The following is a 57,671-nucleotide window of genomic DNA, read 5'->3' on the forward strand; positions in this document are numbered from 1 at the left end:
ATTGACAAAAAAATGCTCCTTTCGTTAAAGTGCATCGGATACACATAGGCATCACCTGCCTCTCTAACTCAGAGCCACCGTCATACAACTTTCATTGGTAATAGTTTTAGTATAACCTATTGGGTTCACCAAGAAAACGTTTTTATAAAGAATACCGCCAAAAAATCTATTATGAATTTTTTGGCGGTATTCTTTTTTTATTGAACCACTTCTGGGTATAAAAGTTTTAAAACGTCCATTGTCAAACGGCGTCCTTTTCCAGCGTAAGGATACACATGCATGTGCATGGCTGGATTAAAGTTTGCTTCGATAATCCCGTACGTTAAGCTATCACGTGTGCCTTTTACGTCTTTGTCAGGAATGATTAAATCAATGCCACAAATTTTGGCTCCTAAAGCAGCTACGGCCTCAATGGCGATTTGTTTATAACTATCATCAATGACATCGGTCATATCAATCGAATCCCCGCCCGTGCTAACATTAGAATTTTCTCGCAAGTACACGATTTGCTCTTTTTCTGGCACAGAATAGATAGTTAAACCTTGTTCTTTCAACATTAGTTTTTCTAAATCATTTAACTGGATTAATTCTAGTGGTGCACGGTGATTGGTCCCCCGCAATGGATCACTATTTTTAGCGGCCACCAATTCTTCTACAGTGTGTTTGCCATCTCCGGTAACATTGGCTGGCACGCGCAACATGATGGCTTTTACATCATTATTTAACACAAAGAACCGATATTCTGTTCCAGGTAAAAACTCTTCAATTAAAACCGCTGTGTCCTCTTTAAAAGCAATCCGTAACGCTTCCGTAAAGTCTTCCAACGAAGCGCCTTCTTTAAAAATGGTAATTCCTAAACCGTAATTCGTTGATTTTGGTTTCACGACAAACGCTTTATTGGCGTAGCGTAAATGTGCTTCTTGTGCCTCAATAAAAGATGAAAATTCTTCACCGCCAGGCACATGGAACCCTGCTGCAGACAAAATTTTCTTTGTCACGGTTTTGTTTTCCATAATCAATGGTACCACGTAGTTATCTTTGCTAGTCATGTTGGCATTTTTGACGTATTCAATGTGCTCGCCATGTTGCAGTTTCAAAAATTGCTCTTGTTCATCTAAAATTTCGATTCCCAAACCTTTTTGAATCGCATCAAACAAGAAAATTTGTGTGGATAATTCCATCTCACGGAAACCAGCTAATTGATAAGGGCGTTCAAAGGCCATACTTTGATATTGGTTTCCAAAAATATTTCCCAGTTCACTGTTGGAGTTTTCTTGAATAATCGTCCACATTTTGCCAGAAACGGTGTCTTGTGGATTCCGCAGTTGTTGATAATACTTACCGACAACTTCTTTGCCTTTGCGAATGCCTAGAGCATCTAACATATCAATCATTTCTGAAAAAATCCGATCGCCTTCTGCAATTAACTTAATCGTTTCATGAGGATGACCAAGAGCCACTTGTTCATTAAAAATATCGCCAGTTTTTACCCATTCATCCGCTTCTTCTTTTTCATCTGTCCACAATAAATACAACATGAAATAATGTAAGAAATCCACAGTATCTTCCACAATGCCTAAACGTGAAAAAGGATTTAAGTCTAAATTACGCAACTCGATATAGCGAATACCTGTTTTAGGCAGATCAGACATTTGTTTCCCGCCACGTAAGCGCACAGGCGCATAAAATTCTTTTTCTTCAGAAAGTAAACCATTTTCCACCATGCGATGAATATCTTCTAAATAGCGTTCCAATGAGGCATACGATACTTTCACATTGTCATGATTTCTGTAGCCATACGTACTATTCCGAATACTGCGAATGGGTTCTTGCGGCTGGTCGTCATAGACCCTAAAGTAGCCGTCTTCACTAACTGGCGAAGCCCCAAAAAGATACGTAATTAACCAACGATAACGTAAAAAGTTACGGGCAACTTTCATGTACACTTTCGTTTTAAATTGTTTGCAATCTGTCACTTCGGATTGTTCATCATATAATTGCTGAATCAGGGCTTGGTCATATTCAAAATTAAAATGAATTCCGCTGACCATTTGTTTTCGTTTGCCATACTCTTTTGCCAAATAACGACGATATAACACTGCATCATATTGATCTAATTTAGCAATTTTAATCTCTTCATCTTTTGTTGGTAATTGTGGCGGCATACTTAATGGCCACAACATTTCATCTTCTGGAATCGAACGACGAGCAACATCGTGAATGGCATCTAAAAAACGAAGCATTTCTGTGCCGCTATTTGCTACAGGCGTGATTAGTTCTAATTGTGTTTCACTAAAATCTGTTTGAATATATGGATGATAAGAACGGTTACCAAAAACCGCGGGATGATCAGTTGTCGCTAAAAGCCCTTCTCGTGTACTACGTTGGTTTTCTTTTTCTAAACCAAAACGAGCCATCAATACGTAAGGACGAACATTTTTCTTTTGCATTAATTCTCTATAATTCATCTTGTCGCCTTTCTTTCTACAAACTATCTGTTTCTCTTACTATTATATAGGAAAACGAGTAAATATGCTGTTTTTTTGAACGTTCACTTGGGAATTTTCGAGACACTTTTAGAGAGCGCCTTTTTCCGTTAGACTGAAAACAACTAGTTTATAGAAAGTGGGGATTGCTCATGAAAAATCGTGCATTACTTTTAATTGACTTTCAAAAAGGCATCGAAAGTCCGTCGCAGCAATTGTACCGTCTGCCAGCAGTGTTGGAAAAGGTCAATCAGCGTATTGCTGTCTACCGCCAACACCATGCGCCCATTATTTTTGTTCAACATGAAGAAACCGAATTACCTTTTGACTCAGACTCTTGGCAACTTTTTGAAAAGCTGGATGCACAGCCCACAGATTTTTTCATCCGCAAAACGCATGCGAATGCCTTTTACCAAACAAATTTAAATGATTTACTGACGGAACAAGCCGTTCAAACGTTAGAAATCGCTGGTGTCCAAACCGAGTTTTGTGTGGACACTACAATTCGGATGGCTCATGGTTTAGGCTATACGTGTTTGATGACACCGAAAACCACTTCCACCTTGGATAATGGACATTTAACCGCGGCACAAATTATCCAACATCATGAAGCTATTTGGGCTGGCCGCTTTTTGACTTTTTTGAGCCTGTGACAAAAATCACTTTGGATTTTTGTTCCGGGCTCAAAATCTGATAAACGGCGGGAACAGAACCAACTCCTTCGGAAATAAGCCGAAATTCTCGGAGCTAAACGGTTCTGTCCCGACCTCTTTTCCAAAAAATTGTTTGTTCACTATGTTTTCTTGTCGTATTTCATGTTAGTATAAGGAAAAAGTGTTCAGTTGATTAGTTGAAGATTTAGAGTGTGGGACATAAGTCGATTAGGCTTGTCTCTCATGTTCTGTCTTTTTTTATGTCATCATTCACTAAACTAATAAATAATTGGAGGTATTTCATGAATAAATTTTTTACAGCCCAACGTTTAAAAGACACCGCCTATGTAACAGTCGGTGCATTCATTTTGGCCATTTCAATCAATGCGGTCTTATTGCCAAATAAACTTGTCGCAGGCGGAGCCAATGGCATTAGTATTGTTATTAATTATGTTTTCGGGATTAGTCCCGCCATTGTTCTTTACGCCATCAATATTCCTCTTTTAGTGCTTTGTTTCTTACTTCTTGGGAAAGAGGTCGGTGTCAAAACCATTTATGGCAGCCTTATTTATCCATTTTTTGTAGGAATTACTTCGGGGATGCCTGTTTTAACACATAATATTTTTCTAGCAGCATTATTTGGCGGTATTATTACAGGTGCTGGCCTAGGCTTGGTTTTCCGTGGCAATGCTTCAACTGGTGGGACAGCAATCATTTCACAAATTGTCAATAAATACTTCAAAGTTTCCTTAGGTATTGCTATTTTATTCGTCGATGGTTTAGTCATTTTATCAGCAATGTATGCTTTTAATGCAGATATTGTGCTATTCTCTTTAATTTGTTTATTTACAATTGGTCGTGTCGTTGACATGATTCAAGTTGGTCTGGTTCGCTCGAAGAATGTGATGATTATTTCACCAAAATATGTCGCTATTCAAGAACGCTTATTACGTGAACTAGATAAAGGTGTGACCTTGGTGCCAATCGAAGGCGGTTATCGAAGCGCGAAAGGCATGCTCTTAATGACTGTCATTCGTGAAAAAGATTTTCCCCGCTTAAAAGAAGCCATTCTTGAGATTGATGAAGAAGCTTTTTTGATTTCAATGAGTGCGAGTGAAGTCTACGGAAAAGGATTTAGCTTGAAAAAAGTAGCTGATTCTTATGGTGTTGAAGCTACTAATGCCAATAATTTACAATAGTTTTTTGTAGGAAAAGAGCCGCAAAATCTGTAGAGATTTTGCGGCTCTTTTTACATCTTCATCCAGACAGGTTCTAAGCTATTGCCATCCAAATCTTGCACTTCTAAGCCATACATTTGCTCTTCTGGTATTCCCATATCAACTCGGTAGCAGTTGCCTCCGTTAGCTTTGGCGGTTTCGCCAAACTGTTTTACGGCTTCGGCACTCTCTAAACTAAAGGAAATTAATGCTCCACTGGTTGTTTGCGCATCAATAATTTGCTTTTCTTGGATAAATTTTCCATAAAAGTCATGGTTCAACAACATAATCCAAAATTGATCATCCCACATCATCGAACTAGCTTCCTCTGTTGAAAATTCCTCGTTCTTTTTGAATCCAAGTTTTTCATAAAATGCTGTAGAACGTTGGACATCCGCTACTGGGAAGTTAACAAAAACCATTGTGCCCATGTGATTCATCCCTTTCTTTTAATCATCTACGACAGCTAACTGTGCGTTGCGACAAAATCAACAAGCTTGTTTGATTTATACTAGCATATTCATAAAAGAAATGTTACTAAAACGTTTTCTTAAGGTAATTCTCGATAAGCCAAGTGCTGAATGATTTCACTATGTTGTGGATAATCGTTTAACAATTCCGCTTGAGTAAATAACTCGAAGTCTTCAAACTCAAAGCCTGGTGTAACCACACAACTGACTAACGCAAATCCTGTCACTACTGTAGAGCCAAATATTGTGCCGGCAGGAACTGAGAACGAAAGCTGTTGTCCTTGAACTAATTCTTTCCCTAACTGAACAGCTCGATACGTTCCATCAGGAAAAATACAGTGAACGGTTAACGGCTGACCATCGTGAAAAAACCATAATTCATCCGCTTTTAAACGATGAAAATGTGACGGACTTTCTGTATTTAATAGAAACAAAATCGCTGTATGCAACGCCCGTTCGCCTCGTTTGGTCGGAATCAATTGTTCACTTTTATTGGTTTGTTTAAAATAACCGCCCTCAGGATGCGCTTCTAATCCTAACTTCTCAATCCACATTTGTTCTGTCATCTTCTCCCTCACTCCTTCATTTTTTCAGAAACGATTTAGGAAGAACTTAGAACATCCGTCCCAATCCTAAAATAAACGGCGGGACAGGAGTAGCTTCTTCATTCTTGAAGCTAAATACTCCTGTCCCACGTTCTTCCCAAACCTGTTATTTTCTACAACTAAACATCTTTTAATAAGCCTTTAAATAAGCCCATTGCGAAATCGTTGGCATTAAATGGTTCTAAATCGTTAATGCCTTCACCTAGACCAACTAATTTCACTGGCAAGTGTAATTCATTCCGAATAGCAATGACAATACCACCTTTGGCTGTTCCGTCTAGTTTGGTTAAAACTAAGCCAGTGACATCGGTTGTTTCTTTGAACTGTTTGGCTTGTGTCATCGCATTTTGCCCAGTAGTTGCGTCCACGACTAAGAGAACTTCGTGAGGCGCATCTGGAATTTCTCGTTGAATGACTCGTTTAATTTTTTCTAATTCTTTCATTAAGTTGACTTTATTTTGTAAACGACCTGCTGTATCCACTAGCAAAACATCGGCCTGTTCTGCTTTGGCACGTTCCACTGCATCGAAAACGACCGCTGCTGGATCGCCGCCAGCATTCCCACGCACAACTTCAACGCCAGCCCGTTCACCCCAAACAACTAATTGATCGATGGCGCCCGCTCGGAACGTATCGGCAGCTGCCATTAAAACTTTCTTTCCTTCCAACTTGTATTGATGGGCTAATTTACCAATGCTGGTTGTTTTACCAACTCCATTAACACCAACAAATAAAATCACGGTTAAGCCATTTGGCTGTAAGTTAATCGCATTATTTTCATTAATTCCTGCTTCTTCATACAAATCAACCATTTTTTCAATGATGGTATTTTGAACTTGAGCTGGTTTTTTCACATTTCGCAGTTTCACTTCTTGTCGCAAGGCTTCTGTAATTTTTAAGGATGTATCAAAGCCTACGTCTGCACCAATTAACGTTTCTTCTAATTCTTCAAAGAAATCTTCATCGACGCTTCGGAAATTAGCAAACAATTCGTTCAACCGTTGACCAAATGTTTTACGCGTTTTTTCCAAGCCTTTTTCATATTTTTCTTGGACCTGCTCTTCTTTTGACTCTTCAATTTCTTCTGAAACCTGCGTGTCTGTTGGTTCTGCCAACGGAGTCACGACACTACTTTCTTCCTCAGGCGCTTCCACAACAACTTCTTGTGTTTCCTCTGTCAGGATTTCTTCTGGCTCTTCTTCTAATGCTTCTTCTACGCCAGCTAATTTTTCCATTTCAGCGTTATCTGTTAAATCGGCTGTTTCTGTGACTTCTTCCGCTGTCGTTTCTGGCGTTGTTTGCGCCTCTTCTGCTGCGGTTTCTTTTGATTCAGTAGGCGCTGATTCATCACTAGGTGTTTCGTCTCCTGTTTCTTCAACGATCTCTTGTTTTTCTTCTTCCTTTTTTTCAGCGGAAAAAGCTTTTTTAATTTTATCAAAAAATCCCATTCTTATTGGCCTCCTTCCAACGGCGTTAAAATATATTTTTCGACCGCTTTGGCAACACCATCTTGGTCATTCGTGTCTGTAACGACATCTGCGGCTTCTTTAACTAATGGAATCGCATTTGCCATGGCGACACCTAAGCCAGCGTATTCGATCATCGGTAAATCATTTTCTTCGTCCCCTAGGGTCATGATTTCTTCTGCACGGATTCCTAAATCTTTGGCTAACAAGGAAATACCATAGGCTTTCGTAATCCCTTTTGGCATAAATTCTAATAAGTTATTTCGCGTTTTAATAATTTCAAAACGCTCATAAAAAGAGGCCGGAATTTCCTTGATGCGTTCATTTAAATACGATTCATCAATCGCAACAACAACTTTGTTATAAATTCGATTCGGGGTTAACTCTTCTAATTTGTAGGACTCAAAGGTTAATAATTTGTTTAGAGAACTATAAATTGAAGGATAATTAGGTGCAGAAGGCAATTGCATCACGACCTCATCGGATAAGACATCAAACGGCATGTTGAGTGTGGTTGCTAATTGGTACAGCTCATGAATCGCTTCCAAGGGCATCAATGTTTTCTCAATAATGGCCCCTGTGTCATTTTTTTGAACCAACCCGCCGTTAAAAGTAATGCTATAATCGCCTTCATCTTGTAAACCTAATTCTTCTAAGTAAGGACCAATAGCTGCCAAAGGTCGACCTGTGCAGATAACAACTTTCACGCCTGCTTGTTTCGCAGCCATCAGTGCTTGTTTATTCCGTAAAGAAATCTCTTTTTGGCTATTTAATAATGTTCCATCTAAATCAATAGCAACTAATTTTATCAAACGTTCGCTCCTCCTTGCTTCTGGCTAATTGCTTTTTTCAATTGCGCCACCTTCTTTGACCTCTTCCAAGCGAACTGAAACGATTTTTGAAACCCCAGATTCTTGCATAGTCACGCCATATAAAACATCTGCGGCTTCCATTGTCCCTTTACGATGTGTCACCACGATAAACTGTGTACCATCTTCAAATTCGCTTAAATAATGGCCAAAACGAGCAACGTTGGCTTCATCTAAAGCTGCTTCTACTTCATCTAAAATACAGAACGGAACGGGTCGAACACGAATAATTGAAAAGAGTAATGCAATCGCCGTTAATGCCCGTTCGCCTCCAGACAACAAGCTTAAATGTTGTAATTTTTTCCCTGGTGGTTGCGCCTCAATCTCAATCCCTGTATTCAAGAGATCCTCTGGGTTAGTTAGCACCAGTTCTGCCCGTCCGCCACCAAACATATTAGGGAATACCACTTTGAACTGGCCACGAATTGCTTCAAAGACTTCTTTAAACCGTTCTTTCACTTCTTGGTCCATTTCATCCATGGTTTCAAATAATTGTTCTTTCGCATTTAATAAATCATCACGTTGACTGACTAAAAATTGATGGCGCTCATCGACTTGTTCAAATTGCTCGATGGCACTTAAGTTAACAGGTCCTAACCGCTCAATTTCTTGTTTTAGGCGTTTCACTGTTTGCTGTGCTTGCGCTAAATCATCGATTGGGAAATACGCTTCATAGGCAGCTTCAAAGGTTAAGCTGTATTCTTCCTGTAAGTAACTTAACGAGCTATCTAATTGCATTTCTGCACGATTTTTTAGGACTTCAATTTGTGTTTTATCTGCTAAATACTGTTGTTGGCGTTTGTTTTCTTCCGCTAATTTTGTATCTAACTCGTCTACTTCTTCTTGCAACGCTTGTCGTTGACTACGTGCCGTTTGTAAAGAGGTTTGCAACGCTGTTTGTTTCTCCGCTAATTGCGCGACTTGTGCCGCTAAGCCTTCTTCGGTTAACTGGTGATCGCTAGAATGGCTACTTAGTTGTTGTAGCTGTTGACGGATGGCCGTTTCTCGAATCAACAATTCGTCCAATTGTTCTTGTTTGTCTTGCTTTTGACGAGCAAAATGGGCACATTGTTCCGCCGCTACTGCTTGTTCTGCTTGAACTGTCGTCAAGCGTTCTTGCGCTTGAGCTTTAAAGGTTTCCATTTGGCTAGCTTCTTGTTCCACTTGTTTCATTTCAGCATCTAAACGTTCTTTCGTTGCCGTTAAGTTTGCTTGTTGCTCTGTCAATGTGGCTTTTTTCGTTTGATATTCGGTTAAGAATTGATGCAATTCCCGTGATTCATATTCAAACAGACGTTTTTCTTTTGTTAAACGAGTAATCGTTTCTGTTTGATTGGCTAATTTATTGTCAATTTCTTGTTGTTTTAAGCGATTTTGTTCACCAGCAGAGCGCAACATTTCTGCACGTTCCGTGGCTGTTTTCACTTCTTGCGAGAGCGCTTGGACTTCTTGTTCTACACTTCTTAGTTGTGTTTCTAATTGAGTCATTTGTTCAGTAATTGTTTGAAGTTCTTGCGCTTGTGAAAATAGGCTTCCTTGGTTGCCACGTTTATTGGCTCCCCCAGTCATCGAACCGCCAGGATTCATCACATCGCCTTCCAATGAGACAACGCGATATTGGTAATTGACTAATTTTGCTAACTGGTTGGCACTCGTTAAATCTGCCGCTAAAATCGTGACGCCTAAGAGATTTTGAATAACGGTTTGTACTTGTTCTGGATAACGAACTAATTCACTGGCAATCCCCACGAAGCCCGGTGCACCAGCCAAACGATTCTGAACCATCGCCGATACAGAGCGTGGCTTAATGGTGGTCAATGGTAAAAAGGTCGCTCGGCCACTGTGTTGTTGTTTTAAGAAGGTGATGCCTGCTCGACCATCTTTCTCATTTTCCACAACAATATGTTGCGCCGCACCACCTAAGGCCGTTTCAATCGCCAACGTATATTCTTTAGGCACTTCAATTAACTCAGCCACTGCGCCAACAATCCCAGTTAATTGGTTTTTGTGACGCAATACAGCTTTCACGCCTTGATAGAAGCCAGCGTAATTTTCTTGAATTTCTTGCAAACTTTTTTGGCGTGCCTTCGCTTGTTGCACTTGATTCATCGCTTGGTACATATCGTTTTGACGCTGTGCTAATCGTTCACGTTTGGCTTCAAGCGTTGCTTTCAACGCAGTGTATTCTTCCAGTTGTTCTTGTAAGCCTTGTTTTGCAACTTTTTGCTCTTTTTCTAGCGTCTCTTTCATTGCAAGAGCTTCAACCATCTGTTCTTCTAGCGCTTCGTGTTTTGCTAGCGATTGTTGGTTTTTAGCTGTTTCTTGTTGATATTGTCGTTCTAAATATTTTAAGTCATTGGCTGTATTGGCTTGTTCTTGCATGACTTCCACATACTGACTGCGCAATTCCTCCATCAATTCTTTAGAAGACTTACTATATTTTTCCACATCTTTCGTTGCCAAAACCAATGCTTCTTTTAACGTCTGACGTTGTGCCGTTTTTTCTGCGATTGCTGTTTCCAGCGTCTGCAATTCTTCTCGATAACGAACAATTTTTTCGGCCGTTTCTGCCAATGTCTCTTCGTATTCGCTTGCCGTTTGGGAGGTGTGTTTAGAACGTTCAATTAAAACATTTTTTTGTCCTTCTGCTTGTTTCAACGCTTCTGTCACTTGTAATAATTGTTGTTGTTCCGTTTCAATTTGTTCATCTAAACGATTGCGCTTGCTGCGTAAACGTACCAATTTGCCTTCTAGGTCATGGACTTGTTTACTTGCGCCAGCTAACTTTTCTTCAATGGCTGTTAATTCTTGCGTTTTCGTTTCCCAAATAGCTTTTGCTTCTTGAATTTCGGTCACAGTTAAATTGACATCAATTTCGGTAAGTTCTTCTTTCAAAGCTAAATACTTTTTAGCCGCATCTGCTTGGGCGGCTAGAGGAACTAATTGGTCTTCCAACTCGTAAATGATATCTTGGACACGGCTTAAGTTGTCCTCAGTTTCGAAAAGCTTTTGTTCAGCCTTTTTCTTTCGTTGTTTGTATTTTAAAACGCCCGCTGCTTCTTCAAAAATCCCTCGACGGTCTTCAGGTTTACTATTAAAAATCGCTTCAACTTTCCCTTGCGAAATAATTGAAAAAGATTCTTTGCCTAACCCTGAATCCATAAATAAATCTTGAATGTCTTTTAAACGGCACGCTTGTTTATTAATAAAAAAGTCACTTTCGCCCGTTCGTTTTAAACGACGGGTGACACTAATCTCACTATAATCCAATGCTAAATAATGGTCGCTGTTGTCTAACGTCACGGTAACTTCCGCAATATTTAGCGGTTTACGACCTTCCGAACCGGCAAAGATAATGTCGTTCATTTTGCCACCGCGAAGGTTTTTCGCAGATTGTTCACCTAATACCCAGCGAACGGCTTCCGTGATATTACTTTTCCCACTTCCATTCGGACCAACCACTGCTGTCACATCATCTTCAAATTCAATAATGGTTTTATCTGCAAATGATTTAAATCCTGTAATTTCAATTCGTTTTAAATACACGAATATTGCTCCTTCCAGCCTTACTGAGGAATACTTTTCAGTGCCCGCTCAGCGGCATCCTGTTCAGCTAACTTCTTCGATTTTCCTTGGCCTAACCCAATGAGTTCACCATTCATGTAAACTTCAGTGAAAAAGGTGCGGTCATGAGCAGGGCCTTCTTCTTTAATTAAGCGATATTCAATTGAAACATCGCCTTTGCGTTGTAAAACTTCTTGTAATTGTGTTTTGTGATCCATCTCATGTGAAAAAGCACCGGCATCAATTTTCGGAAAAATAACGTCTTCAATAAATTTCTTGGCTGCGCCAACTTTTTGGTCTAAGTAGAGGGCACCTAAAAAGGCTTCAAATAAGTCACATAATAATGATGCACGTGTTCGTCCGCCCGATGCTTCTTCTCCTTTACCTAATAAAATGTAGTTGTCGAAGTGACATTCTTTCGCAAATTTGGCTAAACTATCTTCCCGAACGATGGCTGCGCGCATCTTCGTTAATTTTCCTTCTGGAAGTTCTGGGAATTTTAAATACAAATATTGTGAAACAATTAATTCTAAAACTGCATCTCCTAAAAATTCAAGACGTTCATTATCGGATAATTTTAAATAGCGATGCTCATTCACATAGGATGAATGAGTAAAAGCTTGCTCTAATAGATTGACATCATGGAAAACAATGCCGTAACGTTCTTTTAACTCTGTTGTTAACTGATTGTCCATTCTCCACATTCCTTTACATTTATTTACACCTTGTTTCATTATACTTTTTTTTTCACTTTTTTTAAATGGTTCTATTCAGAAAAAGCCTGTTATTCACTGTGTTCTCATTATTTTTTAGAAAAAAATAAATAAATAGAGCTATGACTGAGATGAAAGCGTTTGTTTACGTAAGAGATAGAAAGAGCGTGGGACAAAAACCACTTTGGATTTTTGCGCCACGCTCAAAAACTGATAAACGGCGGGAACAGAAGCAACTCCTCCTTATTTCTCGGAGTTAAACACTTTTGTCCCGACCTCGTTCTATCTCTATTAAATCAGCGGAACGTTGTTTAACGTTTTTCCGCAGTGACACCCACTGTTGCCCATGGATTATCTTTCGTATCAACTGCCCAAGTAAAGTCAACTACACGGTCGTTGACAGGCAAGACTTCATTTCTGTAAAGCGTTGGGATTACAAACGCTTCATCAATGGCATACTCTTGCCAATCGTAGAAGGCTTTTTTACGTTTTTCTTCATCAAATGATGCTTTTGAATCAATCGCATCAAGTAATTTAGTATTTTCTTCTGACTCAAAACGTGTATAGTTAAAGGCTGAGTTTGGACCATATAAGCCGGTTGGTGAAGGATCTGAACCTGTGCCCCACGCGCCTTGATAGATATCTACTTCTGGGTCATCATTTTTCAATTTATCATAGAAGGCTTGGAAATCAATTAAGCGTCCTGTTGTATACGTTACGTTTAAGCCAATTTCTTTCCATTGTTGGACATAGTAATCAGCAAGTGGTTGTGCAGTTTCGCCGCCTGACATTGAAGCAAACTTGATTTCTAGTGGTTTGCCTTCTTTGTCTTCGCGAATGCCATCGCCGTCTACGTCTTTATAACCAGCATCGTCTAATAATTTTTTCGCTTTGTCTAAATCAAGCGTATAGCCTTTCGCTTCGCTATCATGCAAGCTCTTGAAGACTGGTGGGATTAACGTTGTTGCCCCTGTTCGTAAGCCGTTGTAGAATTTTTGGCCGACTGCATCATTGTCAATTGCATAGCCCATGGCTTGACGTAAGCTTTTATCTGCCATTTTAGCTTTTGGATTGTATTTCACTGTATTTGTTTCTTTGTCAAACGTGCCCATTTTAAAGCCAATATACGTGTAGGCTTGTTCGGGACGTCCTAAGATTTGATACCCTTCAGTATCTTTGTATGTTGGATACGTATCTGTTGGCATTGATAATGCAATATCGTATTGTTTCGCTTTCATCGCTTCTACAATGCTCGCAGAAGGAACAGATTTGAACACTAATTTATCTAATTTAGGTTTGCCACCGTAGTAATGCTCATTTGGTAGGTATTCAACAGATTCACCTGTCACAATATTACTCATGTAGTATGGTCCAATAGTCACAGGGTTTTTACGAACTGCATCGCTTGATTCCATGTCTTTAACAGCAATTCCTTCAAAGGCATGTTTTGGTAAAACTGAACCCCAAACACCGCCACCTAATTGTTGCATTCCTGGGTGAACTTCTTTATAAGTGATTTTAACTTCTTTATCATTGACTTTTTCTATGCCAGAAATGGTTGGCGATTTACCATCATGGTAGTCTTCCATGCCAACAATATTCGTAAAGTTATCATCATAACGAATCCCTGTATAGTCTTTATGACCAATGACTTCATAAGAGAAAATCACGTCATCTGCCGTCACATCTTTACCGTCAGACCATTTCAAATTGTCACGTAATTTTATGGTTGCTGTATTGGCATCTTCATCTAATTTCAGATCCGCAGGACCCCCATCGACAATCTTAAAGTCTGCATCATTGTTAAATAATGGCTGTACTGTTGGAAGCATGTATTGTGCATCATAGTTGTCTTGATAAAATTCTTGCTGGAAAAGTCCTTGGAATTGTGTATCCATAACTACAGCGACATCTAATGTCCCGCCATCAATTGCTTTTTTATCATTTTTAACAGCGATTGGCATTTTTGAAATGTCTTCTGTTTCCGTTGCTTTATTGCCCCCGCCTTTATTGCCGCCACCACATGCAGCTAACCCGAATACTAACACAGAAGCTAACGTGATTGCACCTAAAATCCGTTTCTTGTTCATCTCTTTTCCTCCCTCATTTTTTGGCTAATTAGCCTAATCGTTGTCGTGCATCTGCTGAGCGCTTAAATGCTTGTCCAACATAGTTTATACTTAACATCAAGACTAAAATTAGAATTGATGCAGGTAACCAAACCCATTGTTTATTGACTAATACATCCCCACTGCTGGCGTAGCCAATTAAGGTTCCTAAACTTGGGACACTTTGTGGTAACCCGAAGCCTAAGAAAGTTAACGTTGTTTCGATCCCGATATTGGCCGCGAAATTAATCGTTAAGTTCGTAATAATTAATGAACTTAAATTCGGCATAATTTCTCGAAACATAATTTTAAAATCGCTTGTTCCCATTGTCTTAGAGGCACTAACGTAATCTCGGCGCCCTTCAGATAACGTTTTACTGCGGAACAACCGCGCTTTTCCAACCCAATAAAACGCACACATAATCCAAATAAAGGACCAGATACTATATTTAGGAATCACGGAAACGAACACAATAATAATTAACATAATTGGCAAAATCATAATAAAATCCACGATACGCATCAAAATATTATCAATCATGCCTCCATAATAACCGGAAATAATCCCTAAACCGACCCCGATAATAGACGTAATAATCGTAATGGCAAAACCGATTAAAATCGAGTTCCTAGCCCCGATAATCAATTGTCCTAAAACATCACGACCCCCTTCATCGGCACCTAAAATGAACTTGGTGCCATTCATTGTAACGGTACCTGGTTCCGCATATTTATCTAAAATACTTACATGCATAACGGCACTTTGGTCTAACACTAACGAACCGATAAAAACGGCTAATAAGATAATAACCAAAAGGATTAAAGAAAACATCGCCATTTTTTCTTTGACGAATTCTCGCGCAATCATCCGAAAGCCCATTGGTGGAATACTTTCTTGTAAGACTTCTTCTCTTTTTTCTTCTGTCAATTCCATTTTTATCACCCTTTCTTCGTGTTTTTTCTACTGAATTCGAATTCTTGGATCAACAATACTCATTACAATATCAGAAATTAAGGTTCCGATAAGGGTTGCCAATCCCAAAATCAACACGAGAGCGGTAATAACGGAATAGTCACGTTGAATGATACTATCAATAAATAATTTTCCAATTCCTGGGAAAGCAAAAATCTTTTCAATAACGACTGATCCGGCAATCAAAGCAGTAATTTCATAACCTAATTGAGAGGCAATTGGTAATGCTGCATTTCTAAAAATGTGTCGATTAAAAATTTTATTCGTTGGCACTCCTTTTGAACGAGCAGTACGAACAAAGTCCATGTTTTTAACATCAATCACTTCACTGCGCAAATATTGAATAGTGACCGCTGTCCCTAGCAACGCTTGAGTGACCCCTGGTAAAATTAAATGCTTCAGTTTATCTAAATAATACGGCCATGTTCCCTCAGCCAAACCAACAGTCACGGTTCCACTCGTTGGGAACCAGTCTAAGCGATACCCAAAAATAAAGAGCATAATCAAGGCAAAGATGAATAATGGCACGGCAAAACTGAAGAAGTTGTAGATAACCACCATTTTGTCAAACCATGAATTTTGGTAACGGCCAGCAATTAAACCGAAAGGAATGGCGATTAAATAAGTGATTATGACTGATACAGCGGCCAATGCAATCGTATTCCCCACCCGACCAGCAATGAGCGTGGACACAGGTAATTTAAAGATAAAACTATGCCCAAAATCTCCATGTAAGGCATTGCCAATCCAACGGAAATATTGTTCGTACCAAGGATCATTTAACCCGGCAGCTTCACGCATGGCTTCAATCACTTTCGGGTCTTGGTTCGGATTAATCAATCCTGTAAACGGATCACCTGGCATCATTTTAGCCAACAGGAAAATCAAGACACTTAAAATAATCACTTGCGGAATCATCAATAACAAACGGCGTAAAATTGTTTTCCACATTATTCAGCACCTCCATTTTTTAACGCTACTTGGTGGGTTGGACTAATCGCATGTAAGTTATAAACCCGCCCATTTTCATCATAATAGTCTTTATGATTTTCCCGATACTCTTGCTCAACTCTTCTTCGTTCTTCTTTGTGAGCTTCTCGGTTCGCTACGTCAATTTTAGGAATTGCTGAAAGTAAGCGTTTGGTATAAATGTGTTGTGGATTAGTGTAAATATCTTGGCGTGTACCGATTTCTACAAAACGGCCTTTGTACATAATGGCAATGTTGTCACACATATGTTTAACTACGCCCAAATCATGGGAAATAAATAAGTAACTTAACCCATATTCCTGTTGAATGTTTTTCATAAAATTCAATACCTGTGCTTGCACAGATAAGTCCAGTGCTGAAACAGGTTCATCTGCAATAATTAATTTGGGGCTGGTAGCCACCGCTCGGGCGACGCCTAAACGTTGGCGTTGTCCACCAGAAAATTCATGAGGATATTTGTACAACGCATCTTCTGGCATCCCCACAATATCCAACAAACTTTTGACTTTTTTCTTTTCTTCTTGGTCACTTAACCGTTCAAAATTTCGAATTGGTTCGGCGATAATATCTAGTACTCGTTTTTTAGGGTTTAAACTTGACATCGAATCTTGGAAAATCATTTGGACATCTTTGTTGTATCCGATCGCTTTTCGACTTCGCGGCTTGGTTACATCTTGTCCTTGATAAATAATTTCACCATTTGTAATTTTTTCTAAACCAATAATTGCTTTTCCTGTCGTTGATTTTCCAGAACCCGATTCACCAACTAACCCATACGTTTTACCTTGTTCAATCATGAAATCCACACCATCAACCGCCAAAACATGATCAGTGATTCGATTGAAGAAGCCGCTGCGAATTGGATAATGAACTTTTAAATCTTTAATTTGAATAATTTCTGTCATTACGCTTCCCCTTCCCCGTCTCTAAAATGAAAATGTTTATAACATGTACAACGAACAAAATGATTCGGTGCAACTTCATGTAATGTTGGATTTTCTTCATGTTCCGATGCATCAATCCAAGGAATTCGTGGAGCAAACCGACAACCTTTTCTAGGTAATTTGGTTAACGAAGGAACAATCCCTTCAATCACATGAAGTTCTTCTTCATCTGAATTCTCTTGGGGAATGGACTGAAGTAAGGAACGTGTATATGGATGTTTCGGATGACTAAACAATTCTTCAGCAGTGGCTACTTCTACAAACTGACCCGCATACATAACCGCTACACGATCAGCCATTTCCGCAACTACACCTAAGTCATGGGTAATTAAAATAATGCCGCTCCCTGTTTCTTCTTGCAAATCTTTTAACAAATCGAGAATTTGTGCCTGAATGGTAACGTCTAAGGCCGTTGTGGGTTCATCTGCAATTAAAATCGGTGGTTTACACGCGATTGCAATGGCAATAATCACCCGTTGGCGCATGCCGCCAGACAATTCATGAGGATACTGTTTCCCGACACGCTCTGGGTTGGGAATCCCCACTTGATCTAACAGTTCAATGGCCCGTGCTTGTTTTTGTTGTGCGGTCATTTTGGTATGATACGTGAGACTTTCTTTAATTTGGTCTTCAATTCGCATGAGCGGATTCAGTGCAGACAACGGATCTTGGAAAATCATCCCAATATCGTTTCCTCTGACTTTGTTGTACAATGTTTCATTAAACGTAGTTAAGTTTAAATTGTTGTATAAAATTTCCCCAGTAATTTTGGTATGATTGGGATCATGTAAGCCCATAATCGTAGTTGCTAAGGTACTTTTTCCACAACCAGATTCTCCGACGATTGCCAGAATCTCATTTTTCTTCAATTCAAATGAAACATCATCGACGGCATTATAATAATCATCTTTGATTCTAAATGCTGTTTCTAATCCTGAAACCTCTAGTAATTGTTCATTTCCTTGCATCCATACGCACCCCTTACGTCCTTTCAAAAACATTATATAAATTAACTAATATTTAATGATAGCACTTTCTAATTTTTATCAATGTTAATTTACAGCTCATTGTTTTTTCATAATTTTATAGAATTATTCCATAAAAAGCAAGATAAAATAACTTTTTTCGCAGTTATTTTTTTACATGTATGATTTTTTTTACAAAAATATGTGTAAAAATAGCCTTATTGCTTAATAAAATAACCATTATGTACGCAAAAAAAGTCGATTAACAGGAATGTTAATCGACTTTGTCTTATTATTTTTTATGAATTACTCACAATATAATCTACAGCAGCACCAACTGTTTCAATTTTTTCTGCATCTTCATCTGAAATCTCTGTTCCAAATTCATCTTCAAGTTCTAAAACAAACTCCATTACGCTAATTGAGTCAGCGTTCAAATCATCTTTAATGTTTAATTGATCTGTTACTTGATCCGCTTCAATATCAAAGTGGTTTGAGATAATCTTCGCTACTTTTTGAAGTACTTCTTCACGAGTCAACTGTATTCACCTCCACTGCTTTTGAAAAAAGGTTCTTTCTTTTACTAAAACGCTAAGATACATTGTACTCACAATTTGGGTATTTGTCCATCTTTTTTTCATTTGAGTAACAAACTGATGTCAAGACAATTGCAAATTACTCTGCTTTGCCTTCATAATATTCCACTAATTGTGGGACAACTTGGGTTTCTAACATTGTATGAATTTGACGAATGGTGTAGCGGACGGCATCAGGACCCGTGGCCCCATGCGTTTTAATGACTGGCGCTTTTAAGCCAAATAAAACCGCTCCCCCATGTTTTGAGTAGTCCATTTCGTCTTTCATGCCACGCAACGCATTCTTTAATAATAAGGCGCCCATTTTTCCTTTGACACCTTCAGAAAGAATCGCTGTTTTCAGCAAGCTCATCATGTTCATAGCTGTGCCTTCGATGGATTTTAAAACGGCATTTCCTGTGAAGCCATCTGTCACCACCACGTCAGCTACGCCATTTAATAATTCTCGTGCTTCAACGTTTCCGACAAAATTAATCGTTTCATCTGCTGCTAACAATTCGAAGGCTTTTTTCGTTAATTCACTGCCCTTTGTTTCCTCAGTTCCATTATTTAATAGACCGACACGAGGATTCTGAACGTTCCGAACTTTTTCAGCATAGAATGAACCTAAAACGGCATACTGAACCAAATGTTCTGGTTTATTGTCTGCATTGGCTCCTAAATCTAACATGTCAAACCCTTTGTCTGGTTCTCCCATGACAGGTAAAGTTGACATCAAACCGGGACGTTCCACATTTTTGATGCGGCCGACAATGAACAGACCCGCTGCTAATAGCGCTCCGGTGTTGCCTGCAGAAAAAATCGCATCGGCTTCCCCATTTTTAACTGCTTGCGCTGCTAAAACCATGGAAGCAGTTTTCTTACGACGGATTGCTTTAACTGGCTCATCGTCACTAGCAATTTTTTCATCGGTATGAATAATCGTAATGTTTTTTTCATCGGTGATGTATTTTTTTATTTCGGCTTCTTTTCCATATAATTGAAATTCAATGTCTGGGAAGTCTTGTTTGGCTAGCATAACCCCTTCAACAATTGCTTGTGGGGCGTTATCTCCACCCATTGCATCTACAGCAATTTTCATGAGTGATTCCCTCCTACTTTTTTGTTTCCTAACAAGTATAACATATTTTTTTCAAAGAAATACGCATTGGCTTTTACTTTCTGGCTTCAAAAATTACCTCTTCTAATCGAAAAATTGGGCTGCCTCATCTTGGGGTTTCACTCGATTGGCTAAGCCTTGATAAGCAGGATATTGCCACCACTCTTTCACTTTCCATAGGGCACTTGCTTCTTGGCGCGCAACTTCTAAAATGTTAAAGTCCGTCACGATATCTCCTACCGCAAATTGAGGCACCCCTGATTGCCGTGCACCGAACACTTCCCCAGGTCCGCGAAGTTCCAAATCACGCTCACTCAAGACAAAACCATTGGTGGTTTCTGTCATGATTTTCATACGCTCAACGCCCATTTCATTTTTCGGATTGGCCACTAAAATACAATAAGATGCACTGGAGCCACGCCCAACACGTCCCCGTAACTGATGTAATTGTGCTAACCCAAACCGGTCCGCATCCATAATTAACATCACCGTGGCATTTGGTACATTCACGCCAACTTCAATAACGGTGGTAGAAACCAATAATTGTAGCTGATTGTCTTTGAACTCCTGCATAATGTCATCTTTTTCTTGGTTTTTCATTTTACCATGTAGTAATCCCACTTGATATCTCGGGGAATAAAAGCTTTGCATATGTTCAAAAATTTCTGTTGCGTTTTTCACATCTAAAGCTTCTGATTCTTCAATCAATGGACAAATAATATAGGCCTGATGTCCTCGAGCTAGCTCTTTTTCCATCCATTCTAAAACAGTATCTAACTGCGGCGGCCGAATCCAACGTGTTTCGATTGGAATCCGTCCAGCTGGCATTTCATCGATGATTGATACATCCATTTCGCCATAGGCTGTAATGGCCAGCGTTCGAGGAATCGGAGTGGCCGTCATAAATAAAACATCTGGTTTTAAGCCTTTTTCTCTTAATATTTTTCTCTGGTTCACACCAAAACGATGTTGCTCATCGGTGATTACCAAACCTAATTGATGGAAACTGACATCTTGTTGTATCAAAGCATGGGTCCCTACCACAATGTCAATCTCGCCATTGGCCAGTTCTTCGAGAATTAGACGACGTTCTTTCGTTTTGGTGGAACCTGTTAATAAGGCCGTCCGAACTTCTAATGGATCAAACAACTGCTGTAAGCTTTCCATGTGCTGTTGCGCTAAAATTTCAGTCGGAACCATCAACGCTCCTTGAAAGCCAGCGGTCATGGTGGCGTATAGCGCAATCGCAGCCACTACCGTTTTCCCACTCCCCACGTCACCTTGAAGCAATCGTTGCATATGCTTCGGACTTCGCAAGTCTCGACAAATTTCATTGGTCACTTTTTTTTGGGCGCCTGTCAATTCAAAAGGCAGTCCTTGGGTGAACGTTTTTAAGCGATCCACGTCATATTGAATAGCTAAACCATTTTTTTCCGCTTTTTCTTGTTTCTTCAATCCTTGCATTTTAAGTTGGAAAAGGAAAAACTCTTCAAAGACTACTCGCCGTTTAGCTTGATGGCTTTCTTCTGGATTACTGGGAAAATGCATCGCCCACATTGCTTCTTTTCTAGGCATCAAGCGGTACTTTTCTAATAAATCATTCGGTAAAATCTCTTCAACCAGTGAACCATACTCTTCAAAAGCAGTGCGGATTAACTGAACCAACGTGCTTTGGCGGACTTTTTTATTCACATGATAAATGGGGGCGAAATCTTCATTGTCTCCTTTAGAAGCTAAGATTTTCATGCCATTTAATGATTTTCTCTTGGCATCCCATTTGCCATAAACAGCAATTTCTTCGGAAAGAACTACTTTGTCTTTTAAAAAAGGTTGATTGAAGAAGGAAACATTAATGACCGCATGTTCTTGCATCATTCGAAACGTTAACCGGCTCTTCTTATAACCGTACCGACTAACGACTGCTTCCGAAACCACTAGCCCTTTTAGCGTAACTTTTTCCTGATCCTGAATCTCACTTAAATCCTTTTCTTGGATATCATCGTAGCGGAAGGGATAATACGTCAATAATTCTTCAATTGTAGCAATCCCCAGTTCTTGTAAATTTTCAGCACGTTTTGGGCCAACACCGGGCAATACGCTGACTAAATCTGTGATGTCCATAAAATCCCCTCCTCATTAATATACGCAAAAAAATGGATCATTCATTAAATCGAGGTCGGGACAGAAGTGTTTAACTCCGAGAAATAAGAAGGAATTTCCGAAAATTGTTCTATAATTTTTGGAGAATTTCGGCTTATTTCCGAAGGAGTTGCTTCTGTTCCCGCCGTTTATCAATTTTTAAGCCTGGAACAAAAATCCAAAGTGATTTTTGTTCCAGGCTTTATTCGTTTTTATTTTTTCATCACGAAAACCTATTCTGCTGAGAATAAGTATGGATACACAGGTTGTCCACCTTCATGAAGTTCTGTTTCTAGTTCATCGTTTTCAGAAACTAAAATAGCGATTAGCTTTTCAGCTTCTTCAACCGAACCATCTTCGCCGACAATAATTGTCACGATTTCAGTGTCTTCATCAATCATGCGGTTCAACGTGTCTAATGATGCATTAAAACGATCTGCTTCAGAAACGACGATTTTACCATCAATCATTCCTAAGAAGTCATCTTTTTTAATTTCAACGTCATCAATGGTTGTGTCACGAACAGCTGTGGTTACTTGACCACTCACAACGCTGTCTAACATTTCCGTCATACTTGCTTTGTTTTCTTCTAATGATTGTTGATCATTGAAAGCTAACATTGCTGTCATTCCTTGAGAAATGGTTTTAGATGGAACAACCGCTACTGGTACATCGGCAACTTCTGCTGCTTGATCAGCCGCCATAAAGATGTTTTTGTTGTTTGGTAAAATAATGACTTGCTCTGCATTCACTTCTTTGACTGCTTTTAAAATATCTTCCGTACTTGGGTTCATTGTTTGGCCACCACTAATAATGTAGCTTGCACCTAAACTTCGGAATAATTCTTGAACGCCTTCACCGGCTGCAATAGCAATCACAGCAAACGGTACGCGAACTTTTTCAGTCAACGCTTCTTGCTGAGCATCGCGTTCAACTAACGTTTCATGTTGTAAACGCATATTATCTACTTTTATTTTTACTAACGAACCAAATTTTTGGCCGTAGTTCATTACTTCACCTGGATGCTCAGTGTGCACGTGAACTTTGATAATTTCGTCATCGTTAACGACTAATAGAGAATCGCCTAGTTCATTTAAGTAGTTTCTGAATGTTTCATAATCAAAAGCGCTGTCCACGGTTGGGCCTTCGCCGATACGAACCATAATTTCTGTACAATAGCCAAATTTAATGTCTTCTGTCGCAACGTGACCACTAACACCACGGTGATGTTCAGCATTAACCATTTCGTCCATTTCGGCAGGACTTGGTTCATACGTTTCAGTTGGTAAAAATTCACCACTAAGCGCTTCTAAAAATCCTTCATAGATAAATAGTAGTCCTTGACCCCCACTATCTACAACGCCGACTTCTTTTAGGACAGGTAATAAATCAGGTGTTTTCGCTAAGGCACGTTTAGCACCTGCTACAACAGCTGTCATAACTTCGATACAGTCATCTGTTTCTTTCGCTTTACGTTCACCAGAACGCGCCGCTTCACGAGAAACAGTTAAGATTGTTCCTTCAACGGGTTTCATCACTGCTTTATACGCTGTTTCTACACCATGTGTAAAGGCAGCGGCCAAGTCTTTGGCATTTAATGTTGTAACCTCAGGAATTTGTTTTGAGAAGCCACGGAATAATTGAGATAAAATAACCCCAGAGTTTCCACGAGCACCCATTAATAACCCTTTGGATAACGCACCTGCTAATTCTCCTACTTTTTCAGAGCGAGAATCGGCCACAGCCTTTGCACCACTGGTCATTGATAAGTTCATATTTGTTCCTGTATCACCATCGGGTACAGGGAAAACGTTTAATGAGTTGACATATTCTGCATTTGTGTGCAGACGAGTCGCACCTGCCTGGACCATTTCCTGGAACTGACCTGCGCTGATTTCTGTTACATTCACCTAAAAAATCCTCCTTCAGATTTACCGCTAACGGCAACACACGACTTCCTTGTGCAATTGCATCGTTGACAGTACACTACCTCTAATCCGGTAATACACGAACTCCTTGAACAAAAACGTTAACTGAATTCGCAGTGACACCTAATAATGTTTCAAGATTATATTTTACTTTTTCTTGGACGTTACGAGAAACTTCAGAAATTTTTGTACCATAACTAACAATCGTGTAGACATCCACTGCGATTCCGTTGTCTTCTTGACGAACAACGACACCACGTGAGTAATTCTCACGACGTAAAATATCGTTTAAGTTATCTTTAATTTGATTTTTGCTTGCCATTCCGACAATTCCGTAAATATCTGTCGCAGCTCCGCCAACTACTGTAGCGATCACATCATTGGTAATCTCAATGGTACCTGCGGGTGTTTGAATTTTTACAGCCATTGATGAAAGCCTCCTTATAAGAGCACATTCGCCCTATTTTCTTCCATAACATTTTATCATATCCAGCCTTTAATTAAAAGGAAGTTCGTCAGATATTATAGACCCTTCCTCATAATTACCAACATTTGTACAATTTACAACGTTTGTCGTGCATTGTCAATGCAGAAAAAGACAAGATTCGACTTGGTTCATTGAATCTTGTCTGCTGATTTTAGAGGTTTTTCATGGCTCTCACTGAGACTAAACATCTTTCTCCATTACTCATTTCGACAATCCGTTCGCTTTTTATAACTTTACTTATATGCTTGCGGTTGATTAAATATGATTTGTGACAACGATAAAAGTCATTAGACTGTTCTTCAATCTCCTTTAAGGAACCATAAAATTCAATTTCTCCGTTTTCAAGATGTAAAACAATTTTATGCGATACGGAAGAAGATTCAAAAAAAATGATTGTTGTCATATCTACAGACCGAATGGTATCGCCGTCCTTAAATTTAAATAATTTTTTTGTATCTCCACGTTCACTAGTTATACGTTCATGAGCCAATTGAATATTTTCACAGATTTTCTGCTGTAGATGTTCTTTGTTGTCTTTAATGATATAGTCCAGCGCTTCCACTTTATACGTAAACGTCAGATAGGACAGTTCCCCATGTGTTGTGACAAAAACGATTTTACCTAAATTATCGTAGTCTCTGATTTTAGCTGCTAAGGTTAATCCTGACATTTCATGTTGTAAATCAACATCTAGAAAATATAACCCAATTATTCTAGACTGACTTTTGACAAATTCAAGTACTTCTAACGGATTTCCTGTTGAAAAAACCAGTTCCATATCAAGACTTTCCATCATTATGTAATTTTTAACATAGGTTTCCAACATTTGTCGTTGTCGCCAATCATCTTCGCAAATAATAATAGAAATCACCTTATTCGCACCTCCTATTGTTTTCAATCGTCAATTTTTGAGTAAACCATCCATCACTGATGGAGGTAGCTAGTTGAACATTATTTAGGGATTGAAGCAATTCTTGAACATTACTCAATCCCATTCCTCTATCAGTGCCTTTTAATGAAAAACCGCGTTGCTTAAGTAGATGGAATTTTGGTAAATTTTTCCTACATGAATTTTGGATAATAATATGTACAGCAGAGGCATCTTTATATACAGCGATTACAAGCTTACCCTCACCTAAAAATTCGATTTCTTCTATAGAGTTATCTAAAAAAATACCTAGTATTCTAACCAAAGAAATTGAATCAATGGCTAATTCTTCAATTGGTTCAGTCACTTCTAACTGTACATCCATTCCTTTTTCTTGCGTTGAAATCAACTTAGACACAAGGAGACTTTTAACTTCTCTTACTCGAATGTTTCCAATCGCTTCTAACTTGAACCCATTTTGGTCAATGCATTTTGATGCTTTCTTTATTTTACTGAAATAATAGTCATTAAGACTCTCGTAATCTCCACTTACAATAAAATCTTCTAATGAATTTAGGATATTTTTATAATCATGCCGAAACTTCCGAATCTCCTTGAATTGTTTCTCCATTGCCTCCATATATCTCTGATTTTCTAAATATTCTGTTTCCTTCTGTTGAATATCATATTTATTTTTGAGCGAACTAAGATACACAATAAAAGAAATTAATGAAACAACTAAATAGAGCGTGAGAAAGATGGAATTTACTACAATTATTTCCTTGTTATTCCCCAAATATTTTCCTAAAACCAGGCTGGTATAGTAGATAATCATTGTGCCGATTCCTATCAAATTAAAAAGCAGAAGACATTCATTGATAATAGAAAACTTTTTTTCTAGTTTTTTTATCCCCTTTATCATTAATATCGTCAGAATTACTGATAGTGCTAGCCGAAATGTACTATGTAAAAACATAGTTAAATTACTTGAAAAAATTAGTTCTGTGCCAAATATTTTTTCCTTTATAAAGGATACAAACTGACCACTTATAGCTGAAATAATGACGATATAAGAATTTATACCTAAAACTTTAATAAGGCTTTTAGAGATAAAAAAATAACCTAAAATTATTATACTCAAATAAATCCAAGCAAATCCATACATTCCTATAGCAGAAATTATTTTGCCATTCAAAATTGCAATAACCATCAATCCGAAAATACTATGTAAAGTAATTTTTTTATTAAGCCTTACTACTTTTGACTTTAGATAATTAAAGAACACTTGAACCACTGCCGTGATATTACTTAGAATAAAAACAAACCTCGCCAAATTAAAACCTCCTTATATTTCGGTTAATAAAAAAAGTATATACTCTAATAAAAGACAATTCAAGCTTTCTTTACAAGTGAAACTGAGAAAAAGTAGATTTCGGTGCCCGACTATTACGCTATAAACAAAAATTGTACACTCGCTATACTGAGTGTACAATTTCAATTACTTTTTTATTTATCAAAATAAATGTTTTATACATGAGAGTTGCGACAAGACTTTTTATACTCATCTAACATAATATTTCCCAGATTTAAACGCTTTTTTGAAAACATTTATAAGTTTATCTCCACTATAAATAAATACGCCCCCTTGATAAACACTTTTGCCTAGAAACGCTAAAATCATAGTAAAGACCAGATTAATTCCCATCGCTACTGCAAAAGCATTTAACGATGCATCCCCCAGCATATAACGTGCGTACATGACTATCGGTGATAGATACGGTATATAAGATGAAATGATAGTCGCTTGGTTACTTCCTAATCCAGTTGCAAGAATCATTACCATAAACATCGCAATAAATAAAGGAATAATCAAAATATACATCAACTGTTGAACTTCCTGAACAGAGGAAACAACAGAACCTAAAATAGCAGCCGTAACAGAATATAGCAAATAACCTAAAACGAAACATATGACAGCTAAGATGATTGCTTGACTATTTTTGCCTTCACTCAAAAAGTCAAATACTCCTGTACTATCTCCAAAAATTCCATAAGATGCATACGCAGCCCCAAAAATTGCTGCTGCTTGCGTTACCCCAACTAGCCCAATGCCAACAATTTTACCAATTAAATGCTGAACTGGTGTAATTGTTGTGAGTAAAATTTCCATAACTCTTGAACTCTTTTCCACCGCAATGTCTTGAGCAACCATTGTAGAAAAGAGCATAACTGCAATGTAGAGAATAAAGCCAACAATATAAACTAGTATTAATGTTTGAACCGAATTATCTTGATTTCCAGCTAAAGATTCTAAGGATAAACGTGTGCTTTCATTCAAAAACTGTTGTTGCGCCGCATCAATATTTAATTGATTTAATTTAATCGATTGATTTACAGTGGTTACAAGACTTTGTAATTGTTCAGACACATTATATTGGAGAGCTCCTTCGTAATAAATTTTTCCTTCGTATAGACCAGCGCTACTCTTTTCAATTTTCAAAATGGTTTTACTCGCTCTATCTTTCAGCTCTTTCTCAGCATCTGATAACTTTTGACCGCCGTCAACAAAGTTCAGATTGGTACCTTTACCAACTTCTTTCAGCATAGTAACAGTTTCTTGATTATTTGAAACAACAAGGATGGTTTCTTTACTTGGTTCCTCTTTTTTTAGAATCCCTTCATAATTCATTCCCAAAAATGTCCCTACCATCAAAACCAACAGTATAATAACAAACACTTTTGACACGACTTTTTGTTTGTATGTTTCTAAAGCAATCGTCACTATATTTTTCACTTTACTCACCCACTCTTTCTAGAAAAATATCATTTAACGAAATTGGCTCAATTCTGAATTGCTGAATATTTTCTGATTGAAAAATAAATTTTTGAATTTTCTTCGCAGTACATTCATCTTTTACATAAAAAGAAATAACATCATTTTCTTCTTTATACGATTCTATTTCAAAATCTTGTTTTAATATTTCTCTGTCAAAATCAGCCTGAACAATCACTTTTCTTTTATCCGTTTCATCTTTGATTTCTTTTAAATTTCCTTCTAAAAGAACCTCACCCTTTTTCATCATACAAATGTTTTCACAGATTTCTTCTACGTTTGCCATTTGATGAGAGCTGAAAATTATCGTAGCACTATTTCCCTTCAAAAAAAGAATTGCTTCTTTTAGTTGATTCGCATTAATCGGGTCTAGCCCAGAGAATGGTTCATCCAAAATGACAAGCTTGGGTCCATGAATGATCGATGCAATAAATTGAATCTTTTGTTGATTCCCTTTTGACAATTCACTAATTTTTCGATCTACGTTCTTTTGTATCTTAAAAAAATCCATCCAAAAGAGGATACTTTTTTCAATTTCTTTCTTTTTCATTTTACGGAGCTTCCCAAAGAAAGTTAATTGTTGTCTCACCGTTCTTTTCGGATATAGGCCACGCTCTTCTGGAAGATAACCGACCTCTTTAGCATCAAAGCGATCAACTTTACGTCCCTGCCATGTTATTTCCCCTTCATCAGGAGAGTAGATGCCTAAAATATGGCGGAAAATAGTAGTTTTACCTGCACCGTTCGCGCCTAAGAAGCCATAAATTTCGCCTTCTGGAATAGTCAAATTGATTCCTTTAATAATTTCCTGCTCATTCATTTTCTTTTTCAACTTTTTAATTTCTAAGCTCATATTTTCCTCCTTTTTCATTTATCTAAGTACTTTAATTATATTAATCAAACACGGAACACTACATTTTTTTCTTGAACTCTTAAATTTTCATCTTTATCGTCTTACGTTTGTGCATGGATTTCTTAAGTATTTAAAATCAGACAATGAAAAACTATCACCTGACAAGCTACTTTTGTTGTTAGTCACTAAAAATCTTCTTGCAAATCAGTGCCTAATATGATAAATTAAGTTAGTATGAGCTGAATATTATCGCTCCAAGATCAAGGCAAAGGAGGAAACTTAAAATGGCAAAAGTATGTTACTTCACTGGTCGTAAGACTTCAAGTGGTAATAACCGTTCACATGCGATGAACTCAACAAAACGCACTGTGAAACCTAACTTACAAAAAGTTCGCGTATTAATCGATGGTAAACCTAAAAAAGTTTGGGTGTCAACTCGTGCTTTGAAATCTGGTAAAATCGAACGTGTTTAATAAACTTAAATAAGCAAAGCTGGACGTTCGTTGTTCGGCTTTTTTTATTGCATAAAAAAAGAGGTTGGACCTTCATCGCATTGATGAAGGTCCAACCTCTTTTTACTTGTCTTTACTTTGAATAACCGCAATCATCCCTGCATCGAAGGAAAAAGCAGCGGCTTCTTCGATAAATTCATTACTTGCATACGATGTTGGGTAAGGAACATCTTGATTGGTTAATAAATATTTACTGCGTCGTAGCGTCAAGTTTTCTACAGGCGTCAAACAGCAGTAGGCCAGATATTCTTTATCTGGCTCTTTCGGTACGATATACGAACCAGGGGCGTAATACTGGATGCTATTTTGACGATCGCATAGACGGATTTGACGAAGTACGCCTTGAAATCGTGGTTCAAAGGGTAACCAAAGATTGGCTAACAGGTGGTCAATTCTGCCCCCTGTTGCACCGATAATCGTCATCTCTGCTTGTGGAAATCGTTGTAAAGCTTCTTGAAGTGCTAATTGTGTATCTGTATCATCTTTTTCAGCAGGTGCTTGGATGAGTGTTTCGGCAGTTTCTTGGACAAAATGGTATTCTTCTCGTGATAATGAATCAAAATCGCCAACCGCTAATTGTAACGGTAAATCGGCCTCTAATAAATGGAGACAGCCGCGATCAATACCTACGAAATAATCATACGTAGCTGGTTCAATGGTTGGCCAATCACTTGGATTGCCGCCAGCTACCAGTAAGACACGACTCATTTGTCTAGCACTGCTCTCAGTGCATCGATTCGTTCTTGAGGATTTTCAGCATTATAAATGTAGGAGCCTGCAACGAACACTTCCGCACCGGCTTCTTTACAACGTGCGGCAGTTTCAGGAACAATCCCGCCATCGACTTCAATTTCATAGGTGTATCCTTTTGTTTCTTTCCATTCTTTTAATTGAGCAATTTTTTCTAGTGAGTTTTCAATAAATGATTGTCCGCCAAAGCCTGGATTGACAGTCATTACCAAGACTTGATCTGCCAAGTCTAATACATTTTCGATCATCGAAAGTGGTGTCCCAGGATTGATGGTTACGCCAGCTTTCACACCCGCATTTTTAATCATTTGTAAGGCACGATGAATATGGGGTGTTGCTTCTTGATGGACGGTAATAATATCCGCACCGGCTTCCGCAAAGGCATTGATATAGTTTTCAGGTTGTACAATCATCAAATGAACATCCAATGGTAGTTTTGTCACTGGACGAATCGCTGAAACGATATTCGGTCCTAAGGTAATGTTGGGTACAAATTGACCGTCCATGACATCAACATGAATATAATCTGCTCCTAATTCTTCTACTAAACGGATATCTCTTTCTAAATTGGCAAAATCGGCACTTAAAATGGATGGTGCTAGTTTCATTTGGCTCTCTCCCTTTATATTTGCTATGATTTTTTCTTATAAACAGGTCGTCGATTCTCGATTTCCATTAAAAACTGTAAATAATTTTCGTAACGACTCGTTGCAATGGTTCCCGCTTCCACTTGGCGTTTCACTTCACAACCAGGTTCTTTGTGGTGCATGCATTCACGAAACTTACAGTGAGAGGCCGCGGCAACAAATTCAGGAAATTGCTTTGGTAATTCCACTGCTTCCATCTCCAAGAAATCGATGGCACTAAATCCTGGTGTATCAGCAACCAAACCGTCGTATAATGGAATCAATTCCACGTGACGGGTCGTATGTTTGCCCCGTCCTAAAGATTGGGAAATTTCCGCAGTTGCTAGTTGTAATTCTGGTGAAATTTGATTCAACAATGTTGATTTTCCAGCGCCTGATTGTCCCATAAAAACAGTCAACCGTTCTGGGAAAAAGCATTCTAATTCTTTGGTGGCTTCTACGTCTTCCGAAGCGATTACCGCATAACCTAACGCTTCATAAATCTGTTTAATTTCAGTGACTTCTTGACGTTGCGGCTCATCTAATAGATCAACTTTCGTTAAATAAATAACTGGTTCTATATCCTTATACTCTAAGCTGACTAAGAAACGATCCAACAAATTAAACGAAAAATTTGGCGAAACCATACTCATGACAACCACACCTAGATCCACATTTGCAACAGGCGGGCGCACTAATTCATTTCGTCTTGGTAAAATTTCCAACACATAACCATCTGTTAAATTATCGCTTTCAAAAAGTACTTCATCTCCCACGAGTGGCGTAATTTTTCGATTACGAAAATTCCCTCGCGCTCTTGTTTGATATGTTTCTCCATCTGCGTATACATAATAAAAACCGCTTAACGCTTTTCTGATTTGACCTTTCAGATAAACCACTCCTAACTACTTTCGAATATACAGGATAGTGGCAGAGAAATCAAGGGAGCCTCTCGATTCTATTAATTAAAAAGAGCCTAGGACATAAGTCGAAATGACTTACCTTCCTAGACTTAAATCTTAAGATAAACGGCGAGACAGGAGCAGCTTCTTCTTATTGCTGAGAAACACTATTTGAAAAGCAAATAGATGTTAAACAGTACCTACTTGGTTCTTGAAGCTAAACACTCCTGTCCCAACCTCTTGTCTTAATTACTCGTACTACTTTCACTAGTGGTGCTTTTTGAATCATTTGCTTTTGAATAATAAACTGTAACAGAGTCGCCTTTTTTGACTTTGCTGCCAGCGGATGGGCTAGTTCGTTCAACGACTTGGCCATCGCCAGAGCCAGATAAGCCTTGTTCATTGATTTTAAGGCCAGCGTTATTGATGCTGTCTTCTGCAGCTTTTGGCGAATAACCTGAAATATCGGGAACAGTTACTGAGTCGCTGCCTTTGCTGACATGTAAAGTAATCGTGTCATTTTTCGGATCAACAGCGGTACCAGAAGCTGGTTCTTGACTAATCACGGTATCTTTTTCAACCTTGTCGCTTTCTTCGTCCACTCGTTTAATTTGAGATTCTGGGATACCTAAAGCAATTAAGCGACTTACCGCATTATCGTAAGAAATTCCGCTATAATCAGAAAGTGTCACTTTGTCGCTACCTTTACTTACATATAACGTCACTTGGCCATTTTTAGGTGTCACGGTGCCACCTGGTGCGGGGTCTTGCGTAATGACTAAACCTGGTTCTACCGTATCGCTTGCTTGGTCGACACGCGTAATTTGAGATTCAGAAATGCCTAACTGTGCCAGTGCATTTACTGCATTTGTGTAAGAATAACCGGCGTAACTAGGCAAAGTAACCGCTTCTGGTCCTTCACTGACCGTTAAAGTGACTTTGTCTTTTTTCGGATCAACTTTTTTACCTGCAGCTGGTTTTTGTTTAATAATGTTATCTGTAGACACAGAATCACTGTATTCTTTTTTCGTTGTAATTTGGTCTTCTGAAAACCCTAGTTTTTTCAAGGCTTCGACAGCAGATTCATACGATTCGTTTGTATAATCGGCCATCTCAATTTTTTCTGTTCCAGAGCTGATGTACAAAGTAACAGATCGGCCTTTTTTCACAGATGATTTTGCTTCGGGGTCTGTTTTGACCACCTTGCCTTCTTCAATCTTATCGTCGGGAATTTTTTTGGTTTCACTATCGACTTTCAGCCCGGCACTTTGTAGCGCTTGTGAAGCGTCCGCTTTCGTTTCATTTGTAACATCAGGAACTTCAACGTCTTTACCACCCGACATTGCAAAGGCTAAGCCACCTATTGCTAAAGCAATTAATGCCGCAATTGCTAAGCCAATCCACAATTTTTTACGGTTTTTCTTCGGTGGTTGTTCAGCTAAAATGTCATCTGCGATATCTTCTGGGACTTCGACAGGCGTTGTCTCTTCCGGTTCAGCGATGTCTTCGGGAATCGGAGTTAATACTTTCGTTTCTCCTAATAAAGCCGTTGGTTCCCACGCAGGTTCGTTTAAACGACTGGCTGACAAGGACGTGTATAAGTCTTCTGCCATCTCATTCGCTGTTTTGTAGCGATCGCTTGGGTCTTTTGCGGTTGCATGACGAACCACATTTTCCAATGATTGAGGAATCCCTGGATCAAACATTTTGACAGAAGGAATTTCTTCTTGAAAATGTTTTAAGGCAATCGTTACGGCTGATTCACCATCAAACGGTACATTCCCTGTCAGCATTTCATAGAGAATAATTCCCACAGCGTAAATATCTGATTGGTTAGTCGCCATGCTTCCGCGCGCTTGTTCTGGCGATAAGTAATGCACCGAACCTAACATTGTGTTCGTTTGCGTAATTGACGTTTCTGACAAAGCAATCGCAATCCCAAAGTCAGTAATTTTGACTGTGCCGTGTTCGTCAATCAGAATGTTTTGCGGTTTTAAATCCCGGTGAATAATTCTATGTTCATGTGCCATTGCGACAGCAGATAAAATTTGTTGCGTAATGTCCACAACTGTGGAATAAGGAATTGGGAAATGCGTTTGGATGTAACGTTTTAAGTCCATTCCTTTCACATATTCCATGACTAAATATTGTAGTCCATCTTCTTCGCCTACATCGTACACACTGACGATATTCGGGTGAACCAGCTCAGTTGCGGCTAGTGCTTCACGCTGAAAACGTCGGATGGCGGCTTGATCGTTTTGGAAGTCAAAGCGCAAGACTTTTACTGCAACGTCTCGGTCTAAAATTAAATCGTGTGCTAAATAGACGTTGGCCATGCCGCCGCTTCCGATGCTGCCAATAATGTGATATCGACCATTCAGCTTCTTGCCGATTTCTATCATTGGTTTTCCTCCTTCTGTTCGTCAAAGTGTATCACTAACACGGTAATGTTATCTAAACCACCCGCTTCATTTGCTTGGGCAACGAGTTGGCTTAATTTGGATTCTAAGGGATCTGACGTCTCTAAAATTTCTAAAATTTTTGTCTCAGGAACCATATTGGTTAAACCGTCCGAACATAACAGTAAATAGTCATTAGGCAGCCATTCATGATTGGTTACATCGACTTCGACAGTGCCAGGCATTCCCAAAGAACGTGTTAGGACATTTTTTCGTGGATGATTTGCAGCCATCTCACGAGTAATCTCCCCTGATTTTACTAGTTCATTCACTAAAGAATGATCTTCTGTTAATTGTAACATGTGTTGGTCACGAACTAAATAAGCACGACTGTCCCCCACATTTGCTAAGACAAATGAATCCGGTAAAAGGATGGCACCAACCACGGTTGTCCCCATTCCTAAATACTCTGGTTTCGATTGTCCGCGTTCATAAATTTTTTCATTTTCCTTTTGAATTGCTTGAATTAACCACTGTGCAGATTTTTCAGCTGAGTCGACAGACGCATTGGACCAACTCTCACCTAAATTATTGACTGCCATTTGGCTAGCGACATCACCTGCTTGGTGACCACCCATGCCATCTGCTAAAACAGCAAAGGTTATGTGTTGTTGGTTCTCAAAAACGTTGGCATAATCTTGGTTCGTATTTCTTTTGCGACCGACATCTGATTGAACGTTGATTTCCAAATTATTTCACCTCATTTGAACTAACTTTCCGCATACAGCAAATAAAGAAGCCATCTGTCATGTATTGATGGGGATACAGAACCAGTTCTTGCTCTTTTACTACTGCTTGAACGTTTTCATTTGCAACAATTTCAATTTTTTCAAATTCAGGGTGTTTGGCTAAAAAGGCTGCCACCACTTCCTGATTTTCTTCTGGCGTAATAGTACAAGTGCTATAGACCATTATACCCCATTGTTTTAGTGTTGGGGCAACACTTTCTAAGATTTCTAACTGAATTTTAGGTAAATTTTGAAAATCATTGGCCGTTTTATGGTATTTAATGTCTGGTTTACGGCGCATCAGCCCTAAGCCTGAACATGGCGCATCAACTAAAATCCGATCAAAGGTTTCTGCGGGAAATTCTTCTGCCACTTGTCGCGCATCAAGCTTTTCTGCTTGGACGACATCCGCCACATGGAGGCGTTGCGCATTTTCATTAATTAGCTTAATTTTGTGCGCATGAATATCTAAAGAGGTCACACGACCACCTGCTTCAGCCTCTAAAAAAGTTGCGATATGAGTCGTTTTGCCACCAGGAGCCGCACAAGCATCCAAGACACGATGATGCGGTTCAATTTGCATCGCTGGAGCCACGAGCATAGAGCTTTCATCTTGAATGGTTAAACAACCGTTAATAAACAGTTCACTACCAGCTAAGTAGCCTTTTTCAGCGACAACACCATAAGGGGAAAGTTGACTTTCCTTCGCGGCAATCCCTGTTTCTTGTAATTCTTCCAGCGCTTCTTCTCGTGAAATAAACCGTGTGTTTACTCGACCACTCGCATGGCTTTTTTCAAATAATGACAAACCTAACTGCCGTGTTTCTTCTTCGCCTAATTGGGCAAGTAATTTTTCTGTTAACCAACGTGGCATGCTAATTTCCGTTGCTAAACGATCAACTGGATCGCTAATTGCGGCCAAACTAGGTGCTCCATTTCGTTGGAACGCCCGCAGCACGCCATTCACGAATTTACCAATCCCAGGATTGCCACGACGTTTGCCAATTTCAACCGCTTCATTAATGACTGCATGATCGGGCACTTTATCTAAATAAAGTAATTGATATAACGATAAAATCAATAAATTTTTCACCCAATTATCGACTTTTTGCGGTTTCTTAACAAATGGTGTTAAGTAGTATTCCAACAATAATTTGCGACTAATTGTGCCGTAGACAAGTTCTGTAAACAAGCGGCCATCTTTCTCGCTTAGTTCTGATTTTGTCATCATTTCATTAAGTAAAAGATTGGAGTACGCCCCACCTTTATCCACACGTTCGATGGTTTCTAAAGCAACGTATCGAACAGAACGTTTTAATTTCTTGGGGATTTTTTCAGCCATTTTTGTTAGTCCACCTTATCTTTTTCTGCGACATTTTGACCAACGCCATTTAAAAATTCTTGAATCGTTAATTGACCTTTACCTGCTGGTTGCAGGCGATCAATTTGAAGAACTGTCCCTTCGCCACAAGCAATCCATAGCGCTTTTTTACTACGTTGGATAATCGTTCCTGGGGCGCTGGTTGTTGTTTCAGTCAGTGGTGTCACTGCCCAAATTTTCCAGTTGGTCCCTTGATAGGTTGTGAACGCTGTTGGCCAAGGACGCATACCACGCACTTGGTTATCAATTGCCTCAGCAGTTTTTTGCCAGTCAATTCGTTCTTGTTCTCGGGTAATATTTGGTGAAAAAGTAGCCTCTTCTTCCAATTGTGGAATAGGCGTAATTTCGCCAGCAATTAGCTTAGGTAACGTCTCTAATAAAAGTTCTTTTCCTAGAATGCTTAATTTTTCAAACATGGTGCCTACATCGTCTTGTTTCGTAATCGGAATTGCACGTTGCGATAAAATCGCGCCAGCATCCATTTTTTTCACCATTTCCATAATCGTGACGCCTGTTTCTTTTTCTCCTTCAATAATCGAGTAATGTACAGGTGCGCCGCCACGATATTTTGGTAAAAGTGAGGCATGGACATTAATCGCACCTAGTTTAGGCGCTTTTAAAATTTTCTCTGGTAAAAATTGACCAAAGGCTGCTGTCACAATTAAATCTGGTGCTAAGTCAATCACTTTTTCCATTTCAGGAGAACCTGAAATTTTCTCTGGTTGTAAGACTAATAAGTTATGTTTTAAAGCTGCTTCTTTGACAGGCGTTGGGGTAATCACTTTTTTTCGGCCAACTGGTCGATCTGGTTGCGTGACAACCGCTTGAACGTCATAGCCTGCCTCGATTAAACTTTCTAAAATCGGAACAGAAAAGGCTGGTGTGCCCATAAATACAATTTTAGTCATCAAAATGTTCCTCCATATACGCTTCTAAATCTTCTGGTGCAATTTTCTCAATCATTTTATCGATAAATAACTCGCCATTCAAATGATCAATTTCGTGTTGAAAAGCTCGAGCTAAATAGCCGTAAGCCGTAACTTCCATTTCTTCACCTTCACGGTCAAAATAACGGACAGTCACTTCATCTGCTCGTTCAACGGTTCCATATGTTTCTGGAATACTTAAACAGCCTTCCACATCAATACTGGTTCCCTTTTTTTCAATAATCACTGGATTAATTAGTTCAAAACGACCAGATTCTTCATCAATTTCAATTACTGCCATTTGCAAATTTTTGCCAATTTGCGGGGCTGCTAAGCCAATCCCATCATGGGCCAGCATTGTTTCATACATATCCTCTAGTAACTGCACAATTTCATCGGTAATAATCGTCACAGGTTGAGCCTTCATTTTTAAGTATTCGTTCGGGTGAATCACAACTGGATAGCGCATAAGTGCTCCTTTCAAAGCTGTATTTTTTAAATAAAATTCATGGGTTCTGCATCAATGGAAAGCTTTAAGCCACGAGCCGTTGCTCGTTGTGTATCGGTTAAAATTTCTTTCAATAATGGTTGAAGCATTGGTTCTTGTTTATACTTGATAATCACTTGATAAAAGTACCGATTATTGACACGCATAATTGCGTTGGGCGTTGGTCCCAACAAAATAGCTTGCGGCGATAAGCCTTGTTTTAATTTCGTCGCAATTTGAAACATTTGTTTCGCTGCTTCATTTTCTTCAGGATGGCTAGCCGTAATTTGGACCGTAAAATAGTACGGTGGATAATCCCCACGATGACGAATATACATTTCTTTTGTATAAAAATCTTCATAATCTTGGGCTTTTGCCAATTGTATCGCATAATGCTCGGGGTTAAAAGATTGAATGATGACTTCCCCCGGTTTTTCAGCGCGACCAGCTCGACCGCTGACCTGTGTCAATAACTGGAAGGTCCGTTCACTGGAACGAAAATCGGGTAAATTCAAGGCGGTATCAGCATTTAAGACACCGACTAACGTCACATTTGGAAAGTCCAGTCCTTTGGCAATCATTTGTGTGCCTAATAAGATATCCGCTTGTCCTTCACCAAATGTTCGCAAAATTTTTTCATGCGCACCTTTGCGACGGGTCGTATCAACATCCATTCGGAGAATACGACTGTCTGGTAATAACGTTTGTAATTCTTCTTCTACTTTTTGTGTGCCTGTTCCGTAGTAGCGAATTTTATCTTGGCCACAGTTAGGACAGCGATAAGGAATCCGTTCTTCATGTCCACAATAATGACATTTCATTGTTTTACTATCCATATGCAAAGTCAAGGAAATATCACAATTCGGACACGGCAACACATAGCCACAATCGCGACACATCACAAATGACGAATAGCCACGGCGATTAAGTAGGAGAACACTTTGTTCGTTTTTCTCTAAGCGTTCTTGGAGTTTTTCTTGCAACGACATGGAAAAAGAAGAGACATTGCCATTTTCTACTTCTTGCCGCATATCCACTACATCAATCGTAGGCAAGGTTGCCGCTTGATTGGCACGCTGTGTTAATCGTAACCGCTGATAAACATTTTTTTGTGCGCGAGCGCGTGATTCCAAGGACGGCGTGGCACTACCTAAAACAACAGGGCAATGATGGTACTCCGAACGCCAAATCGCTAAATCTCTCGCGTGGTAGCGCGGGGTTTCTTCTTGTTTATAACTTGCCTCGTGTTCTTCATCAACAATGATCACGCCGATGTTTTCGATTGGCGCAAAAATGGCTGAACGCGCGCCAACCACCACTTCCGCTTCTCCTCGTTCAATCTTCCGCCACTCATCGTATTTTTCACCTTGCGATAAGCCACTGTGCATTACAGCAACATGTTCGCCAAAGCGACTTTTAAAGCGTTGCACCATTTGCGGAGTTAAAGAAATTTCAGGGACAAGCATAATGGCTGTTTTGCCTTGGTTAAGAACTTCTGCAATGACCTGTAGATAAACTTCTGTTTTCCCGCTTCCTGTAATACCTTCCAATAAGTAGGTTTGGCTTTGCTGTTCTTGGACCGATTGTAAGATTGTTTCCACAGCCACCTGTTGTTCTGCGTTCAAAGATAACGCAGTCGTTTTTTCAAACGTCTGATTAGCAAACGGATCACGATACGCTTCTTTTTCAACGAACGTTAACCAGCCGTTTTTGGCCGCTTCATTTAAAAGCGCGGTACTGAAACCTAATTCTTTCATTTCCTTCACAGCGGTGACTTTTTCAGTACCCAAGCGTTGTAAATAGTAAAGAAGTTGCTCTTTCTTCTTAGCTCCCTTGCGTAAACCCAAACGAATTTCCTCTAGTTGTTCAAATTCCTTAGCGGCTTGAATGAAGCGGACCATTTTGACTTTATTTCTCGTCGTAACTTCGTAGCGAATATCGACTTTTTGCTGTTTACGCAACGCCATTAGTTGAGGCAAAAGCCCACGTTCTTGCGCTTGGTCCCACGAAATTTCCTCTAAACCATAAAATAACTGATCTTGTAATTCTTCAGAAAGCTCATCCGTTAAATAAATATATTTTTGGTAATCGGCACGCATTACGCTAGGCAACATGGTTTGCAAACAAGTGATTTTAAAAGCAAACGTTTTTTCCTTCATATAATCAGCTAAAGCCAACATTTCTGTATTTAAGACAGGTTTTAAATCCAACACCGCCACTAGTTCTTTCAACTGAACATTGGTTTCGTCAAGAACCATTGCAGCCATTGGTTCAATGGCTAAAACAAACCCTTGAACATGCCGATTACCGTTACCAAAAGGCACTTCTACACGCATGCCGACAGCCAATTGCTCATTTAAATTTTCAGGAACTAAATAAGTGAATGGTTGATCGGTTTGCATCGTTGGTACATCCACAATAACTTTGGCTACTTTTTGCATGGTGCATCCTCCTTTTTATGTAAATTCTCTTTGCCTATTGTACTAAAGATTGACTGATTTGTCTTGTGTGTCTCGTTGGCACCTTTCAGAATAAACGAAGAGAAAGCCTCTGAAATAGACAGACGGCTTTCTCCATTCGTTGACAATCATTCAATTAATTTTTTTCGTCACGTAAACGGTTTTCTAATTCTTTTTGTTCTTGTTCACGTTGGCGTTTGCGTTCTTCACGTTCAATGCGTAGACGTTCGCGTTTTTCTTCAGGATTTGGATCACTGATCACTGTTCCTGCTTCTATTTCTTCTAACGCACGGCCTACACTTTTTACAGAATCAAAGGATTCAACGGTTGGTTGAACGCCTTCATCTAATTCATGCGCACGTTTGCTTGCTAAAATAACCAAAGAATATTTTGAAGGGACTTCTTTTAACAATGAGTCAATTGACGGTTTTAACATCATAAGGCTACATCTCCTCTAACATTTTAATATATTTTCCAATTACACGGTCAACACGGAAGTGCTCACTCGCGATAATGTCTTTAATTCGTTGCACGGCTAAAGGAACTTCATCATTCACTACCGCATAATCATACAGCGCCATCATTTCGATTTCTTCTCTGGCCACAGCCATTCGTTCTTCAATCACAGACATTTCGTCTGTTCCGCGGCCAATAATTCTTGATTTTAATTCCGCTAAATCGGGGGGTGTCAAAAAGATAAATACGCCATCAGGCACTTTGTCTTTGACTTGTTTAGCCCCTTGGACTTCGATTTCTAAAAAGACGTCTTTGCCTTCATCTAGCGTCTGGTTAACATACGTTAATGGTGTCCCATAATAGTTACCAACATATTCCGCATATTCCAACATTTCTCCAGCTTCAATCATCGCTTCAAATTCTTCTCTTGAACGGAAATAGTAATCTACTCCATCCACTTCGCCTTCTCGCTGTTTCCGAGTGGTCATTGAGATTGAATATTGAAAATCATTTTCTTCACTGTCGAAAATAGCCTTTCTTACAGTCCCTTTCCCCACTCCTGAAGGACCTGACAATACGATTAATAACCCGCGCTCTGACATAACGACTTCCTTTCAAAACATAATTTCACAGTATTAGTTCTATTTTGCACTTTTTTTCTGCAATTTTCAAGACTTTCTTGGAGATTCACTGAAAAAATAACATTTCTTCTTTAATTTGGCTTTCATAACTTGTTCTTTTTTTAAACAAATTACCTAGAATTCCTATACAGGCAGCCATTTTTTAAGTAAAATGAAGTGATGACTCCTTTAGGATGAAAAAACGTGAATAAGAAAGGACTGAGAAACATCGCACGAATTAAACCATTTACATTGTTTCTGCTAGGCTTAGTTGTCAGTTGTGGGACCTTTTTTGCCCAACCTACTGTGACTCATGCAGAAGAAGATATTACCGCGATTGCTAAAAAAATGGGGACGACTCTGAAAGCGGATGGCATTCCCAAAGCAGCCATCGTTGTTGATGCTGATTCTGGAGAAATTCTCTGGTCGCAGCAACCAGATTTAGCGTGGAATCCTGCCAGTATTGCCAAAGTGATGACCATGTACTTGGCCTTTGAAGCAATGGAGCAAGGAAAATTTACAATGGATACGACTGTGACTGCTACGCAAAAAGATGTCGATATTTCTAAAATATACGCCATTAGTAATAACAAAATTACGTTAGGTGTTGCTTATCCAGTCCGTGAACTGTTAAAAATGATTGCTGTCCCTTCTTCTAATGTGGCGACTCTCATGTTGGCAAACTTAATTTCAGGGAACCAGCCTACTGACTTTGTTCATTTAATGAATCAAAAAGCGGCTGAATTAGGGATGACAAATACTACCTATTACAACTGCAGTGGGGCGCAAGCAAGTGCCTTTAACGGCCTGTATCAAATGCAAGGAATTGACCCAAATGGCGATAACGTCTCTACAGCTAGAGATTTAGCTTCACTAACCTATCATTTTCTGAAAAATTATCCAGAAATTTTAGAAATCACCAATAAACCAGTGGTGAAAACAATGGTCGGCACGCCTTACGAGGAAACGTTTGAAGCGTACAATTATTCTTTACCAGGCGCTAAGTATGGTTATCAAGGCGTGGATGGTTTAAAAACAGGCTCTAGTCCAACAGGCGGCTTTAACTATATTGCGACTGTCAAACAAGGAGATTTCCGTTTAATTGAAGTCATTTTAGGCGTTGGTAATTGGCAAAACCAAGATGGTGAATACGAACGGCATGTTGCTGGGAATGCTTTGCTGGACTATGCCTATACGACATACGAACGCAAAAAACTTTTAGACAAAGGGCCACAAACCATTGATCACAAAAAAGTCACTTTGGCTAACGATTTATACGGTGTCGTTCCCAAAGGCAGTCAGCCTACTTTTAAATTAGTAGCAGGGCAGGTGCAAGTCGACACGCCTTTGACATTGTTAAATAGTACTGTTCAAGCGCCGAAAGTGGCTTACCAAGAAGTTAAGCCAAAACAAACAACAGCTGAAGCTGCGGAAGAATCAAACGAACATTCTGGGGATACCACCGTTGCAGAACCAAATCATTTTATTCCCAAATCGATTGCCACAAGTGTTTTAGTCCTTTTCGGGCTAATCTTCTCAGTAATTACCCGTCTGCTTCAAAAACGTTTAGAACGTCAGAAAAAACACGGCAAAGAAAGCAGTAAAACTGCAGCCATGCGGACAATCTTTTTAAGTGCCGCAGTTCTTTCTTTCTTATGCGCCGTTGGCTTGTTTCTTTTATTCTAATTAAAAAAAATACCACCAAGCGTGAAATGCTTGGTGGTATTTTTTATAAGCCCATATTAGAAAGCGTATTGACCACGTTCATCAATTCATCGCGACGACGAACTTGTTTGTCGACAGGGCCGTCAACTTCTTTCACGTCAATGCGAACAACAAAGTGACGATTCAAAGTAACAAACGTGTCTTCGTTAATTTGGATATTTAATTCTGTTTCAGAATAGCTTGCACAAGCATCTTGCCAGACGTCAAATGGTTCTCTGTCTGAAGCGACTTCTGTTTTTACCACAGAACGACCACTTAATTCTTGAAAGGTTACATCATAAAATTTAGTCATTGCTTTCACCTCTGTCATTTATTCGTTACTTCTATATTATAGCGTTTTCTGGAAAAACACGAAACCATTTTCTCTATTCGACATTTTGAATTTGTTCACGAATCTTTTCTAAGGTTGTTTTCATTTGAACGACACTATTTTTTATTTCAATTGGACTTGATTTCGAACCAATCGTATTGACTTCACGGTTCATTTCTTGAATTAAGAAATCTAGTTCTCGGCCCACTGGTTCTGTTTCGTCAAGCAACTGATGCAACTTATCAATATGGATATCCAAACGATCCAATTCTTCATGAATATCGCCTTTTTCCAATAAAATGGCCATTTCTGTTAATAAGCGTGTTTCATCCACTTGGCTACCTAACCATTCGTTTAATTTCGCTTCAAAACGTTGACGGTATTCTTGTTCAAAAACGCCCACAAACGCTTGCAGCTCTTGAATTGATTGGGTCAACACTGCTACGTAGTCAAGCAGGACTTGTTTAATTTGCGTGCCTTCTTGCACCCGGCTTTGGTCAAGACTAGCGATGGCTGCTTCAAATGCTTGAACAAGAAATGGTTCAAATGTCTGATCAACGATTTCTGCTTCCACTATTTCGACAAAATCATTTTGCTTTAATAAATGGTTGACCGTGTCCCCTGCATCAAACGTTGCTTCCGGATAGTTTTCCTTTAAATGTTGATCTACCGAAGTTAATAATTGATCAATTAAGTCCCACTGCACGCGCACTTCTTTTTGATTGTTGCCGATTTTTTGGAGATTTACATAGACTTCCACACGTCCACGTTTTAACGTGCGTTTGATTACTTGCCGAATCACCAGTTCATAGGCATTCAGTTCCTTTGGCATACGCAATTGAATATCTAAAAACCGCTGGTTGACACTTTTAACTTCAACATCCAATTGATAATTTTCATTTTGAATGGTCTTTTTTCCAAATCCAGTCATACTTTTCATTGACAGGGTGCTCCTTTTACATGGATTTAATTGTTTTGCTTAATTCAGCAAATTCTTCGTTGGTTAAGGTGATGCCTTTACCCATTTTTTCGTGATCAGGGGCCCACTCACGCAAATCAAATTTTGGTGGACGACCATTCCAACTAATTAAATTCAATTCTTTACGCCAGCCACGAGCATTCTCAGATAACACAGCGACTTCTTCTAAAATTTCATATGAAAATTCTTCTTTCATAACATTCACTCCTTGTTAGTATTCTCCTTAGGTTATTGTACCATCTTTTCCTCGACACTTAAAATACACATCTCTTTTCTATCACCCTGTCTATATAAACATACGCAACTTTTTCAAAAAATCAGTAAAAAAAGCGACAACTGCTCGTTTCAATCGTGTCAGTCACCGCTTCTCTGTTTATTCTTTTTCTGTATAAAGATCCACCACTTCAAAACTTTGGCAAACTAACAACATGTCGGGATAAAATTGTAGCTGATAGGGGGCCAGTTCTTCTTTAAAGAACCGCGCATGCTCTTCATACCAATAATCCAACGTCAAATCTCCTTCACCTTCCGCTTGCGCAAAAGATTCTGAGACCTTGTTCATGGGCATAATTTCAACTTTGGTTGTTCGAATAATAGCAAGCGGTTGAGACTGACCATCTAAAATTATGTCGTATTGACCAGCTTTAGGGAGTTGTTCTTCTTCCATCTTATAAATATCTAAAGAAGAACATGTCGCTGTCTTACGACCAGAAACAACCAATTGACCCAAACGATTACCCATCTCAGAAGAGCCATCACCAAACATCCACACATCGGGCATCAACATATCTAATTCATGTTTATCTAAAAAGTTTTGCCAGAACACTTCTACATTTTTTAACATCCTTTGCTCTCCTTTTTATTTTTACTTCACGCAACCTTCTTTCACTAATTATACATAACTGATTGCTTTTCTCCTATACTATTTTTACAAAATGAAAACTAAAATAATGTCAGTAACATTGGGACAGAAAAAAAAGAGGACTAAGTAACAAAACTTAGCCCATCTTTTTATTTTGCTTGTCGTTCTTTGATTTTCGTGAGTAAAGATTGAACATGCTGGCGTGCCGAAGCTTCATCTTCTTGAAGCATCTTTTCCGATAAAATAAAGGAGCCGCCCACTGCTAATACTTCTTCTGCTTCCACATACTCTATAAAGTTTGTTTCATCAATCCCACCAGTTGGTAAAAATTGAACATCATAAAACGGGCCACTTAAACTTTTGATGGCTTTTAACCCGCCGTAAATATCGGCTGGGAAAAATTTAACCACTCGTAAGCCATACGCCAGCGCTCGCTGAATCTCCCCAGGCGTAGCTGTTCCTGGAAAAATAGGCACCTCGTTTGCCAGACAAAAATCAATGACTTCTGGAACAATCGCTGGGGAAACAATGAACTGTGCACCGTTCGCTACTGCCTCTTGGGCTTCTTTCAAGGTTCTAACAGTTCCTGCGCCCACAATTAAATTCCCTGAAGCAGCAAGTTGTTTGATGGCAGGCAAGGCCAGCTGACTCCGAAAAGTGACCTCAATAAACGGTAATTCGTTTTCTACTAAGACTGATTCTACTTGTGGCAAATAGCGTAAATCTGTTGCAGTATATAGTGGTAAAAGTTTACATGTCGCTAATTGTTGATACAGTTGATTTTTTTCAACTTTTGTTTCCATTCTGTCACTTCCTATTTTGTTTGGCTTTGGTTGCTTCGTACAGTCCTTGAATATAGGTCAACCCCATTGCTCGATCGTATAAACCATAACCAGGCATCGCTTTTTCATCCCAAATTGCCCGCCCATGGTCAGGACGAATAACACCTTCATACCCTACATCTACCAGTGCTTGCATTAATTCCGCCATATCTAACGAACCAGCGACACTAGGATGCGCCGTTTCTTCAAAACGATGCTCGCCTAAATACTTCACATTGCGGAAATGAACAAAATTAATTCTGTGACCTATTTCACGAATCATAGTAGGCAAATCATTCGTCGGGTCCGCACCGAGGGAACCTGTACAAAATGTAATCCCATTTGCTGGTGAGTCCACTAAGGAAAGGATCCGTTTTAAATCCGCTAAATTTTTAGTGATTCTTGGCAAACCAAAAATTTCCCAAGGTGGATCATCAGGGTGAATCCCCATTTTGATATTTTCTTCTTCACAGACAGGAATCACACGTTCTAAAAAGTAGCGCAAATTTTCGACCAAATCTTCTTCTGTTACGCCGGCATACATGGCTTTCAATTCTTGAAATTGTTGCAAACGCTCCTCTTCCCAACCTGGTAACCGGAATCCTTTTGACTGACTGTGAATTAATTGATACATGTCTTCTGGCTGCATGTTCTCTACCACAGCTTGATCAAATAACAACGATAAGCTACCATCTTCATTCTCATACGCCAAGTCCGTTTTAGCCCAACCAAAAATAGGTTTGAAACTATAGCACACTAAGGAAATTCCGCATTTCCCCAAGTTACGTAACGTTTGGCGATAATTATCAATATAATGGTCTCGTTGATCCGTTCCCGCTTTAATGGCATCATGAATAGCGACACTTTCAATTCCTAAAAGTGCCAATCCTTCTTGTTCTACCGATTGTTTAAGTGCCTGAATTTCGGCTACTGTCCAAACATCACCTGGTAGTTTATTTAACAAGGTACCGACAACGCCAGTAATTCCTGGAATCTGTCGAATGTGTTTTAACGGAATGGCATCGCCTGCCGCTCCGTACCATCTAAATCCCCATTTCATTGCTTTCACCCTTTACTACATTCTTAAAAATCATCGTCCTCATCCTCTTCATCCTCAAAGGAAGTCATAGAAATATCCCATGCTTGCACACTTTCTTTGCCTTGCGCAACAATCGCTTGCGCCGCTTCAGCAATCGGTGTGCCCAATAATTGATGGTTTATCGCTTCTAAGACCATTGGTAGGTTGGTACCACTCACCACAAAGATTTTCTTTTGTAGAGCTGGTTCGAGTTCGTTAATCACCAAAACTGCCTGATTGTAAGGACTCGCACTTAATAAGTCAACCATGACCAACACGCCATCCCCTTGTTGGACGTTCTCAATCGCTGTTTTAATTTGTCCGCCTAGTGCTTGGACATCGTCGCCACTATTTAGATTAACGGTTTCGATATTTTCGGTTGCGCCCATAATCACGGTAGCTGCGTCTTTCGCACCGTCACTTAGTGCACCATGTGTAGCAATCACAATCCCTAACATAAAAGTTCCTCCTTCAGTTCAGTGGCTTGAGTCATTACTTCAAACAGTCATGCAATGACTCAAGCGACTGTCCTTTTCTATAAATTAAATTTGCCTAAAACCTCTTTTAAACTAGTTTTTGGTGCAGAAGGCGTTGCTTGGAAATAAATATCTTCTACGCCATACACCTCATGTAGTTCTTTTAATTTTTCGGCATCTTCTTTGTTTAAATAAACTGATTTGGTTACTAATAAATCTTTTTCTGGATTCTTCTGTGCAATACCGCCGATATTTAACTCCTTCATAGGGACTCCGTGTTTTACTAAGTCATAAATTACAGAGACGGTTTTAGCGATTAAAATACAGTTGTACTCTTTGAATTGGTATTCATCCCAATAAAATTTAGCTTTTTCCGGCGTAATGACAATGGTTTTTTGTCCTGTCCGACTGCCTGCACTTTTGTATAAATCACGCATAAATTTATCCTTTGCCACCACTTCATCGACAACGAAAATGGAATTAACGCCACTTTTTTGGGACAAGGTCACCATCACTTGTCCATGAATTAATCGTTCATCTACTCTTGCTAAATTTACTACGCCCATCTGATTCACGTCCTTTTCTTTTTATAAAATACCGACTGTTGCTAAGACAATTAAAATACCTGTTAACCACAATAATGCTTGCGTAACTTTCAAGCCTTTTTTCGTATAGAACCAATACACGCCCATTACGACAGCTAGCGGCAAGAGTCCTGGGACAATCTGATCAAGGATATCTTGGACCACAAACTCACGGCCAGAAAGTTTAAATTGAAGAGTTGAAGAAACTTTGACATAATTACCAGCTAAAATCCCCATCATGAACAACCCTAAAACAGATAACATTTCAATGGCTTTTTGAATCCCAGCACTTTGCATTAAGCCTGTAGCATTCCGCCCCATTTTGAAGGATTGTCTCGCAAAGAACACACCTAACAGTACTTGATAAAGGGCAAACGCCACAAATGGGAAAATCGCACCTAATGCGCTACCTTGTTGCGCCCACGGTACCGCAATCGCAATAAAAATATATTGAACCGTACCTGAGTCAATCGCATCACCAATCCCAGCTAACGCGCCCATCAAGCCAGCTTTGGTGTTATACATTAAATCATCTTGCATCATGATTTCGCGGCCTTCATGTTCTTCTTTGGCCCGCTCTTGTTCCATGGAAGCCATCAACCCAGTAATGACCCCTCCGCCCCAGCTTAATTGCGTATTGAAAAACAGCAGTTGACGCATATAAGCGGCTTTTAATTGTTCATCGTCTTTATATAATTTCTTTAAAAGTGGCATCATTGCGTACAATAACGAAGGCGCCAAGTAACGTTCAAAGGAATGGGGAATTTCATTGGCAAAATGCCAACGGAGATAGGCTTTTGTAACATCTTTATTGGTAATTTCTTCTGGTGCTAAATTCGTTGTTTTCGGCACGACTTTTTCTGTTGTTTCCGTCATTTCAGTTCCTCCTTTTTCTTTTAAAACCCGTCATCGTAATCGTCATCATCATCAAAATCAGTGGTGGCACTGGCGGAACCAGCACTTTCTGCTACAGGTTTGCCTTTTTGGACTTGCACAAAAATTAACGCAATAATTACGCCAAAGATGGCATACGTTACCATGGTAATTTCCAATGACTTAAAGACGATACTCATGAAGTATGCAAGGAAAAAGAAAACCAAGAAATCTTTTCGACCAATGACATAGACCGTTGTCGCAATCCCAATTGCGGCTAAACCACCACCGACTACTTCTAACACGTGAATCACAACGGTTCCTTCTAATGCTTTAATAATATCGGCAATGACTGGTGCCCCTAAATAAAGAGCAAAAAAGACTAATGGAACGAATAAAATAAATGAGGCAATCGTTGGATACCAGATAATTGAGCGGGCAATTTTTTTAGAATTTAGTTCAGCCACCGCACGATCGGTATACTTCCCTAAAAACGTGTTAATAAAGAAACGGAATTGATATAAATAACTCCCTAAAAGACCGACAGGAACCGCTACGGCGATAGCCGCTTCCGGCTTCAAATTCCCTAGCAACGCAACTGGCACAGCAATCGCTGCCGCAATTGATGGTTCTGCTGGCATAGAGCCACCTGGTGAAAAAACACCCATGTAAATCATTTGTAATGCTGCGGTGACAATCATCGCTTTCGGGACATCGCCCATCACTAAACCTGCTACTAACCCTGTCATTAAGGGCGAGAAACGCAACGTTAACGTTGCTCCTCCTCCAAGCCATCTGGACATAATTGCTGCCACCCAAAGCGCCATTATCAAACTTTGTAAAACACTTAACGTTTCCATAGTTCCTCCTTCTTATCCTTGGTTTTGGATATACTTTTCTAGCTCTTCAATCCCTTGACGTAAACGTTCTTCCGAAATCTCAATAGGAATTAAATGAACCTTTTCTTTTGAATCAATAAATTGAACCATTGCATCGAGTACTGCTTCTTCTTCTGGGTAAAGGCCCATTTGTCGTAACGACATGGGCAAGTTTAGCTCTTGATAAAAGGGGATTAATGCGTCTATGATGGCCCACCTTTTTTCCAATGCTAATTGATAGAAGATGCCGTAAGCTACTTTTTCGCCATGTAAATAGTCATGACTTTTTGGTAAAAATTTACTCATAGCATCATGCATGGCGTGTGCTGCTGCATTGCGGGCGTATTTGTCGCCGAAGCCGCCGACTAATCCAGAAACAGCGAAAACAATTTCTGAAAGATGGACAAATTCAGGCGTGAGTTTGCCCTCATCCATCGCTGCTAAGGCTGCTTTTGAGTCCCGCATAATCGCTTCTTGCGAAAGCTTGGCGGTCGCTCCCGCTAATTGTAAAAAGGGTTCCCCTTGCAAATGGGCTTGGCGTAAAATGGTCTCTGATTCATACCATTTCGCTAACGTATCAGCTAAACCAGCGACAAAATAATCACGGGGCGCATCAAGAAGCAACTTAGGATCAGTGATTAAAAACGCAGCTTGGCGAAAGAAATGTTCCGTTTTGCCTTCGGCCGCGCCATTTTCTTGATACATCACAGCTAACGGTGTCCACGGCGCACAGTTACTAGCCAAAGTAGGGACTAAGCCAAAATTCAGATTGTTTAAATGGGCGCTGTAGCCCACTAAATCGGCTAACTTACCGCCGCCGACTCCCAGAAGAAAGTCAATCTGGTGTTCCTTTATTTGCTGTGAAATTTGTTCGGCGCCAAAATAACTACATTCTCCTGTGTAAGTGTGATAGAAGAATTGATACTCTGAATCTGCCAAGAATGGTAAAAATGGCTGAGCTTTTTCAAAGGATACGGTGCCATGCACCACCAAAATTCGTTGGGCGTGATATTCCTTGAAAAGTGACGGCACCGAAGCTAAGGCGCCTTCGTGGTAACGATAAAATTGCGGTCCAACTTTCACTTTTAAATCAGTTAACATGCTCCTCCTCCTTCTTAACTAACGTAACGACTGACTTCTTGCACTGCCCGTTGAGGTAAAATACCTTGCACCACGTCTTCCACATCTTGCACGCATTTTTCTCCCATCGCTTGCAGGCATTCCATGGTATAAGCGGAGGTGTGCGGCGTCATTACTACATTTTCAAACGCAAGATAAGGATGATTTTTCCGACCTGGTTCCTCTTCTAAAACATCTGTCCCAAGCCCAGCAATTTTGCCCGATTCTAAGCCGGCAATCATGGCTTCTTCATCAATCAAGGCGCCTCGTGCGCTATTGGAAAGATAGACGCCGTCTTTCATCTTGGCAATTTCCGCCGAGCCAATCATGTGATAACTTTCTTCAGTTAAATTGGCACATAAACAAATGATGTCAGCTGAAGCTAGCAACGTATCTAAGTCTACTTTTTTGGCTCCATAACTTTGCAGATAAGTGGCGGATTTATAGGGATCATACGCTAACACGTCACAGCGAAATCCGTTTCGTAACGTCTCCACGACACAACTTCCTGTGTTCCCAACACCAATGACACCCACAGTTTTGTTAAATAACGTCCGACCGACAAAATTCGCTCGTTTTTCCCATTGATCTGCTTTAACGCTGGCATCTGCAGCCACGGTTTGCCGTAAAACAGCTAGTAAATTTGTGACATTGTTTTCCGCCACGGCATCTCGTTCTACTAAAGCTGGGATGATGGAAACAATTGTCTCGTGCTGTTTTGCAGCGTCTAAATCGATGTTGTTATACCCAATGCCGTGGCGAGAAATCAGCAACAATTCATCTTTATGTTCAAAAAATTCTTTCGTGAAAAATGGCGTCACGCTAGCAATAATAATCGTATATCCTTGTAAACGTTCCGCTAACTCTTTGCCACCAATTTCACTGTCGACTGTAAAATGCTTCACGGTGCCTATTTTTTCTAAGCGCGTCAAGTGTTCAGGAAAAATTTGACCAAAACTACTGGAATTCACTATGGCAATTTTTTGTTTTTTTAACATGACTAAACTCCTTTACTGACTTTTTACGACTTCATGCCCGCCAAATCCTTGTCGCAAAGAAGCGACCACTTTGTTTGAAAAATGATTTGCTAGCATACTTTCATTTCGAGTAAATAAGGACAACGCCGTAGTTGGGACGGGCATCTCCAAACGCAATGCTTCTTCAATCATCCATTTGGCTTCGCCATTTGCTGCCACTTTCCCTTCTAGATTGGCTAACGTAGGATTTTCCGCAAAAACCTCTTTCGCTAAGCCCATCAAGCGAGCTTCAATAATCGAGCCGTGATTCCACACATCGGCTACTTTCTCCAACGCAAAATCATATTCGGCAGCTTCTAATAAATTGAATCCTTCGCCCATGGCTTGCATCATGACGTACTCAATCCCGTTATGCACCATTTTCAAATAGTGACCAGCTCCTGATTTCCCAGCATAAAGATACCCTTGTTCACAAGCTAAATCTTCAAAAAATGGGGTTAACACCTTGACGGCTTCAGGCGCACCGCCAACCATTAAACACGCTCCTTCCCGCGCTCCTTTGATGCCACCAGAAGTACCACAATCAATAAAATAAATTCCTTTTTCCTTAGCAAATTGAGCATTCGCAACACTATCATGAAAATTTGAATTGCCACTATCCACAATGATATCCTCTGGTGCTAATTGCTCTACCAATTCTGCCACTAATTGATTGGTAATCTGACCAGCGGGGGTACTTAAAAAAATCACCCTCCTTTTGTTAAGCGCTTTCAATAGTTCCGGCAACGAATCTACAACGGAAAGCCCCTGCTCTCTAGCAGTCGCTCTTGCTTCCTTTGTCACATCAAAGCCAATAATGGGCCAGCCTTGTTCGTGAACATTTAATGCCATGTTCAAACCCATTTTCCCAAGTCCAATAAAGCCAATGTCCATTTTTCTTTCACCTGCCTCTTTTGATACTTCAATCATAAAGGATAAAAAAAATAATGTAAACGATTACACTAATTAAAAAATATTTTTTATTTTTTAGCAAAAATCTTGCCTGCTCAAAAGGTAAAACGTTTTTATTTTTAAGGAGCTTTCATACAAAAAACACAAGTAAATCTCTTGGTATCACGTTCTTTTTACTGGCTACTTTCTTTAGTTGAGAGAAGTCTTTTCAAGACCCCTTCATTTTTCAGAAAAAAGATTATTTATTTTTTTTGGGCTTTTTTTAAAGAATTTCTTTTTTGTGGAGAAAAAGAGAAATTGTATTTGTCCTCTTTTTCCACTATAATCAGTCTATACCAACAATGAAAAGGCATTCATTTTATTTTTAAAAAAATAAGATTGGAGGAACGTGTTAATGAAAAACCACTATTTGGATCAACGGATTCGGATCAAAAAACCGAATTTGAGCCTCACAGAAAAGAAAATTTCCGATTACTTTGTTCATTCTGAATCATTATTGACACAAATGACGTTAGAAAGTCTGGCCAACGAAATTGGCGTCTCCCAATCTTCCGTGTATCAATTTGTAAAAAAGATTGGCTATTCTGGGTTCCAAGAATTTAAAATTGATATCGCCAGGAATTCTAATTATCAGCCGACTTTTCAAAACGTCAATAGCGTGAATGGCGCCGATGATATTTCACCAGATGATGATAGTATTACGATTGCTAAAAAAGTCTTACAAGCCAATATTTATTCCCTCAGTAACGCCACACAGTTCTTAACAAAGGAGCTGTTAGATAACGTGTTGGCTTTGATGTACTCTGCCAAAACGCTTCACTTTTTTGGGCAAGGTGGCTCCTCGATTGTGGCTTTTGATAGTTTCCATAAATTCATTCGGACCAACTATCGGTGCAACTACATTTTTGATTACCACATGCAGTTAAGTTTTGTCACAAAATTAACCAGTGAAGATTGTGTGTTTATTTTTTCCCATTCAGGCAAAACCAAAGAATCAATCAACCTAGCACGACAAGTTAAAAAAACCAACGCAAAAATGATTACGTTAACCGGTAACAGCGGTTCAGAGTTGGCAGGCTTGTCCGACGAAGCAATTATTGTCGTCACCGAAGAAGGCTTGTTTCGTGCGGAATCCTTGGCTTCACGGATCAGTTACTTAACGGTAATGGATATTTTATATACAAATACGATGTATCACAATTTTGATCAAAATGCCGATTCCTTGAAAAAAATCCGTGATAACATTAGCACGACTAAGACAGATCCGCATTATTTGTCGTAAAGATCTGAATGGTGCTTATTTTTGTAATATCGGTCCTCGCGAATTGGCTTTATACCGTGACTCTACATTTTATGAAGTAAGTGAACTACCATGGAGGTATTTAAAGAGGTCGGGACAGAAGTGTTTAACTCCGAGAAATAAGAAGGAATTTCCGAAAATTGTTCTTTAATTTTTGGAGAATTTCGGCTTATTTCCGAAGGAGTTGCTTCTGTTCCCGCCGTTTATTAGTTTTTGAGCGTAGAGCAAAAATCCAAAGTGATTTTTGTCCCACGCTTTTTATCTTGTGGGTAAAAATAAGTTAGAAAAAAGAACTTGGGGGTTATGTCCAAGTTCTTTCTAAATCTTAAGACAATTAGTTAAATGCATGTGTTGTCTTAGCTTCATTTTAAGTTTGCTTATTTCGTTCATTCCGTTACTTTAAATTGTTCGGATACATATTTAGCGTAAGTTTTATGTTTACTTACTAGCTCATCATGTTTTCCTGAACCAGTTACTTTCCCTTTTTCAACAAAGTAAATGCTATCCGCATCAACAATTGTCGACAATCTATGGGCAATAACCAATGTCGTTCGGCCCTTCATTAAATTAGACAATGCCTCTTGGACCTTCATCTCAGATTCTGAATCTAGGCTAGCAGTAGCTTCATCTAACATTAAAATCTTGGGATTCCGCAAGAATGCACGAGCAATTGCAATACGCTGTCTTTGTCCTCCAGAAATTTTAACGCCACGTTCACCGACTTCCGTATTCAATTTATCTGGCATTTCTTCTACAAATTTTCGCGCATATGCTAGTTCCAAGACATCCCATAGTTGTTCATCTGAGAAGTTTTCTGCTAAGCCATACGTTAGATTATCTCTGATTGTCCCTGCCATAATCGCAGAATCCTGTGATACAAAGCCGATTTGACGACGATAATCTGATAATTTGATATCTTTTATGTCAATATCTCCAAATTTAATTTGTCCTTCTGTAGGTTCATAAAACCTTTCAATTAAACTAAAAATCGTCGATTTCCCGCCACCTGATGGGCCAGCAAAAGCAATTACTTGGTTTGGCTGAGCAGTAAAAGAAATGTCTGTTAAGATAGGTTCCTCTGGTGCATCTTCATAAGAAAATTTTACATTTTTAACTAATAAAGTCTTTTCCGATAAATCAATATCTTGTCCACTTTCAAAGTCTTCAGGTTCTCTAGATAACAATTCTTGCACTCGTCGCGTTGATCCTGCTGCTTTAGCTACTTCAGAAAATAACGTCGCAATGATTGGCATGGCGCCAATAAGATTAAATAGATACATTAAGAAACTCATCAATGTTCCGATTGTCATCACACCAATGGCAATTCGATGCATCCCATATGCTAATAGCCCAAATACCATGCTCATAAAGACCATCATCATAATTGGTTGCATAGATGCATCAAATATTGCTTCTTTTTTCCCTACATTAAATAACCGATCCACTTCATTTGCAGCACGAACCTGCGCCTGAGATTCAGCATTAGAAGTTTTGACTAAACGAATTTCACTCAACGTTTCAGTAGCAAGTCCGTTAAATTGACTCATAGCATCTTGGCGAATGTGACTAACTTTTGAACCAAATGCCATTACTGGAATCATACAAAGGATTACAACAGGAACAGCAATTACCATAGCAAGCGACATATGCCAATCCATTTTAATCATCATATATACCGTACCAATAACTGTAATCACACTGGCAACTGTTTGAGGAAAAGTAACGGCTAACAATTGCTTAACTTGATTAGTATCATTTACGACCCGGCTGGATATTTCACCCGCTTTAACAGAGTCAAAATAAGAAACTTTTAGAATAGTTAATTTATTCCATAAGCGTTTACGCATATTTTGGATGACATTTTCACCAAAAATACCTAAAATTGTCCCTCCTAATGCAGAAACGAGTGCTGAAAATATAAATAATCCAACAACTTTACCTAATAAACTATAATCTACCCCCTTTTGAAAATTATTGACTAAACTTGAAGCAAGTTTTGGAACGTACACTTGGATACTAGAAGAAATCACAAGAAATATCATCCCAATGCCAAGCAGTAAATAGTTAGGCTCTGTCATCTTGATTAAGCCTAAAAATTCTTTAAACGAAAATTTTGTTTTATCTGCTCGGATAGAATCATGACTATTTTTGCCACCTCCACCTACTGCCATTATCTTCTCCGACCTCTCTTCCATCCTTCAAAGCCACCGTATTCACCATTGAATTCACCAAATCTACCAAAGCCATCATGTCCCATCATCTGTTCTCTAGCTCTACCATATCTAGCTGATATTTTTCTGAAATGTTCCCAATTTTTATCGTCGCCAAAAATTGTTTCAATTTTATCTAAAAATTCTTCACTAGAAATATTCTTTTCTATACGTTCTAAATAATTATTTAAAGACTCTAGTTCCTCCTCTGAAAAGCCCTTAAACATTTCTTCATTAAATCCATTGGAAATATTTCCTTGAGTACTTAAACTTTCTCGTCCCTTATCGGTCAATACAACGAATGTGACCCGAGCATCTGATTCATTTCTGACTCGTTTAACTGCTTTAACAGACTCTAATTTTTTTATGATTTGTGTCACACTAGAAGGTTTTATATCTAAATATTCAGCGATTCTTCCAGCTGTTACATTTTCTTCAGAAGCAAGCAATTTTAACGTTTCAAAAGTGTTATCTGGTTTCTCCTCTATGCTAGAAGCAAAGATTAAGTAAGGTTGTTGAGCAATTTTTAATAGTTTATTTAAAATATCTGTTTTTTTCATAATTTCCTCCAAAAAATTTATTTAGTTTATATATAAGTTAACGAACTAAATAGTAATCTATTTAGTTTACTTTGTCAACAACAAACTAATTATTTATATGTAGATATAACCAAAATGAAAAATAGCATACAGAAATTGCCGATTTGTTTTATCGATTCATCTGTTCCTCTACTTAAAAATCTATTTGCCGATTCAATCATGAATACTAAAAAAACGCTTGGCACAAGCCAAGCGTTTTGATTCTCTCTTTACATCGAACCTTTAAAAACATCTTTATTCTTAGCAAAATAATCAACACCAGAGTAAATGGTGAAAATCAAGCAGGCATATAGCATGATTTGATCTAGTGGTAGATGAAGTGCTGAAAATGGAATGTTGTTAATGAATAGTAAAATAATTGCAACCATTTGGGTAGCTGTTTTTACTTTTCCTGGCCAAGCTGCTGCCATTACTTCGCCATGTTCGACTAATAACAACCGTAAACCAGTTACTGCCAATTCACGACAAACAATAATTGCTACAATCCAAGCAGGTACTTTGCCTTGACCAACTAAGACGATAAAAGCGGTCATCACTAGCATTTTGTCCGCTAATGGGTCCGCAAATTTTCCGAAGTTCGTCACCAAGCCTTGTGCACGGGCAATTTTGCCATCCAACCAGTCTGTAAAACTAGCAACTGCAAAAATAATCGCGCCCACTAATTGGGTAACGGCTAACGTTGTGTCGCCAAAACTAATCGTTCCCCAGTCCATTGGCACCGACACAATAATAATAAAAATCGGAATCATAAATATTCTTAAAACTGTTAATTTATTTGGTAAATTCACTTCAATTGC

General features: G+C 39.1%; 54 protein-coding genes (1 of these 54 running past the window's edge). 5 read left to right on the plus strand and 49 right to left on the minus strand.

Annotated features, from left to right (window positions below; translation table 11 throughout):
• Both IGJ37_RS12045 and gshAB read right to left on the minus strand, forming a co-directional pair.
• A protein-coding gene (locus tag IGJ37_RS12045; protein ID WP_075551663.1) for a putative holin-like toxin crosses the window boundary here: on the minus strand, positions 1-8 show its start. The gene continues 94 nt to the left of window position 1, outside the view; the window shows 8 of its 102 coding nt (coding positions 1-8); the start codon lies at positions 6-8; its stop codon lies off the left edge, out of view.
• Between the two features lie 189 nt (positions 9-197).
• Complete coding sequence (gene gshAB / locus IGJ37_RS12050; protein ID WP_325815209.1) at positions 198-2,468, minus strand: bifunctional glutamate--cysteine ligase/glutathione synthetase; 2,271 nt, start codon at positions 2,466-2,468, stop codon at positions 198-200.
• A 170-nt stretch (positions 2,469-2,638) separates the two neighbouring features.
• On the opposite strand from gshAB, the gene IGJ37_RS12055 reads away from it, so the two are divergent.
• Both IGJ37_RS12055 and IGJ37_RS12060 read left to right on the plus strand, forming a co-directional pair.
• A complete protein-coding gene (locus IGJ37_RS12055) occupies positions 2,639-3,139 on the plus strand; it encodes a cysteine hydrolase family protein (RefSeq protein ID WP_002365352.1) in 501 nt (166 codons plus the stop codon).
• Between the two features lie 302 nt (positions 3,140-3,441).
• Complete coding sequence (locus IGJ37_RS12060) at positions 3,442-4,338, plus strand: YitT family protein (protein ID WP_002365354.1); 897 nt, start codon at positions 3,442-3,444, stop codon at positions 4,336-4,338.
• Between the two features lie 50 nt (positions 4,339-4,388).
• Here the strand turns inward: IGJ37_RS12060 and IGJ37_RS12065 are convergent, their stop codons facing one another.
• The 20 genes from IGJ37_RS12065 to IGJ37_RS12160 form a co-directional block, all read right to left on the minus strand.
• Positions 4,389-4,787, minus strand: coding sequence for a VOC family protein (locus tag IGJ37_RS12065; RefSeq protein WP_002354951.1), 399 nt, complete (start codon positions 4,785-4,787; stop codon positions 4,389-4,391).
• Positions 4,788-4,906: 119 nt separating this feature from the next.
• Positions 4,907-5,392, minus strand: coding sequence for a cupin domain-containing protein (locus IGJ37_RS12070; RefSeq protein WP_325815210.1), 486 nt, complete (start codon positions 5,390-5,392; stop codon positions 4,907-4,909).
• 158 nt (positions 5,393-5,550) lie between these two features.
• A complete protein-coding gene (gene ftsY / locus IGJ37_RS12075) occupies positions 5,551-6,879 on the minus strand; it encodes a signal recognition particle-docking protein FtsY (protein ID WP_325815211.1) in 1,329 nt (442 codons plus the stop codon).
• Positions 6,880-6,881: 2 nt separating this feature from the next.
• Positions 6,882-7,709, minus strand: coding sequence for a Cof-type HAD-IIB family hydrolase (locus tag IGJ37_RS12080; protein WP_016618586.1), 828 nt, complete (start codon positions 7,707-7,709; stop codon positions 6,882-6,884).
• A 24-nt stretch (positions 7,710-7,733) separates the two neighbouring features.
• Positions 7,734-11,312 (minus strand): chromosome segregation protein SMC, encoded by a 3,579-nt coding sequence (smc, locus tag IGJ37_RS12085; RefSeq protein WP_104845175.1) that lies wholly within the window; start codon positions 11,310-11,312, stop codon positions 7,734-7,736.
• A 20-nt stretch (positions 11,313-11,332) separates the two neighbouring features.
• Complete coding sequence (gene rnc, locus IGJ37_RS12090; protein ID WP_002354946.1) at positions 11,333-12,025, minus strand: ribonuclease III; 693 nt, start codon at positions 12,023-12,025, stop codon at positions 11,333-11,335.
• A gap of 329 nt (positions 12,026-12,354) precedes the next feature.
• Positions 12,355-14,133 carry an oligopeptide ABC transporter substrate-binding protein Opp2A gene (opp2A, locus tag IGJ37_RS12095; RefSeq protein ID WP_002354945.1) on the minus strand — a complete coding sequence of 593 codons (1,779 nt, stop codon included), beginning with the start codon at positions 14,131-14,133 and terminating at the stop codon, positions 12,355-12,357.
• Between the two features lie 28 nt (positions 14,134-14,161).
• Complete coding sequence (opp2C, locus tag IGJ37_RS12100; RefSeq protein ID WP_002365358.1) at positions 14,162-15,085, minus strand: oligopeptide ABC transporter permease Opp2C; 924 nt, start codon at positions 15,083-15,085, stop codon at positions 14,162-14,164.
• Positions 15,086-15,112: 27 nt separating this feature from the next.
• Positions 15,113-16,075 carry an oligopeptide ABC transporter permease Opp2B gene (gene opp2B / locus IGJ37_RS12105; protein ID WP_002354943.1) on the minus strand — a complete coding sequence of 321 codons (963 nt, stop codon included), beginning with the start codon at positions 16,073-16,075 and terminating at the stop codon, positions 15,113-15,115.
• Positions 16,075-17,019, minus strand: coding sequence for an oligopeptide ABC transporter ATP-binding protein Opp2F (gene opp2F, locus IGJ37_RS12110; protein ID WP_002354942.1), 945 nt, complete (start codon positions 17,017-17,019; stop codon positions 16,075-16,077). Before opp2F ends, opp2B begins: the two co-directional genes overlap by 1 nt.
• On the minus strand, positions 17,019-18,059 hold the full coding sequence (gene opp2D, locus IGJ37_RS12115) for an oligopeptide ABC transporter ATP-binding protein Opp2D (protein WP_002365359.1): 1,041 nt from the start codon (positions 18,057-18,059) through the stop codon (positions 17,019-17,021). Before opp2D ends, opp2F begins: the two co-directional genes overlap by 1 nt.
• A gap of 263 nt (positions 18,060-18,322) precedes the next feature.
• Positions 18,323-18,562: an acyl carrier protein gene (acpP, locus tag IGJ37_RS12120; RefSeq protein ID WP_002354939.1), complete on the minus strand. Its 240-nt coding sequence runs from the start codon at positions 18,560-18,562 to the stop codon at positions 18,323-18,325.
• Between the two features lie 136 nt (positions 18,563-18,698).
• Positions 18,699-19,700, minus strand: a complete 1,002-nt coding sequence (plsX, locus tag IGJ37_RS12125; protein WP_002354938.1) for a phosphate acyltransferase PlsX — start codon at positions 19,698-19,700, stop codon at positions 18,699-18,701.
• 102 nt (positions 19,701-19,802) lie between these two features.
• Positions 19,803-21,839: an ATP-dependent DNA helicase RecG gene (gene recG, locus IGJ37_RS12130; protein WP_002381087.1), complete on the minus strand. Its 2,037-nt coding sequence runs from the start codon at positions 21,837-21,839 to the stop codon at positions 19,803-19,805.
• 251 nt (positions 21,840-22,090) lie between these two features.
• Positions 22,091-23,767, minus strand: a complete 1,677-nt coding sequence (locus IGJ37_RS12135; RefSeq protein WP_002354936.1) for a DAK2 domain-containing protein — start codon at positions 23,765-23,767, stop codon at positions 22,091-22,093.
• Positions 23,768-23,849: 82 nt separating this feature from the next.
• Positions 23,850-24,212: an Asp23/Gls24 family envelope stress response protein gene (locus IGJ37_RS12140; protein ID WP_002354933.1), complete on the minus strand. Its 363-nt coding sequence runs from the start codon at positions 24,210-24,212 to the stop codon at positions 23,850-23,852.
• 211 nt (positions 24,213-24,423) lie between these two features.
• Positions 24,424-25,143: a LytR/AlgR family response regulator transcription factor gene (locus tag IGJ37_RS12145; protein ID WP_002388606.1), complete on the minus strand. Its 720-nt coding sequence runs from the start codon at positions 25,141-25,143 to the stop codon at positions 24,424-24,426.
• A gap of 1 nt (position 25,144) precedes the next feature.
• The gene (locus tag IGJ37_RS12150) at positions 25,145-26,473 is read right to left on the minus strand and encodes a sensor histidine kinase (protein WP_010821156.1); all 1,329 of its coding nucleotides are present in this window, start codon (positions 26,471-26,473) and stop codon (positions 25,145-25,147) included.
• Positions 26,474-26,701: 228 nt separating this feature from the next.
• On the minus strand, positions 26,702-27,943 hold the full coding sequence (locus IGJ37_RS12155) for an ABC transporter permease (RefSeq protein ID WP_002365363.1): 1,242 nt from the start codon (positions 27,941-27,943) through the stop codon (positions 26,702-26,704).
• Positions 27,936-28,826: an ABC transporter ATP-binding protein gene (locus IGJ37_RS12160; protein WP_325815215.1), complete on the minus strand. Its 891-nt coding sequence runs from the start codon at positions 28,824-28,826 to the stop codon at positions 27,936-27,938. Before IGJ37_RS12160 ends, IGJ37_RS12155 begins: the two co-directional genes overlap by 8 nt.
• A gap of 284 nt (positions 28,827-29,110) precedes the next feature.
• On the opposite strand from IGJ37_RS12160, the gene rpmB reads away from it, so the two are divergent.
• A complete protein-coding gene (rpmB, locus tag IGJ37_RS12165) occupies positions 29,111-29,299 on the plus strand; it encodes a 50S ribosomal protein L28 (RefSeq protein WP_002354928.1) in 189 nt (62 codons plus the stop codon).
• Positions 29,300-29,401: 102 nt separating this feature from the next.
• Here rpmB and IGJ37_RS12170 read toward each other — a convergent pair whose 3' ends face one another.
• The 11 genes from IGJ37_RS12170 to gmk all read right to left on the minus strand — a co-directional run bounded on the left by IGJ37_RS12170 (position 29,402) and on the right by gmk (position 41,114).
• A complete protein-coding gene (locus tag IGJ37_RS12170) occupies positions 29,402-30,046 on the minus strand; it encodes a thiamine diphosphokinase (RefSeq protein ID WP_002361010.1) in 645 nt (214 codons plus the stop codon).
• The gene (rpe, locus tag IGJ37_RS12175; RefSeq protein ID WP_002354925.1) at positions 30,043-30,696 is read right to left on the minus strand and encodes a ribulose-phosphate 3-epimerase; all 654 of its coding nucleotides are present in this window, start codon (positions 30,694-30,696) and stop codon (positions 30,043-30,045) included. Before rpe ends, IGJ37_RS12170 begins: the two co-directional genes overlap by 4 nt.
• Positions 30,697-30,719: 23 nt before the next feature.
• On the minus strand, positions 30,720-31,613 hold the full coding sequence (gene rsgA, locus IGJ37_RS12180; RefSeq protein WP_325815216.1) for a ribosome small subunit-dependent GTPase A: 894 nt from the start codon (positions 31,611-31,613) through the stop codon (positions 30,720-30,722).
• A gap of 248 nt (positions 31,614-31,861) precedes the next feature.
• Positions 31,862-34,018, minus strand: a complete 2,157-nt coding sequence (gene ireK, locus IGJ37_RS12185; protein ID WP_002365367.1) for a serine/threonine protein kinase IreK — start codon at positions 34,016-34,018, stop codon at positions 31,862-31,864.
• Positions 34,015-34,764: a Stp1/IreP family PP2C-type Ser/Thr phosphatase gene (locus tag IGJ37_RS12190; protein ID WP_002354922.1), complete on the minus strand. Its 750-nt coding sequence runs from the start codon at positions 34,762-34,764 to the stop codon at positions 34,015-34,017. Before IGJ37_RS12190 ends, ireK begins: the two co-directional genes overlap by 4 nt.
• A gap of 1 nt (position 34,765) precedes the next feature.
• A complete protein-coding gene (gene rsmB / locus IGJ37_RS12195) occupies positions 34,766-36,145 on the minus strand; it encodes a 16S rRNA (cytosine(967)-C(5))-methyltransferase RsmB (RefSeq protein WP_002354921.1) in 1,380 nt (459 codons plus the stop codon).
• Between the two features lie 5 nt (positions 36,146-36,150).
• Positions 36,151-37,092, minus strand: a complete 942-nt coding sequence (gene fmt / locus IGJ37_RS12200) for a methionyl-tRNA formyltransferase (protein ID WP_325815219.1) — start codon at positions 37,090-37,092, stop codon at positions 36,151-36,153.
• Complete coding sequence (def, locus tag IGJ37_RS12205) at positions 37,085-37,579, minus strand: peptide deformylase (protein ID WP_252671600.1); 495 nt, start codon at positions 37,577-37,579, stop codon at positions 37,085-37,087. Before def ends, fmt begins: the two co-directional genes overlap by 8 nt.
• Positions 37,580-37,605: 26 nt before the next feature.
• On the minus strand, positions 37,606-40,038 hold the full coding sequence (gene priA, locus IGJ37_RS12210) for a primosomal protein N' (protein WP_252671601.1): 2,433 nt from the start codon (positions 40,036-40,038) through the stop codon (positions 37,606-37,608).
• Positions 40,039-40,192: 154 nt separating this feature from the next.
• Positions 40,193-40,495, minus strand: coding sequence for a DNA-directed RNA polymerase subunit omega (gene rpoZ, locus IGJ37_RS12215; protein WP_002354916.1), 303 nt, complete (start codon positions 40,493-40,495; stop codon positions 40,193-40,195).
• A gap of 4 nt (positions 40,496-40,499) precedes the next feature.
• Positions 40,500-41,114: a guanylate kinase gene (gene gmk / locus IGJ37_RS12220; protein ID WP_002354915.1), complete on the minus strand. Its 615-nt coding sequence runs from the start codon at positions 41,112-41,114 to the stop codon at positions 40,500-40,502.
• Positions 41,115-41,336: 222 nt separating this feature from the next.
• Here gmk and IGJ37_RS12225 point away from each other — a divergent pair, with 222 nt between their 5' ends.
• The gene (locus IGJ37_RS12225; RefSeq protein WP_252671602.1) at positions 41,337-42,818 is read left to right on the plus strand and encodes a DUF1958 domain-containing protein; all 1,482 of its coding nucleotides are present in this window, start codon (positions 41,337-41,339) and stop codon (positions 42,816-42,818) included.
• 43 nt (positions 42,819-42,861) lie between these two features.
• Here the strand turns inward: IGJ37_RS12225 and IGJ37_RS12230 are convergent, their stop codons facing one another.
• From IGJ37_RS12230 to gnd, 13 genes are all read right to left on the minus strand, one after another.
• Positions 42,862-43,167 carry a hypothetical protein gene (locus IGJ37_RS12230; protein ID WP_002383233.1) on the minus strand — a complete coding sequence of 102 codons (306 nt, stop codon included), beginning with the start codon at positions 43,165-43,167 and terminating at the stop codon, positions 42,862-42,864.
• A gap of 55 nt (positions 43,168-43,222) precedes the next feature.
• Positions 43,223-44,107, minus strand: coding sequence for a YicC/YloC family endoribonuclease (locus tag IGJ37_RS12235; RefSeq protein ID WP_002359037.1), 885 nt, complete (start codon positions 44,105-44,107; stop codon positions 43,223-43,225).
• 16 nt (positions 44,108-44,123) lie between these two features.
• Complete coding sequence (locus IGJ37_RS12240) at positions 44,124-44,342, minus strand: YdbC family protein (RefSeq protein ID WP_002381076.1); 219 nt, start codon at positions 44,340-44,342, stop codon at positions 44,124-44,126.
• Between the two features lie 177 nt (positions 44,343-44,519).
• Positions 44,520-44,990 (minus strand): ASCH domain-containing protein, encoded by a 471-nt coding sequence (locus IGJ37_RS12245; RefSeq protein ID WP_002354908.1) that lies wholly within the window; start codon positions 44,988-44,990, stop codon positions 44,520-44,522.
• A gap of 167 nt (positions 44,991-45,157) precedes the next feature.
• On the minus strand, positions 45,158-45,811 hold the full coding sequence (locus IGJ37_RS12250) for a bifunctional 4-hydroxy-2-oxoglutarate aldolase/2-dehydro-3-deoxy-phosphogluconate aldolase (RefSeq protein WP_002359031.1): 654 nt from the start codon (positions 45,809-45,811) through the stop codon (positions 45,158-45,160).
• A 4-nt stretch (positions 45,812-45,815) separates the two neighbouring features.
• A complete protein-coding gene (gene uxuA, locus IGJ37_RS12255) occupies positions 45,816-46,889 on the minus strand; it encodes a mannonate dehydratase (protein ID WP_002388613.1) in 1,074 nt (357 codons plus the stop codon).
• Between the two features lie 23 nt (positions 46,890-46,912).
• Positions 46,913-47,365, minus strand: coding sequence for a PTS sugar transporter subunit IIA (locus tag IGJ37_RS12260; RefSeq protein WP_002354905.1), 453 nt, complete (start codon positions 47,363-47,365; stop codon positions 46,913-46,915).
• A 77-nt stretch (positions 47,366-47,442) separates the two neighbouring features.
• Complete coding sequence (locus tag IGJ37_RS12265; RefSeq protein WP_002354904.1) at positions 47,443-47,949, minus strand: PTS system mannose/fructose/N-acetylgalactosamine-transporter subunit IIB; 507 nt, start codon at positions 47,947-47,949, stop codon at positions 47,443-47,445.
• Positions 47,950-47,970: 21 nt separating this feature from the next.
• A complete protein-coding gene (locus tag IGJ37_RS12270) occupies positions 47,971-48,843 on the minus strand; it encodes a PTS system mannose/fructose/sorbose family transporter subunit IID (RefSeq protein ID WP_002354903.1) in 873 nt (290 codons plus the stop codon).
• Positions 48,844-48,863: 20 nt separating this feature from the next.
• Positions 48,864-49,700 carry a PTS mannose/fructose/sorbose/N-acetylgalactosamine transporter subunit IIC gene (locus IGJ37_RS12275; protein WP_002354902.1) on the minus strand — a complete coding sequence of 279 codons (837 nt, stop codon included), beginning with the start codon at positions 49,698-49,700 and terminating at the stop codon, positions 48,864-48,866.
• A 12-nt stretch (positions 49,701-49,712) separates the two neighbouring features.
• On the minus strand, positions 49,713-50,819 hold the full coding sequence (locus IGJ37_RS12280) for an iron-containing alcohol dehydrogenase family protein (protein ID WP_002359028.1): 1,107 nt from the start codon (positions 50,817-50,819) through the stop codon (positions 49,713-49,715).
• Between the two features lie 14 nt (positions 50,820-50,833).
• On the minus strand, positions 50,834-51,835 hold the full coding sequence (locus tag IGJ37_RS12285) for a D-isomer specific 2-hydroxyacid dehydrogenase family protein (protein ID WP_002360996.1): 1,002 nt from the start codon (positions 51,833-51,835) through the stop codon (positions 50,834-50,836).
• A gap of 12 nt (positions 51,836-51,847) precedes the next feature.
• Positions 51,848-52,783, minus strand: coding sequence for a phosphogluconate dehydrogenase (NAD(+)-dependent, decarboxylating) (gnd, locus tag IGJ37_RS12290; protein WP_016627517.1), 936 nt, complete (start codon positions 52,781-52,783; stop codon positions 51,848-51,850).
• A 376-nt stretch (positions 52,784-53,159) separates the two neighbouring features.
• Between gnd and IGJ37_RS12295 the strand changes: the two genes are divergently transcribed.
• Positions 53,160-54,047 carry a MurR/RpiR family transcriptional regulator gene (locus tag IGJ37_RS12295; RefSeq protein ID WP_002383224.1) on the plus strand — a complete coding sequence of 296 codons (888 nt, stop codon included), beginning with the start codon at positions 53,160-53,162 and terminating at the stop codon, positions 54,045-54,047.
• A gap of 404 nt (positions 54,048-54,451) precedes the next feature.
• On the opposite strand, the gene IGJ37_RS12300 is transcribed toward IGJ37_RS12295, so the two are convergent.
• From IGJ37_RS12300 to pgsA, 3 genes are all read right to left on the minus strand, one after another.
• Positions 54,452-56,236, minus strand: coding sequence for an ABC transporter ATP-binding protein (locus IGJ37_RS12300; protein WP_010821161.1), 1,785 nt, complete (start codon positions 56,234-56,236; stop codon positions 54,452-54,454).
• Positions 56,236-56,835: a MarR family winged helix-turn-helix transcriptional regulator gene (locus IGJ37_RS12305; protein WP_109537544.1), complete on the minus strand. Its 600-nt coding sequence runs from the start codon at positions 56,833-56,835 to the stop codon at positions 56,236-56,238. The genes IGJ37_RS12300 and IGJ37_RS12305 overlap by 1 nt, the downstream gene beginning before the upstream one ends.
• Positions 56,836-57,083: 248 nt before the next feature.
• On the minus strand, positions 57,084-57,662 hold the full coding sequence (gene pgsA / locus IGJ37_RS12310) for a CDP-diacylglycerol--glycerol-3-phosphate 3-phosphatidyltransferase (RefSeq protein ID WP_002365382.1): 579 nt from the start codon (positions 57,660-57,662) through the stop codon (positions 57,084-57,086).
• Between the last annotated feature and the right edge of the window lie 9 nt (positions 57,663-57,671).

It is taken from the genome of Enterococcus sp. AZ104, assembly GCF_050546705.1.
In the GTDB taxonomy this organism is placed as follows: Bacteria; Bacillota; Bacilli; order Lactobacillales; family Enterococcaceae; genus Enterococcus; species Enterococcus faecalis.

Excerpts from the sequence above, each read along its gene's own strand:
- IGJ37_RS12300 (WP_010821161.1), bottom strand. The coding sequence starts at position 56,236 with ATGGCAGTAGGTGGAGGTGGCAAAAATAGTCATGATTCTATCCGAGCA.
- gmk (WP_002354915.1), bottom strand. The coding sequence starts at position 41,114 with ATGTCAGAGCGCGGGTTATTAATCGTATTGTCAGGTCCTTCAGGAGTG.
- IGJ37_RS12070 (WP_325815210.1), bottom strand. The coding sequence starts at position 5,392 with ATGACAGAACAAATGTGGATTGAGAAGTTAGGATTAGAAGCGCATCCT.
- opp2D (WP_002365359.1), bottom strand. The coding sequence starts at position 18,059 with ATGTTTTTGAAAGGACGTAAGGGGTGCGTATGGATGCAAGGAAATGAA.
- rnc (WP_002354946.1), bottom strand. The coding sequence starts at position 12,025 with ATGGACAATCAGTTAACAACAGAGTTAAAAGAACGTTACGGCATTGTT.
- IGJ37_RS12160 (WP_325815215.1), bottom strand. The coding sequence starts at position 28,826 with ATGAGCTTAGAAATTAAAAAGTTGAAAAAGAAAATGAATGAGCAGGAA.
- opp2F (WP_002354942.1), bottom strand. The coding sequence starts at position 17,019 with ATGACAGAAATTATTCAAATTAAAGATTTAAAAGTTCATTATCCAATT.
- IGJ37_RS12055 (WP_002365352.1), top strand. The coding sequence starts at position 2,639 with ATGAAAAATCGTGCATTACTTTTAATTGACTTTCAAAAAGGCATCGAA.
- IGJ37_RS12140 (WP_002354933.1), bottom strand. The coding sequence starts at position 24,212 with ATGGCTGTAAAAATTCAAACACCCGCAGGTACCATTGAGATTACCAAT.
- IGJ37_RS12265 (WP_002354904.1), bottom strand. The coding sequence starts at position 47,949 with ATGGGCGTAGTAAATTTAGCAAGAGTAGATGAACGATTAATTCATGGA.
- IGJ37_RS12305 (WP_109537544.1), bottom strand. The coding sequence starts at position 56,835 with ATGAAAAAAACAGATATTTTAAATAAACTATTAAAAATTGCTCAACAA.
- opp2A (WP_002354945.1), bottom strand. The coding sequence starts at position 14,133 with ATGAACAAGAAACGGATTTTAGGTGCAATCACGTTAGCTTCTGTGTTA.
- IGJ37_RS12235 (WP_002359037.1), bottom strand. The coding sequence starts at position 44,107 with ATGAAAAGTATGACTGGATTTGGAAAAAAGACCATTCAAAATGAAAAT.
- gnd (WP_016627517.1), bottom strand. The coding sequence starts at position 52,783 with ATGATTGAAGTATCAAAAGAGGCAGGTGAAAGAAAAATGGACATTGGC.
- rpoZ (WP_002354916.1), bottom strand. The coding sequence starts at position 40,495 with ATGATGTTAAAACCGTCAATTGACTCATTGTTAAAAGAAGTCCCTTCA.
- fmt (WP_325815219.1), bottom strand. The coding sequence starts at position 37,092 with ATGACTAAAATTGTATTTATGGGCACACCAGCCTTTTCTGTTCCGATT.
- uxuA (WP_002388613.1), bottom strand. The coding sequence starts at position 46,889 with ATGAAATGGGGATTTAGATGGTACGGAGCGGCAGGCGATGCCATTCCG.
- rsmB (WP_002354921.1), bottom strand. The coding sequence starts at position 36,145 with ATGGCTGAAAAAATCCCCAAGAAATTAAAACGTTCTGTTCGATACGTT.
- IGJ37_RS12240 (WP_002381076.1), bottom strand. The coding sequence starts at position 44,342 with ATGAAAGAAGAATTTTCATATGAAATTTTAGAAGAAGTCGCTGTGTTA.
- IGJ37_RS12065 (WP_002354951.1), bottom strand. The coding sequence starts at position 4,787 with ATGGGCACAATGGTTTTTGTTAACTTCCCAGTAGCGGATGTCCAACGT.
- IGJ37_RS12245 (WP_002354908.1), bottom strand. The coding sequence starts at position 44,990 with ATGTTAAAAAATGTAGAAGTGTTCTGGCAAAACTTTTTAGATAAACAT.
- plsX (WP_002354938.1), bottom strand. The coding sequence starts at position 19,700 with ATGAAAATTGCTGTAGATGCAATGGGTGGAGATAACGCCCCACAAGCA.
- IGJ37_RS12060 (WP_002365354.1), top strand. The coding sequence starts at position 3,442 with ATGAATAAATTTTTTACAGCCCAACGTTTAAAAGACACCGCCTATGTA.
- IGJ37_RS12170 (WP_002361010.1), bottom strand. The coding sequence starts at position 30,046 with ATGAGTCGTGTCTTACTGGTAGCTGGCGGCAATCCAAGTGATTGGCCA.
- opp2C (WP_002365358.1), bottom strand. The coding sequence starts at position 15,085 with ATGGAATTGACAGAAGAAAAAAGAGAAGAAGTCTTACAAGAAAGTATT.
- opp2B (WP_002354943.1), bottom strand. The coding sequence starts at position 16,075 with ATGTGGAAAACAATTTTACGCCGTTTGTTATTGATGATTCCGCAAGTG.
- IGJ37_RS12250 (WP_002359031.1), bottom strand. The coding sequence starts at position 45,811 with ATGGAAACAAAAGTTGAAAAAAATCAACTGTATCAACAATTAGCGACA.
- IGJ37_RS12270 (WP_002354903.1), bottom strand. The coding sequence starts at position 48,843 with ATGACGGAAACAACAGAAAAAGTCGTGCCGAAAACAACGAATTTAGCA.
- def (WP_252671600.1), bottom strand. The coding sequence starts at position 37,579 with ATGCGCTATCCAGTTGTGATTCACCCGAACGAATACTTAAAAATGAAG.
- IGJ37_RS12285 (WP_002360996.1), bottom strand. The coding sequence starts at position 51,835 with ATGTTAAAAAAACAAAAAATTGCCATAGTGAATTCCAGTAGTTTTGGT.
- recG (WP_002381087.1), bottom strand. The coding sequence starts at position 21,839 with ATGGACATCACAGATTTAGTCAGCGTATTGCCCGGTGTTGGCCCAAAA.
- IGJ37_RS12230 (WP_002383233.1), bottom strand. The coding sequence starts at position 43,167 with ATGACAGAGGTGAAAGCAATGACTAAATTTTATGATGTAACCTTTCAA.
- ftsY (WP_325815211.1), bottom strand. The coding sequence starts at position 6,879 with ATGGGATTTTTTGATAAAATTAAAAAAGCTTTTTCCGCTGAAAAAAAG.
- ireK (WP_002365367.1), bottom strand. The coding sequence starts at position 34,018 with ATGATAGAAATCGGCAAGAAGCTGAATGGTCGATATCACATTATTGGC.
- rpe (WP_002354925.1), bottom strand. The coding sequence starts at position 30,696 with ATGAAACTAGCACCATCCATTTTAAGTGCCGATTTTGCCAATTTAGAA.
- rpmB (WP_002354928.1), top strand. The coding sequence starts at position 29,111 with ATGGCAAAAGTATGTTACTTCACTGGTCGTAAGACTTCAAGTGGTAAT.
- priA (WP_252671601.1), bottom strand. The coding sequence starts at position 40,038 with ATGCAAAAAGTAGCCAAAGTTATTGTGGATGTACCAACGATGCAAACC.
- IGJ37_RS12280 (WP_002359028.1), bottom strand. The coding sequence starts at position 50,819 with ATGTTAACTGATTTAAAAGTGAAAGTTGGACCGCAATTTTATCGTTAC.
- IGJ37_RS12295 (WP_002383224.1), top strand. The coding sequence starts at position 53,160 with ATGAAAAACCACTATTTGGATCAACGGATTCGGATCAAAAAACCGAAT.
- gshAB (WP_325815209.1), bottom strand. The coding sequence starts at position 2,468 with ATGAATTATAGAGAATTAATGCAAAAGAAAAATGTTCGTCCTTACGTA.
- IGJ37_RS12260 (WP_002354905.1), bottom strand. The coding sequence starts at position 47,365 with ATGTTAGGGATTGTGATTGCTACACATGGTGCACTAAGTGACGGTGCG.
- IGJ37_RS12275 (WP_002354902.1), bottom strand. The coding sequence starts at position 49,700 with ATGGAAACGTTAAGTGTTTTACAAAGTTTGATAATGGCGCTTTGGGTG.